Origin of the sequence: Pseudomonas sp. NFACC39-1 (assembly GCF_900110355.1) — a bacterium.
Lineage (GTDB): Bacteria > Pseudomonadota > Gammaproteobacteria > Pseudomonadales > Pseudomonadaceae > Aquipseudomonas > Aquipseudomonas tehranensis.
Genome location: NZ_FODL01000008.1, coordinates 54515 through 110347, shown reverse-complemented (window position 1 = coordinate 110347; position 55833 = coordinate 54515). Strand labels below are relative to the sequence as shown.

59 protein-coding genes and 1 tRNA gene (1 of these 60 running past the window's edge) are annotated in these 55833 nt (G+C 59.6%); 49 read left to right on the top strand and 11 right to left on the bottom strand.

Annotation, left to right across the window (positions count from 1 at the left end):
- Nucleotides 1-1275, bottom strand: partial view of a ribonuclease E gene (gene rne / locus BMY45_RS18440; protein WP_092400049.1) — the 5' end (the start) only. It extends 1920 nt beyond the left edge of the window; only the first 1275 of its 3195 coding nucleotides appear in the window; its start codon is at nt 1273-1275; its stop codon lies off the left edge, out of view.
- A 699-nt stretch (nt 1276-1974) separates the two neighbouring features.
- Between rne and rluC the strand changes: the two genes are divergently transcribed.
- From rluC to BMY45_RS18425, 3 genes are read left to right on the top strand one after another with little or no spacing between them, the layout of a single operon-like run.
- Entirely contained in the window at nt 1975-2931 is a 957-nt protein-coding gene (gene rluC / locus BMY45_RS18435) for a 23S rRNA pseudouridine(955/2504/2580) synthase RluC (RefSeq protein WP_047228192.1), read from the top strand.
- On the top strand, nt 2921-3583 hold the full coding sequence (locus BMY45_RS18430) for an HAD-IA family hydrolase (RefSeq protein ID WP_092400047.1): 663 nt from the start codon (nt 2921-2923) through the stop codon (nt 3581-3583). Before rluC ends, BMY45_RS18430 begins: the two co-directional genes overlap by 11 nt.
- Nucleotides 3584-3604: 21 nt before the next feature.
- Nucleotides 3605-4594, top strand: coding sequence for a S49 family peptidase (locus BMY45_RS18425; protein ID WP_092400045.1), 990 nt, complete (start codon nt 3605-3607; stop codon nt 4592-4594).
- 77 nt (nt 4595-4671) lie between these two features.
- On the opposite strand, the gene BMY45_RS18420 is transcribed toward BMY45_RS18425, so the two are convergent.
- Nucleotides 4672-5250, bottom strand: coding sequence for a Maf family protein (locus BMY45_RS18420; protein WP_092400043.1), 579 nt, complete (start codon nt 5248-5250; stop codon nt 4672-4674).
- A 105-nt stretch (nt 5251-5355) separates the two neighbouring features.
- Between BMY45_RS18420 and BMY45_RS18415 the strand changes: the two genes are divergently transcribed.
- The 23 genes from BMY45_RS18415 (at nt 5356) to araH (ending at nt 25565) form a co-directional block, all read left to right on the top strand.
- Nucleotides 5356-5883 carry a YceD family protein gene (locus BMY45_RS18415; RefSeq protein WP_003204262.1) on the top strand — a complete coding sequence of 176 codons (528 nt, stop codon included), beginning with the start codon at nt 5356-5358 and terminating at the stop codon, nt 5881-5883.
- Nucleotides 5884-5896: 13 nt separating this feature from the next.
- Nucleotides 5897-6079 (top strand): 50S ribosomal protein L32, encoded by a 183-nt coding sequence (rpmF, locus tag BMY45_RS18410; protein WP_003179396.1) that lies wholly within the window; start codon nt 5897-5899, stop codon nt 6077-6079.
- Nucleotides 6080-6082: 3 nt separating this feature from the next.
- A complete protein-coding gene (gene plsX / locus BMY45_RS18405; protein WP_092400041.1) occupies nt 6083-7093 on the top strand; it encodes a phosphate acyltransferase PlsX in 1011 nt (336 codons plus the stop codon).
- A gap of 123 nt (nt 7094-7216) precedes the next feature.
- Entirely contained in the window at nt 7217-8155 is a 939-nt protein-coding gene (gene fabD / locus BMY45_RS18400) for an ACP S-malonyltransferase (RefSeq protein WP_092400039.1), read from the top strand.
- A gap of 15 nt (nt 8156-8170) precedes the next feature.
- Nucleotides 8171-8914, top strand: coding sequence for a 3-oxoacyl-ACP reductase FabG (gene fabG, locus BMY45_RS18395; RefSeq protein ID WP_047228198.1), 744 nt, complete (start codon nt 8171-8173; stop codon nt 8912-8914).
- 191 nt (nt 8915-9105) lie between these two features.
- Nucleotides 9106-9342: an acyl carrier protein gene (gene acpP / locus BMY45_RS18390; protein WP_092400037.1), complete on the top strand. Its 237-nt coding sequence runs from the start codon at nt 9106-9108 to the stop codon at nt 9340-9342.
- Between the two features lie 109 nt (nt 9343-9451).
- Complete coding sequence (gene fabF / locus BMY45_RS18385) at nt 9452-10696, top strand: beta-ketoacyl-ACP synthase II (RefSeq protein WP_047228200.1); 1245 nt, start codon at nt 9452-9454, stop codon at nt 10694-10696.
- Nucleotides 10696-11511: an aminodeoxychorismate lyase gene (gene pabC, locus BMY45_RS18380; RefSeq protein ID WP_092400035.1), complete on the top strand. Its 816-nt coding sequence runs from the start codon at nt 10696-10698 to the stop codon at nt 11509-11511. Before fabF ends, pabC begins: the two co-directional genes overlap by 1 nt.
- Nucleotides 11512-11514: 3 nt before the next feature.
- A complete protein-coding gene (gene mltG, locus BMY45_RS18375) occupies nt 11515-12609 on the top strand; it encodes an endolytic transglycosylase MltG (RefSeq protein ID WP_092400033.1) in 1095 nt (364 codons plus the stop codon).
- A gap of 19 nt (nt 12610-12628) precedes the next feature.
- Nucleotides 12629-13261, top strand: coding sequence for a dTMP kinase (gene tmk / locus BMY45_RS18370; protein ID WP_092400031.1), 633 nt, complete (start codon nt 12629-12631; stop codon nt 13259-13261).
- Entirely contained in the window at nt 13254-14240 is a 987-nt protein-coding gene (locus BMY45_RS18365; protein WP_092400029.1) for a DNA polymerase III subunit delta', read from the top strand. The genes tmk and BMY45_RS18365 overlap by 8 nt, the downstream gene beginning before the upstream one ends.
- 42 nt (nt 14241-14282) lie before the next feature.
- Entirely contained in the window at nt 14283-14639 is a 357-nt protein-coding gene (locus tag BMY45_RS18360) for a PilZ domain-containing protein (protein WP_047228204.1), read from the top strand.
- Between the two features lie 11 nt (nt 14640-14650).
- Nucleotides 14651-15445, top strand: coding sequence for a TatD family hydrolase (locus tag BMY45_RS18355; RefSeq protein ID WP_092400027.1), 795 nt, complete (start codon nt 14651-14653; stop codon nt 15443-15445).
- Nucleotides 15446-15829: 384 nt separating this feature from the next.
- Nucleotides 15830-16468 (top strand): TetR/AcrR family transcriptional regulator, encoded by a 639-nt coding sequence (locus BMY45_RS18350; RefSeq protein ID WP_003204240.1) that lies wholly within the window; start codon nt 15830-15832, stop codon nt 16466-16468.
- Nucleotides 16469-16606: 138 nt separating this feature from the next.
- Entirely contained in the window at nt 16607-17575 is a 969-nt protein-coding gene (locus BMY45_RS18345; protein WP_092400025.1) for a GTP 3',8-cyclase MoaA, read from the top strand.
- Nucleotides 17576-17763: 188 nt separating this feature from the next.
- Entirely contained in the window at nt 17764-18369 is a 606-nt protein-coding gene (locus BMY45_RS18340) for a DUF4823 domain-containing protein (RefSeq protein WP_092400023.1), read from the top strand.
- A 16-nt stretch (nt 18370-18385) separates the two neighbouring features.
- Nucleotides 18386-18946 carry a DUF1285 domain-containing protein gene (locus BMY45_RS18335; RefSeq protein ID WP_047228208.1) on the top strand — a complete coding sequence of 187 codons (561 nt, stop codon included), beginning with the start codon at nt 18386-18388 and terminating at the stop codon, nt 18944-18946.
- Nucleotides 18947-19123: 177 nt separating this feature from the next.
- The gene (locus tag BMY45_RS18330; RefSeq protein ID WP_092400021.1) at nt 19124-19870 is read left to right on the top strand and encodes a FadR/GntR family transcriptional regulator; all 747 of its coding nucleotides are present in this window, start codon (nt 19124-19126) and stop codon (nt 19868-19870) included.
- Nucleotides 19867-20742 carry an SMP-30/gluconolactonase/LRE family protein gene (locus BMY45_RS18325; protein ID WP_092400019.1) on the top strand — a complete coding sequence of 292 codons (876 nt, stop codon included), beginning with the start codon at nt 19867-19869 and terminating at the stop codon, nt 20740-20742. The genes BMY45_RS18330 and BMY45_RS18325 overlap by 4 nt, the downstream gene beginning before the upstream one ends.
- 226 nt (nt 20743-20968) lie before the next feature.
- Nucleotides 20969-21787: an SDR family oxidoreductase gene (locus tag BMY45_RS18320; protein WP_092400017.1), complete on the top strand. Its 819-nt coding sequence runs from the start codon at nt 20969-20971 to the stop codon at nt 21785-21787.
- Nucleotides 21788-21962: 175 nt separating this feature from the next.
- A complete protein-coding gene (locus tag BMY45_RS18315) occupies nt 21963-22967 on the top strand; it encodes a substrate-binding domain-containing protein (protein WP_092400015.1) in 1005 nt (334 codons plus the stop codon).
- Between the two features lie 75 nt (nt 22968-23042).
- Nucleotides 23043-24587, top strand: a complete 1545-nt coding sequence (gene araG / locus BMY45_RS18310; protein ID WP_092400013.1) for an L-arabinose ABC transporter ATP-binding protein AraG — start codon at nt 23043-23045, stop codon at nt 24585-24587.
- Nucleotides 24588-24596: 9 nt separating this feature from the next.
- On the top strand, nt 24597-25565 hold the full coding sequence (gene araH, locus BMY45_RS18305; RefSeq protein ID WP_076383836.1) for an L-arabinose ABC transporter permease AraH: 969 nt from the start codon (nt 24597-24599) through the stop codon (nt 25563-25565).
- Between the two features lie 316 nt (nt 25566-25881).
- Here araH and BMY45_RS18300 read toward each other — a convergent pair whose 3' ends face one another.
- On the bottom strand, nt 25882-26262 hold the full coding sequence (locus BMY45_RS18300) for a Rho termination factor N-terminal domain-containing protein (protein WP_092400011.1): 381 nt from the start codon (nt 26260-26262) through the stop codon (nt 25882-25884).
- 65 nt (nt 26263-26327) lie between these two features.
- Complete coding sequence (locus BMY45_RS18295) at nt 26328-26669, bottom strand: hypothetical protein (protein WP_092400009.1); 342 nt, start codon at nt 26667-26669, stop codon at nt 26328-26330.
- A gap of 176 nt (nt 26670-26845) precedes the next feature.
- Between BMY45_RS18295 and BMY45_RS18290 the strand changes: the two genes are divergently transcribed.
- Complete coding sequence (locus tag BMY45_RS18290) at nt 26846-27328, top strand: GNAT family N-acetyltransferase (protein WP_092400007.1); 483 nt, start codon at nt 26846-26848, stop codon at nt 27326-27328.
- 5 nt (nt 27329-27333) lie between these two features.
- Here BMY45_RS18290 and BMY45_RS18285 read toward each other — a convergent pair whose 3' ends face one another.
- Nucleotides 27334-27966, bottom strand: a complete 633-nt coding sequence (locus tag BMY45_RS18285; protein ID WP_092400005.1) for a glutathione S-transferase family protein — start codon at nt 27964-27966, stop codon at nt 27334-27336.
- A gap of 186 nt (nt 27967-28152) precedes the next feature.
- Between BMY45_RS18285 and BMY45_RS18280 the strand changes: the two genes are divergently transcribed.
- The 5 genes from BMY45_RS18280 (at nt 28153) to BMY45_RS18260 (ending at nt 33342) form a co-directional block, all read left to right on the top strand.
- A complete protein-coding gene (locus tag BMY45_RS18280; RefSeq protein ID WP_092400003.1) occupies nt 28153-29136 on the top strand; it encodes a 2-dehydro-3-deoxygalactonokinase in 984 nt (327 codons plus the stop codon).
- 17 nt (nt 29137-29153) lie between these two features.
- Complete coding sequence (locus BMY45_RS18275; protein ID WP_047228220.1) at nt 29154-29774, top strand: 2-dehydro-3-deoxy-6-phosphogalactonate aldolase; 621 nt, start codon at nt 29154-29156, stop codon at nt 29772-29774.
- A gap of 49 nt (nt 29775-29823) precedes the next feature.
- Nucleotides 29824-30972, top strand: a complete 1149-nt coding sequence (dgoD, locus tag BMY45_RS18270; RefSeq protein ID WP_003179439.1) for a galactonate dehydratase — start codon at nt 29824-29826, stop codon at nt 30970-30972.
- Between the two features lie 189 nt (nt 30973-31161).
- Nucleotides 31162-32472: an MFS transporter gene (locus BMY45_RS18265; protein ID WP_092400001.1), complete on the top strand. Its 1311-nt coding sequence runs from the start codon at nt 31162-31164 to the stop codon at nt 32470-32472.
- 66 nt (nt 32473-32538) lie between these two features.
- Nucleotides 32539-33342 carry an IclR family transcriptional regulator gene (locus tag BMY45_RS18260; protein ID WP_092399999.1) on the top strand — a complete coding sequence of 268 codons (804 nt, stop codon included), beginning with the start codon at nt 32539-32541 and terminating at the stop codon, nt 33340-33342.
- A 6-nt stretch (nt 33343-33348) separates the two neighbouring features.
- On the opposite strand, the gene BMY45_RS18255 is transcribed toward BMY45_RS18260, so the two are convergent.
- Nucleotides 33349-34401 carry an NAD(P)-dependent alcohol dehydrogenase gene (locus tag BMY45_RS18255; RefSeq protein WP_092399997.1) on the bottom strand — a complete coding sequence of 351 codons (1053 nt, stop codon included), beginning with the start codon at nt 34399-34401 and terminating at the stop codon, nt 33349-33351.
- Nucleotides 34402-34580: 179 nt separating this feature from the next.
- Here BMY45_RS18255 and BMY45_RS18250 point away from each other — a divergent pair, with 179 nt between their 5' ends.
- Nucleotides 34581-35471 carry an AraC family transcriptional regulator gene (locus tag BMY45_RS18250; protein WP_092399995.1) on the top strand — a complete coding sequence of 297 codons (891 nt, stop codon included), beginning with the start codon at nt 34581-34583 and terminating at the stop codon, nt 35469-35471.
- Nucleotides 35472-35657: 186 nt separating this feature from the next.
- Here BMY45_RS18250 and BMY45_RS18245 read toward each other — a convergent pair whose 3' ends face one another.
- Nucleotides 35658-37322: an electron transfer flavoprotein-ubiquinone oxidoreductase gene (locus BMY45_RS18245; protein ID WP_092399993.1), complete on the bottom strand. Its 1665-nt coding sequence runs from the start codon at nt 37320-37322 to the stop codon at nt 35658-35660.
- A 546-nt stretch (nt 37323-37868) separates the two neighbouring features.
- Between BMY45_RS18245 and BMY45_RS18240 the strand changes: the two genes are divergently transcribed.
- The 11 genes from BMY45_RS18240 (at nt 37869) to BMY45_RS18190 (ending at nt 45807) form a co-directional block, all read left to right on the top strand.
- Nucleotides 37869-38618: an electron transfer flavoprotein subunit beta/FixA family protein gene (locus tag BMY45_RS18240; protein ID WP_014339477.1), complete on the top strand. Its 750-nt coding sequence runs from the start codon at nt 37869-37871 to the stop codon at nt 38616-38618.
- Between the two features lie 2 nt (nt 38619-38620).
- On the top strand, nt 38621-39550 hold the full coding sequence (locus BMY45_RS18235; protein ID WP_092399991.1) for an electron transfer flavoprotein subunit alpha/FixB family protein: 930 nt from the start codon (nt 38621-38623) through the stop codon (nt 39548-39550).
- A 90-nt stretch (nt 39551-39640) separates the two neighbouring features.
- The gene (locus tag BMY45_RS18230) at nt 39641-40465 is read left to right on the top strand and encodes a substrate-binding periplasmic protein (RefSeq protein WP_092400290.1); all 825 of its coding nucleotides are present in this window, start codon (nt 39641-39643) and stop codon (nt 40463-40465) included.
- Between the two features lie 9 nt (nt 40466-40474).
- A complete protein-coding gene (locus BMY45_RS18225) occupies nt 40475-40834 on the top strand; it encodes a DUF4398 domain-containing protein (protein WP_092399989.1) in 360 nt (119 codons plus the stop codon).
- Complete coding sequence (locus BMY45_RS18220; RefSeq protein WP_092399987.1) at nt 40831-41640, top strand: OmpA family protein; 810 nt, start codon at nt 40831-40833, stop codon at nt 41638-41640. Before BMY45_RS18225 ends, BMY45_RS18220 begins: the two co-directional genes overlap by 4 nt.
- Before the next feature lie 200 nt (nt 41641-41840).
- Nucleotides 41841-43280 carry an aminotransferase-like domain-containing protein gene (locus BMY45_RS18215; RefSeq protein ID WP_092399985.1) on the top strand — a complete coding sequence of 480 codons (1440 nt, stop codon included), beginning with the start codon at nt 41841-41843 and terminating at the stop codon, nt 43278-43280.
- Between the two features lie 90 nt (nt 43281-43370).
- A complete protein-coding gene (locus BMY45_RS18210) occupies nt 43371-43847 on the top strand; it encodes a translation initiation factor 2 (protein ID WP_092399983.1) in 477 nt (158 codons plus the stop codon).
- Between the two features lie 138 nt (nt 43848-43985).
- Nucleotides 43986-44240, top strand: coding sequence for a YkgJ family cysteine cluster protein (locus BMY45_RS18205; protein WP_092399981.1), 255 nt, complete (start codon nt 43986-43988; stop codon nt 44238-44240).
- Nucleotides 44241-44278: 38 nt separating this feature from the next.
- Nucleotides 44279-44887 carry an START domain-containing protein gene (locus tag BMY45_RS18200; RefSeq protein ID WP_092399979.1) on the top strand — a complete coding sequence of 203 codons (609 nt, stop codon included), beginning with the start codon at nt 44279-44281 and terminating at the stop codon, nt 44885-44887.
- A gap of 138 nt (nt 44888-45025) precedes the next feature.
- On the top strand, nt 45026-45262 hold the full coding sequence (locus BMY45_RS18195; protein WP_092399977.1) for a hypothetical protein: 237 nt from the start codon (nt 45026-45028) through the stop codon (nt 45260-45262).
- 203 nt (nt 45263-45465) lie between these two features.
- Entirely contained in the window at nt 45466-45807 is a 342-nt protein-coding gene (locus tag BMY45_RS18190; RefSeq protein WP_092399975.1) for a ribonuclease E inhibitor RraB, read from the top strand.
- A 94-nt stretch (nt 45808-45901) separates the two neighbouring features.
- On the opposite strand, the gene BMY45_RS18185 is transcribed toward BMY45_RS18190, so the two are convergent.
- The gene (locus tag BMY45_RS18185; RefSeq protein WP_092399973.1) at nt 45902-46714 is read right to left on the bottom strand and encodes a c-type cytochrome; all 813 of its coding nucleotides are present in this window, start codon (nt 46712-46714) and stop codon (nt 45902-45904) included.
- 615 nt (nt 46715-47329) lie between these two features.
- Here BMY45_RS18185 and BMY45_RS18180 point away from each other — a divergent pair.
- From BMY45_RS18180 to BMY45_RS18170, 3 genes are all read left to right on the top strand, one after another.
- Entirely contained in the window at nt 47330-48535 is a 1206-nt protein-coding gene (locus BMY45_RS18180) for an acetyl-CoA C-acetyltransferase (RefSeq protein ID WP_092399971.1), read from the top strand.
- Between the two features lie 25 nt (nt 48536-48560).
- Entirely contained in the window at nt 48561-50705 is a 2145-nt protein-coding gene (locus BMY45_RS18175) for a 3-hydroxyacyl-CoA dehydrogenase NAD-binding domain-containing protein (protein WP_092399969.1), read from the top strand.
- Nucleotides 50706-50793: 88 nt separating this feature from the next.
- Nucleotides 50794-51528, top strand: a complete 735-nt coding sequence (locus tag BMY45_RS18170; RefSeq protein ID WP_092399967.1) for an amidotransferase — start codon at nt 50794-50796, stop codon at nt 51526-51528.
- A 99-nt stretch (nt 51529-51627) separates the two neighbouring features.
- Here BMY45_RS18170 and BMY45_RS18165 read toward each other — a convergent pair whose 3' ends face one another.
- From BMY45_RS18165 to BMY45_RS18155, 3 genes are all read right to left on the bottom strand, one after another.
- Nucleotides 51628-52599 (bottom strand): magnesium and cobalt transport protein CorA, encoded by a 972-nt coding sequence (locus BMY45_RS18165; protein WP_092399965.1) that lies wholly within the window; start codon nt 52597-52599, stop codon nt 51628-51630.
- A gap of 176 nt (nt 52600-52775) precedes the next feature.
- Entirely contained in the window at nt 52776-53498 is a 723-nt protein-coding gene (locus BMY45_RS18160; RefSeq protein ID WP_092399963.1) for a lysophospholipid acyltransferase family protein, read from the bottom strand.
- Between the two features lie 214 nt (nt 53499-53712).
- Entirely contained in the window at nt 53713-54402 is a 690-nt protein-coding gene (locus tag BMY45_RS18155; RefSeq protein ID WP_092399961.1) for a crotonase/enoyl-CoA hydratase family protein, read from the bottom strand.
- Nucleotides 54403-54709: 307 nt separating this feature from the next.
- Here BMY45_RS18155 and BMY45_RS18150 point away from each other — a divergent pair.
- Both BMY45_RS18150 and BMY45_RS18145 read left to right on the top strand, forming a co-directional pair.
- Nucleotides 54710-54799: transfer RNA gene (locus BMY45_RS18150), tRNA-Ser, on the top strand.
- Between the two features lie 279 nt (nt 54800-55078).
- The gene (locus BMY45_RS18145; RefSeq protein WP_256573672.1) at nt 55079-55579 is read left to right on the top strand and encodes a nuclear transport factor 2 family protein; all 501 of its coding nucleotides are present in this window, start codon (nt 55079-55081) and stop codon (nt 55577-55579) included.
- Nucleotides 55580-55833 lie beyond the last annotated feature (254 nt).

The following is a 55833-nucleotide window of genomic DNA, read 5'->3' as shown; positions in this document are numbered from 1 at the left end:
TTCGATCAGGCGCAGGATCGCCAGGGACAGCGACTCGACGTCACGGATGATGCCGGTGCCGTTGCAACGCGGGCAGACGATGCCGCTGCTCTCGCCCAGGGAAGGACGCAGGCGCTGACGGGACATTTCCAGCAGGCCGAAGCGCGAGATACGACCGACCTGCACGCGGGCGCGGTCGGCTTCCAGGCACTCACGGACCTTTTCTTCCACGGCGCGCTGGTTCTTGGCCGGGGTCATGTCGATGAAGTCGATGACGATCAGGCCGCCGATGTCGCGCAGGCGCAACTGACGGGCGATTTCTTCGGCGGCTTCAAGGTTGGTCTGCAGGGCGGTTTCTTCGATGTCGCTGCCTTTGGTGGCGCGTGCCGAGTTGATGTCGATGGACACCAGGGCTTCGGTCGGATCGATGACGATGGAGCCGCCGGACGGCAGTTCGACGACGCGCTGGAACGCGGTCTCGATCTGGCTTTCGATCTGGAAACGGTTGAACAGCGGAACGCTGTCTTCGTAAAGCTTGATCTTGCTGGCGTACTGCGGCATGACCTGGCGGATGAAGGTCAGGGCTTCGTCCTGGGCTTCAACGCTGTCGATCAGCACTTCACCGATGTCCTGGCGCAGGTAGTCGCGGATCGCGCGGATGATGACGTTGCTTTCCTGGTAGATCAGGAACGGCGCGGAGCGATCCAGCGAGGCTTCCTTGATGGCGGTCCACAGTTGCAGCAGGTAATCGAGGTCCCACTGCATTTCTTCGCTGCTGCGGCCAAGGCCGGCGGTGCGAACGATCAGACCCATGTCGGCCGGGGCAACCAGGCCGTTGAGGGCTTCGCGCAGTTCATTGCGCTCTTCGCCTTCGATGCGGCGGGAGATGCCACCGGCGCGAGGGTTGTTCGGCATCAGGACCAGGTAACGGCCCGCCAGGCTGATGAAGGTGGTCAGGGCTGCGCCCTTGTTGCCACGCTCTTCTTTTTCGACCTGGACGATGACTTCCTGGCCTTCGCTCAGGACGTCCTTGATGTTGACGCGGCCTTCAGGAGCCTTCTTGAAGTATTCGCGGGAGATTTCTTTGAGGGGCAGGAAGCCGTGGCGCTCGGAGCCGAAATCGACAAAGGCAGCCTCAAGGCTTGGTTCGATGCGAGTAATCCGGCCTTTATAGATGTTGGCCTTCTTCTGCTCGCGTGCACCGGATTCGATATCCAGGTCGTAGAGGCGCTGGCCGTCTACCAGTGCAACACGCAACTCTTCGGGTTGAGTTGCGTTAATCAGCATTCTTTTCATGTAGTACCGTCGGTTTCCGGGCTGCCGGAAACGGCGTTCGGCACACACGACTTCTCACGGTCGGTGTCAGGTGCGTCATGGAAGTGGCCGGGCCATTCCAGTGTCCAGCGAGTTCGACCCAATGATGGCGAAGTCGCGACGGACGCGTCCTGCTTGCTGGCTGTTCAAGCACTCAGTCAGGAGGAGGAATCAACCGGCGCCTGTGGACGAGATGAAGCGTCTAAATATAAGCCTAGTGCTACACAGTCCGACGGTTGTACATCTCCACCCTACACGTATCCCTGATAATCGGGTGCTGCCGCGCGCAGAATCCGCAGCGGGTTGGCATTTACCGTGAGCTCCGAAAGGGGAGGTCACGCATCATGGCTAATTTAGGCGTTGTTTCCGAAGCTCTCGCTCGGGGTCGTCTACCGGTGACTGCACTTTGTGAACTGGCCGTGAATGTGGCGCGCAAGGCGAGTCAAAACTCTGCTTTGCCGCGTATTTCAGGCCTCATGTCACCTGCGCTCGTTACACCTGCAAACTCTGCCGTTATCTAGCAAAAGCCCCGTAGGACGGCCTCTCGTCCTCGTGAATTGCGTTGGTCAGGGCCGGTTTTTGACCGTTAGTCCGCTGTCCAGCCGCTTTTGGCGGCGTTCGCGACTATAGCAGCAATGATTAAGTGCTTCAATTCCATAAAAAATTGTTATCATCGCCGCCATGACGACTACTGCCCCTTCGACCCCTGGCGTTCAACTGCTCGAGGTCTCGCCGGAATATGCCGGCCAACGAATCGATAACTTCCTTCTAGCCCGACTCAAAGGCGTGCCCAAGACCTTGATCTATCGCATTTTGCGCAAGGGCGAAGTGCGGGTGAACAAAGGTCGGATCAAGCCCGAGTACAAGCTTCAGGCGGGCGATATCGTGCGCGTGCCGCCGGTTCGCGTGCCCGAGCGCGATGAGCCCGTGCCCCTGGCCCAGGGTCTGTTGCAGCGCCTGGAAGCCTCGATCGTCTTCGAAGACAAGGCGCTGATTGTGCTCAACAAGCCTGCGGGCATTGCGGTTCACGGCGGCAGCGGCCTGAATTTCGGCGTGATCGAGGCCTTTCGTCAGTTGCGCCCCGACGCCAAGGAGCTGGAGTTGGTCCATCGCTTGGATCGCGACACCTCCGGCCTGCTGATGATCGCCAAGAAACGCAGCATGTTGCGGCATTTGCATGAGCAATTGCGCGGCGATGGCGTCGACAAGCGCTATATGGCGCTGGTGCGGGGGCGTTGGGATACGTCCATCAAGCAAGTCCGTGCGCCGTTGCTCAAGAGCAACCTGCGTTCCGGCGAGCGCATGGTGGAAGTCAACGAAGAAGGCAAGGAGGCCCTGACGGTGTTCAAGGTGCTGCGCCGCTTTGGTGATTTCGCCACCATGGTCGAGGCCAAGCCGGTGACCGGCCGCACCCACCAGATTCGCGTCCACACGCTGCATGCCGGGCATTGCATCGCTGGGGACAGCAAGTACGGCGATGACGACTTCACCCGCGAAATCCGTGATCTGGGTGGCAAGCGCCTGTTTCTCCATGCCTACATGTTGACCGTGCCGTTGCCCGATGGTGGTGAGCTGAAATTGCAGGCTCCAGTGGATGAAATGTGGGCCAAGACCGTGGAGCGGTTGAGTGCATCCTGAATACAAGCTGCTGATCTTCGATTGGGACGGCACTCTGGCGAACTCCATCGGTCGGATTGTGGAGGCAATGCATGCCGCCTCTGACCGTGCGGGTTTTGTCAGGTGTGATGATTTTGCCGTGAAGGGCATCATCGGCCTCGGCTTGCCGGAAGCGATCCGCAGTCTGTACCCGGAGATCAGTGACCCTGAGTTGCTGGTTTTTCGCCAGTATTACGCTGATCACTACATTGCGCTGGAGGCTGAGCCTTCGCCGTTGTTTGACGGAGTGGTAGACACGCTTGAAGCCTTGAGGGGCGAGGGGTATCGCCTGGCTGTCGCCACCGGCAAGGCGCGTCGCGGGCTGGATCGGGTGCTGAAATCCCATGGTTGGGACGATTATTTCGATATCACCCGGGCTGCGGACGAAACGGCCAGTAAGCCGCATCCGCTGATGCTCGAGCAAATCCTGGCTCACTGCGGCATGCAGCCGGAGCAGGCGTTGATGGTGGGGGATTCCTCGTTCGACCTGCAGATGGCGCGTAACGCCGGCATGGGGTCGGTCGCGGTGAGCTACGGCGCGCAGACGATCGCGGCGCTGCAGGCCTTCGAGCCGCGGCTGGCGATCGACCATTTTCCTGAATTGCACGCCTGGCTGAGCCAGCGGGCCAATTAAGTTTTTGCTGGGGATACTTGCATGACCGACGAATGGAAGGCACCGGCCAAGGCGAGCGCCGAGAGCGGTGACGACAAAAGCTGGAAGCTGTTGGAGAAGACCTTGCTGGCCGGTGTGCAGGAGCAACGTCGTTCCCGTCGCTGGGGCATTTTCTTCAAGCTGCTGACGTTTGTTTATCTCTTTGTCGCGCTATTGCTGTTCACGCCCCTGTTTGACATGGAAAAAAGTGCCGTGCGGGGCTCCGGGTACACGGCGTTGATCGACATCGAAGGCATGATTGCCCATAAGGAGCCAGCCAGTGCGGACAATATCGTCGGTAGCCTGCGGGCTGCCTTCGAGGATCCCAAGGTCAAGGGTGTGATATTGCGCATCAACAGTCCGGGTGGCAGCCCGGTGCAGTCGGGTTATGTCTATGACGAGATCGTCCGGTTGCGCGGGCTGCACCCGAACACCAAGGTCTACGCGGTCATTTCCGATCTGGGGGCTTCCGGTGCGTACTACATTGCCAGCGCGGCCGATCAGATCTATGCCGACAAGGCGAGCCTGGTGGGCTCCATTGGTGTGACGGCGGCCGGCTACGGTTTTGTCGGGACGATGGAAAAGCTTGGCGTGGAGCGTCGGGTGTACACCTCTGGGGAGCACAAGTCGTTCCTTGATCCGTTCCAGCCACAAAAGCCTGAAGAAACAGTGTTTTGGCAGGGCGTGCTCGACACGACCCACAAGCAGTTCATTGCCAGCGTCAAGAAGGGGCGGGGTGAGCGGCTCAAAGACAAGGAGCATCCCGAGCTGTTCTCCGGCTTGGTCTGGTCTGGGGAGCAGGCCTTGCCGCTGGGCTTGATCGATGGCTTGGGTAGCGCCAGTTCGGTGGCGCGGGACGTGATTGGTGAGAAGGAGTTGGTGGACTTCACCATCGAAGAATCGCCGTTTGATCGCTTCTCGAAGAAGCTGGGGGCGAGCATTGCCGAGCATTTGGCGATGTGGATGGGGTTCCAGGGGCCGACGTTGCGCTGATTGCCCTGAAAGATCGCACCGATCCCCTGTGGCGAGAGGGCAAGCTCCCTCGCCACAGGTGTGTGCAGGTCCGGGCTTCAGGGGATTTGCACGCCCTCGGCCAGCAACATATCCACAAGGCGAATCAGTGGCAGGCCAACCAGGCTGGTGGCGTCCGGTCCTTCCGTGCTCTGGAACAGGCTCACGCCAAGTCCTTCGGCCTTGAAGCTGCCCGCGCAGTCATAAGGTTGTTCGGCCAGTAGGTAGCGTTCGACGCGCGCCGGGTCCAGCGTGCGCATGTGAACGGTAAACGGAACACAATCGACCTGGCAGGCGCCGGTCTGGCTGTTAAGTACCGCCAGGCCGGTCAGAAAGCTGACCCGGGTGCCGCTGGCAGCCAGCAGTTGTTCGCGAGCGTTCTCGAACGTATGGGGCTTGCCCAGGATTTGCTCGCCGAGCACAGCCACCTGGTCCGAGCCGATGATCAGGTGTCCCGGATGGCTGTCTGCCAGGGCCAAGGCTTTTTCTCGGGCCAGGCGTTTTACCAGGTCGAGTGCCGGCTCGTCAGGCCGACGGCTTTCGTCGATGTCCGGTGAGCTGCAGACGAACGGTAGCCCCAGACGGGCAAGCAATTGCCGGCGATACACTGAGCTTGAGGCGAGTAATAAAGGCAGCATGGGCATCTCCAAAAGGCAGGGGCGAATTCTAGCGAGGCGCGCAAGTGACGGACAGGGCTGAATTTCCTTTGACATGGCCGGGTGCATCCCTATAATGCTGCGCCTATGTTGAATGACCCGATTCCACCTCACGTTGACCCGCGCAAATTGGCTGACCGTGGCACCACCCTTCAAGGTGAGCTGCTGCTGGCCGATTTGAAGAGACTCTGCGACCCGCTTTCCGACGATGTCGGTACGGTCCAGGCCAAATTCGTTTTTGAACGAGATGAACGTAAATCTGTGGTAATCCACAGCTTTATCGACACTGAAGTCAAAATGGTTTGCCAGCGTTGTCTTGAGCTGGTCACCCTGCCGATCCACAGCGAATGCAGTTACGCCGTGGTGAAGGAGGGTGCGAATACCCAGTCGTTACCGAAAGGTTATGACGTGCTGGAACTGGGCGAAGATCCATTGGATCTGCAGTCACTGATCGAGGAGGAGCTTCTGCTCGCCTTGCCCATTGTGCCTGCTCATCATCCGGAAGAATGCCAGCAGCCGGCGGGAGCAGATGAGCCCGAACCGAGCGAGGACGAGGTAACGCGGTCCAACCCGTTCAGTGTATTGGCGCAGTTAAAGCGTGACCCAAACGTTTAGGAGTTAATCAATTATGGCTGTTCAGCAGAACAAAAAATCCCGCTCTGCCCGTGACATGCGCCGTTCGCACGACGCTCTCGAGGCTAGCACCCTGTCTGTAGAAAAAACCACCGGTGAAGTTCACCTGCGTCACCACGTATCGCCAGAAGGCGTATACCGTGGTCGTAAAGTGATCGACAAGGGCGCTGACGAGTAATCCTTGTCCGCTCAAGTCATCGCGATTGACGCAATGGGCGGGGACTTCGGTCCCCGCAGCATTGTTCAGGCCAGCCTTGCTTGTCTGAATGCGACGCCCTCGCTGCACCTGACCCTCGTCGGTCAACCCTCCCTTCTAGAAGAAATGCTCAACGGCCAATCGGCTGTGGATCGTTCGCGCCTGACGATCGCACCTGCGTCCGAAATCATCACCATGGACGAAAAACCCGCCCAGGTCCTGCGTGGCAAGCCTGACGCCTCGATGCGTGTAGCTCTTGAGCTGCTGCGCGATGGCAAGGTCCAGGCGTGTGTCAGTGCAGGCAATACCGGTGCACTGATGGCGCTGTCGCGTTACGTGCTCAAGACCTTGCCGGGCATCGACCGGCCGGCGATGGTCGCGGCCATCCCCACCCAGCGTGGTTTTTGCCAGCTCCTTGATCTGGGCGCCAACGTCGATTGCAGTGCCGAGCATCTACTGCAATTTGCAGTAATGGGCTCGGTAGCGGCTGAAACCCTGGGTGTCGTGCGTCCTCGTGTCGCGCTGCTGAACATCGGTACCGAAGACATCAAGGGTAACCAGCAAGTCAAGCTGGCAGCCACGTTGTTGCAGGCTGCGCGGGGCATCAATTACATCGGATTCGTTGAGGGCGATGGGTTGTACCGGGGTGAGGCGGACGTGGTGGTGTGTGACGGTTTTGTCGGCAATATTTTGCTCAAGTCCAGCGAAGGCCTGGCGACCATGATCGGCACGCGTATCGAGAAGCTGTTCAGGCAGAACCTGGCCTCGCGGATGGTCGGCGCCCTGGCGTTGCCGTTGATGCGTCGGCTGCAGGCGGATCTGGCGCCGGCGCGGCATAACGGTGCAAGTTTTCTCGGGCTGCAGGGCATTGTGATCAAGAGTCATGGTTCGGCGGGCGTGCAGGGGTTTCAAAGTGCGATCAATCGCGCGCTGATCGAAATCCAGGAAAACCTGCCGGAGCGTCTTCATGGGCGCCTCGAAGATTTGTTAACTTAGGCGTTTTCGTCTGACAATGCTTAAATGTGACCGGTCGGTTCAAGCCGCCATCCAACTGTCAGTTTCCTAGCGCCCCCTGGGGCGTCAATTTTTGACGACAAGATCATTAGGGGCTTTGTTTTCATGTCTGCTTCTCTCGCATTCGTCTTTCCTGGGCAGGGTTCGCAGTCCCTCGGCATGCTTTCCGAGCTGGGCGCGCAATACCCGTTGATCCTCGAAACATTCAAAGAAGCTTCCGATGCTCTGGGCTATGACCTGTGGGCACTGACCCAGCAAGGGCCGGAAGAGCAACTCAATCAAACCGACAAAACCCAGCCGGCCATTCTGACCGCCTCGATCGCACTCTGGCGCCTCTGGCTGGCTGAGGGCGGTGCGCGTCCGGCATTCGTTGCCGGACACAGTCTGGGCGAATACAGTGCTCTGGTGGCTGCTGGCAGTCTGAGCCTGGGTGATGCGGTGAAGCTCGTCGAGCGTCGTGGCCAGTTGATGCAGGAGGCCGTTCCGGCCGGGCAGGGCGGCATGGCCGCGATTCTCGGCCTGGAAGATGCCGACGTGCTGGCAGCCTGCGCCGAAGCCGCGCAAGGCGAAGTGGTCAGCGCTGTGAACTTCAATTCACCGGGCCAGGTGGTGATTGCCGGTGCCAAGGCTGCTGTGGAACGCGCCATCGAAGGGTGCAAGAGCCGTGGTGCCAAGCGTGCCATGCCGTTGCCCGTCAGCGTGCCGTCGCACTGCGAACTGATGCGTCCGGCCGCTGAGCGTTTTGCCGAATCCATCGCTGCCATTGACTGGCAAGCGCCACAGATTCCAGTGGTACAGAACGTCAGCGCCGATGTGGCTGCGGATCTTGAGACCCTCAAGCGCGATCTGCTGGAGCAACTCTACAAGCCGGTTCGCTGGGTCGAATCGGTGCAGACCCTGGCCGCCAGGGGCGCGACTGAGCTGGTTGAATGCGGTCCTGGCAAGGTGCTGGCCGGTCTGAACAAACGCTGCGCCGAAGGCGTATCGACTTCCAATCTCAATACCCCAGATGCTTTCGCTGCCGCCCGCGCAGCGCAAGCCTGAACAGGAGAAGCTTGCATGAGTCTGCAAGGTAAAGTTGCACTGGTGACCGGTGCAAGCCGTGGCATCGGCCAGGCCATTGCACTGGAACTGGGTCGTCAAGGCGCCATCGTTGTTGGCACCGCGACTTCCGCTTCGGGCGCCGAGCGCATCGCTGCGACCCTGAAGGAAAACGATATTCAAGGTACCGGTCTTGAACTGAACGTCACCAGCGATGAGTCCGTTGCGGCGGTGCTGGCGAGCATTCAGGAACAGTTCGGTGCGCCGGCGATCCTGGTCAATAATGCCGGTATCACCCGCGATAACCTGATGATGCGCATGAAAGATGACGAGTGGTTCGACGTGATCGATACCAACCTGAACAGTCTGTACCGGCTGTCCAAGGGCGTTCTGCGTGGCATGACCAAGGCTCGTTGGGGTCGAATTATCAGTATCGGTTCGGTTGTGGGTGCCATGGGCAACGCAGGCCAAGTAAACTATGCTGCGGCCAAAGCCGGTCTGGAAGGTTTCAGCCGTGCCCTGGCGCGGGAAGTGGGTTCGCGTTCGATTACGGTAAACTCGGTAGCCCCGGGTTTCATCGATACCGACATGACCCGTGAGCTGCCGCAAGCGCAGCGTGAAGCCTTGTTGACACAAATTCCGCTGGGTCGTCTGGGGCAAGCTCAAGAAATCGCGTCCGTGGTCGCTTTTCTTGCGTCGGATGGTGCGGCATACGTGACTGGGGCTACAATCCCGGTAAACGGCGGGATGTACATGAGTTAAATGTGACGGATTGCTTCAAAAAAATGTCATACGAGCTGTCTAAAATCCGTTATAAAGCTGCAATCTATTTATAGGCGGCGGGCTGCTGGGTTTGAGGAGTGAAGCTTTCGGTTGAAAAACCGAAAAGTCTTTCTATACACTTACCCACCGGCCAGCTGCCTGAATTTGTCCATTAGGAGTGAAAACAAGGTATGAGCACCATCGAAGAGCGCGTCAAGAAAATCGTTGCCGAGCAACTGGGCGTCAAAGAAGACGAAGTGAAGAACGAAGCTGCCTTCGTTGAAGACCTGGGTGCCGACTCCCTTGACACCGTTGAGCTGGTGATGGCTCTGGAAGAGGAATTCGAGACCGAAATCCCTGACGAAGAAGCTGAAAAAATCACTACTGTTCAGCTGGCTATCGACTACATCAATAAGCATCAGGCTTAATTATTTTTAGTCGTCGCTAGCTGTCATGGAAAAACCGCACTGCCATCACGGCGTGCGGTTTTTTCTTTAGGCCTGATGCAAAGTCGTCATTAGAATAAAGGAGAGTGCTGTGTCGCGTAGACGCGTCGTAGTCACCGGTATGGGTATGTTGTCGCCACTGGGCACGGATGTGCCGAGCAGTTGGCAGGGCATTCTGGCTGGCCGTAGTGGCATTGGTCTGATCGAACACACCGACCTTTCTGCCTATTCCACCCGTTTTGGCGGCTCGGTAAAGGGTTTCAATGTCGAGGAGTACCTGTCGGTCAAGGAGGCCCGCAAGCTCGACCTGTTCATTCAATACGGCTTGGCGGCCGGATTCCAGGCTGTACGTAATGCCGGTCTTGAAGTCACCGATGCCAACCGTGAACGTATCGGCGTGGCCATGGGGTCGGGTATTGGCGGCTTGACCAATATCGAAGAAACCAGCCGAACGCTGCACGAGTCGGGGCCGCGACGGATTTCTCCGTTCTTTGTGCCGGGCTCGATCATCAATATGATTTCCGGTTTCCTGTCCATCCACCTGGGTGTGCAGGGGCCTAATTACGCTATTGCTACGGCGTGTACCACGGGCACCCACTGCATTGGCATGGCCGCGCGCAACATCATGTACGACGAGGCCGACGTGATGATTGCCGGCGGCGCCGAGATGGCGGCCTGCGGGCTGGGCATGGGTGGCTTCGGCGCATCCCGTGCGCTGTCGACCCGCAACGACGAACCGAGCCGCGCCAGTCGGCCGTGGGATAAGGGCCGAGACGGCTTCGTATTGTCCGACGGTTCCGGTGCGCTGGTACTCGAAGAGCTGGAACATGCCAAGGCGCGCGGCGCGACCATTTATGCCGAGCTGATTGGCTTTGGCACCAGTGGCGATGCCTACCACATGACTTCGCCACCCGCCGATGGTGCCGGTGCTGCCCGCTGCATCACCAACGCATTGCGTGACGCGAAGGTCAACGCCGAGCAGGTGCAGTACATCAATGCCCATGGCACTTCGACCCCGGCGGGCGATCTTGCCGAGGCCCAGGCCATCAAGACCGTGTTCGGCGAGCACGCCTACAAACTGGCGGTCAGCTCGACCAAGTCCATGACCGGCCACCTGCTGGGTGCCGCGGGCGCGGTGGAAGCGATCTTCAGCGTACTGGCGATCAACAGCCAGGTCGCGCCACCGACCATCAACCTTGACGAGCCGGACGAAGGCTGCGATCTGGACTTCGTGCCCCATACGGCGCGTGGCATGGACATCGATGTGGTGCTGTCCAACTCCTTCGGCTTTGGCGGTACCAACGGCTCTCTGGTGTTCCGCCGGTTCGCTGGTTGATGGAAAGCTGGGTCGACGGTCAGCCTGCCGACGTTCTGTCGCTCAAGGACCGCGGCCTGGCTTACGGCGACGGGCTGTTCGAAACCATCGCTGTGCGCTCAGGCAAACCGGTGTTGCCTCAGCGTCATCTGCAGCGTCTGGCGCTAGGTTGTCAGCGGTTGATGCTCCAGGTTGACATGGGGGTGTTGGAGGCTGAGTTGCGCGCCTACGCGCAATGCCTGGGTGACGGCGTACTTAAGTTGATCGTGACCCGCGGTGATGCTCTTCGTGGTTATGGCGCTGATCCCTCGGCGCCGTCCCGGCGCATCCTGCAGGGCAGTCCGCCGGCCGCCTATCCTCCAATGCATGCCGAGCAGGGCGTGCGCCTGTTTCCTTGTGCCACCCGTTTGTCCGAGCAACCCTTGCTGGCCGGTCTCAAGCACCTCAATCGTCTTGAGCAAGTGATGGCCCGCGCCGAATGGCGCGATGCCGAGCACGCCGAAGGCTTGATGCTGGACACGTCCGGGCGAGTGATCGAAGGCGTCTTCAGCAACCTCTTTCTGGTACGCGAGGGTGAATTGGTCACGGCGGACTTGAGCCGTTGTGGCGTGGCCGGCGTGATGCGGGCCGAATTATTGTATCAAGCCGAGTCTCAAGGCATCGTCACGCACATCACCGACATCCGCCTCGAACAGCTGCACCTGGCCGACGAAGTCTTCGTCTGTAACAGCGTTTATGGCGTATGGCCGGTCCGTGCATGCGGTTCGGCGCGCTGGTCGACCGGGCCGCTCACCCGTAAACTGCAGACCCTTGCCCGCACGCTATTGGATGTTTGATTCGTGAGACGTAAATTCTTGCTTCTGCTGGAAACCGGACTGGTTCTGGCGGTGCTGCTGTTGGGCACTTGCGCCTGGAAAATTCATTCGGCGTTGCAACAACCGCTGAACATCACCCAGGAAGAACTGCTGGACGTCCCCAACGGGACCACCCCCACCGGAACCCTCAAGCGCCTCGAAGCGGACGGCCTGATCAAGGACGCGTTCTGGTTGCGTGTCTATTGGCGCTTCAATCTTGCCGGTCAACCGTTGCATTCCGGTGAATACCGGATGGTGCCGGGCATGACGATGGAAAGCCTGATCGAGGTCTGGAAGCGCGGGGAGGTGGTGCAGTACAGCGTCACACTGGTGGAGGGGTGGAATTTTCGTCAGGTTCGCGCGGCGTTGGCCAAGGATGAAAAACTCCAGCAGACCCTCGCCGGTTTGAGCGACAGCGAGGTGATGGACCGCCTGGGGCATTCCGGGATATTCCCCGAGGGACGGTTCTTCCCGGACACCTATCGCTTCGTGCGTGGCACATCGGACGCTGACCTGCTGAAAATTGCCTACGACCGGCTCGAAGACGTGCTAGCTAAAGAGTGGGCGCAACGCGCCGCCGATTTACCTTACTCCCAGCCCTATCAGGCGCTGATCATGGCGTCCCTGGTGGAAAAGGAAACCGGGGTGCCTGAGGAGCGTGGGCAGATCGCCGGTGTGTTCGTGCGCCGTATGCGCCTGGGCATGTTGTTGCAAACCGACCCGACCGTGATCTACGGGCTGGGCGAGCGCTACAACGGCAAACTCACCCGTGCTCACTTGAGGGAAGAAAACCCCTACAACACCTATCTGATTCCTGGCCTGCCGCCGACACCGATTGCGATGGTGGGGCGCGAGGCGATTCACGCCGCGTTGAACCCAGTTGCCGGTAATAGCCTTTACTTCGTCGCCCGTGGTGATGGTAGCCACGTGTTCTCCGATGACCTGGATGCACACAATAACGCCGTGCGCGAATATCAGCTCAAGCGCCGAGCCGATTATCGCTCCAGTCCGGCCCCTACTGTGCCGGACGAGGAGCCTGTCGACGAACCGAACACCAGCGAGCCGCCGCGCTCGCAATGACTTTGTTTAAGGATCGCCCGTGACTGGCTTGTTTATAACGCTGGAAGGCCCTGAAGGCGCCGGCAAGAGCACCAACCGCGAATACCTGGCCGAACGCCTGCGAGCCGCTGGCATCGAGGTGGTGTTGACCCGCGAGCCCGGAGGTACGCCGCTGGCCGAGCGGATTCGCGAGGTGCTGCTGGCACCGATCGAAGAAGTCATGAACCCTGACACCGAGCTCTTGCTGGTGTTCGCCGCTCGGGCGCAGCACTTGGCCGAAGTGATTCGCCCGGCGCTGGCCCGTGGCGCTGTGGTGCTCTGCGATCGTTTTACCGATTCGACCTATGCCTATCAGGGGGGTGGAAGGGGCTTGTCCCTGGAGCGCATCGCCGTGCTGGAAAGCTTCGTTCAGGGTGACCTGCGGCCGGACCTGACCCTGGTGTTCGATCTACCAGTGGAAATCGGCCTGGCCCGCGCCAGCGCCCGGGGCCGGCTGGATCGTTTCGAACTGGAAGGCCAGGCGTTCTTCAACGCGGTGCGCAATGCCTTTTTGAGTCGAGCCAAGGCCGATCCGGCGCGTTATCTGTTGATTGATGCCGCTCAGCCGTTGGCGCAAGTCCAGCAGGCGCTGGACGGTTTGTTGCCGCGTTTGTTGGAGCGTGCCCGTGGCTGAAGCCTATCCCTGGCAGGACGGACTCTGGCAGCAACTGGCCGGAAGGGCGCAGCATGCCCATGCCTATCTGCTGCACGGCCCCGTCGGTATCGGTAAGCGGGCGTTGGCCGAGCGTCTGATGGCCAGCCTGCTTTGCCAGCGTCCGGGTGTCTCGAACGCGTGCGGTGAGTGCAAGTCCTGTCTGTTGCTCAAGGCTGGCAGTCATCCGGACAACTATGTGTTGGAGCCGGAGGAGGCGGACAAGGCGATAAAGGTCGACCAGGTCCGGGATCTGGTCAGCTTCGTGGTCCAGACCTCGCAGATGGGCGGGCGCAAGGTGGTGCTGATCGAGCCGGTGGAGTCGATGAACATCAATGCCGCCAACGCCTTGCTCAAGAGCCTTGAAGAACCTTCCGGCGATACCGTGCTATTGCTGGTCAGTCACCAGCCGAGCCGCCTGCTGGCAACCATCAAAAGCCGTTGCGTACAGCAGGCCTGTCCGTTGCCCAGTGAAGCGATGAGCTTGAAGTGGTTGGCCGAGGCCTTGCCTGACAGCAGCGACGAAGAACGCGTCGAGTTGTTGACCCTTGCCGCCGGCTCGCCGTTGGCGGCCGTCAGCCTCCAGACCCAGGGTGTGCGTGAACAACGGGCGCTGGTGGTGGATGGCGTGAAAAAGCTGCTCAAGCAGCAACAGTCTCCCACGCAACTGGCTGAAGGCTGGAACGCCATCCCGCTGCTTTTGCTGTTCGACTGGTTCTGTGACTGGTCGAGCCTGATCCTGCGCTATCAGCTCACCGAGGACGAAACCGGCCTGGGACTGGCGGACATGCGCAAGGTGATTCAGTACCTGGCGCAAAAAAGCAGCCAGGATAAAATCTTGAACATTCAGGACTGGATTCTTGCCCAACGTCAGAAGGTGCTGAGCAAGGCGAACCTCAATCGGGTGCTGTTGCTCGAGGCGCTGTTGGTGCAATGGGCGAGTTTGCCTGGTCGAAACTGACAGACACTGCCTAAACTCAGCTCAATCGCAGCGGAGATCAGCATGAACGAACCTGTCAGTCCCGGTCCACGCAATGGCATCCTGTCCTTGACCATCAAGGATAAGTCGGTGCTCTACGCCGCCTACATGCCTTTCATCAAGAACGGCGGCCTGTTCATTCCCACCAACAAGAATTATCGCTTGGGCGATGAGGTGTTCATGCTCTTGAGCCTGATGGACGAAGCGGAGAAGATCCCGGTCGCCGGCAAGGTGATCTGGATGACGCCCAAAGGCGCCCAGGGTAACCGGGCTGCCGGTGTCGGTGTGCAGTTCAACGACGGCGACCACTCAGCCCGTAATCAGATCGAAACCCACCTGGCCGGAACCCTGAAGTCCGACCGTCCCACCCATACGATGTAGCCCGACCCTTTATGCTTGTAGATTCCCATTGTCACCTTGATCGGCTCGACCTCGCGGCCCACGACGGCTCGCTGGATGCTGCACTGGATGCCGCCCGCCAGCGCGGCGTCGGTCACTTCCTGTGCATCGGCGTCAGCGCCGACAATGCCGCCGACGTCAAAGCCCTGGCCGAACGCTATGCAGATGTCGATTGTTCAGTCGGCATCCATCCTCTGGATGTCCAGCCCGATGCTACGCCTGCCCTGGATTGGCTGTTGCGCGAGCTCGACCATCCGCGGGTGGTCGCCATTGGCGAAACCGGCCTGGACTATCACTACGAACCGCAAGCCGCCGAGGTTCAGCAGGCTTCGTTCCGGCTGCATCTGGAGGCTGCGCAACAGACCGGCAAACCGGTGATCATCCACACCCGCGGCGCCCGGGCCGACACCCTGGCCTTGTTGCGTGAGGCCGCGCTGCCCCAGGCGGGTGTGCTGCATTGCTTCACCGAAGACTGGGACATGGCCAAAGCCGCGCTGGACATGGGCTATTACATTTCCTTGTCCGGCATTGTCACGTTTCGCAATGCCGACGCTCTGCGGGACGTGGCCAGCAAAGTGCCGGTCGATCGTCTGTTGGTGGAAACCGACTCCCCGTACCTTGCCCCGATTCCGTATCGGGGTAAGCCGAACCTTCCGCAATATGTGAGGGAAGTGGCGGAATTCCTGGCGATGTTGCGGGGCGAGTCCTACGAGCGGCTTGCCGAACAGACTACGGAGAACTTCAAGCGGCTGTTTCCGCTGGCCCATGTCCGCTCGGCGCAAGCCTGAATTTCAGGCAAAAAAAACCCGGGTTCTGGGGGGTGAATCCGGGTTAAGACCATTAGGAGTAAAACAAAGGCACACGGTCCGTTGGTACCTTTACCGGCGCGTCACTTGGGGGAGATGTCGCGCCGACAGTTCAAGTATTGATCAGTATGCTGACGCGTCCAGTTTGGCCGGGCTGGTTTTTAAACAAATTTGGAATACGCTCGCTTCGGATAAGTTCTCACTGCCGTCAAAGCCAGTCGTTACGGTGCGGCGAAGCGAACGACAGGAAGCTGCAGCTGCACGGTTTTGTGAAGAACTGTGGTTGGGAACGGATGATCCGTGCATTTTTGCGTAAGTTAGGCATAATACTCGGCTTCGAATTTTGACCCTTCAGACCTTTTTCTTATGCACAAAGAACCCCGTAAGGTCCGTGAGTTTCGTCGCCGCGAGCAGGAAATTCTCGACACCGCGCTCAAGTTGTTCCTCGACCAGGGTGAAGACAGCGTCACCGTCGAGATGATTGCGGATGCCGTGGGTATCGGCAAAGGCACGATTTATAAACATTTCAAATCCAAGGCGGAGATCTACCTGCGCCTGATGCTTGATTACGAGCGCGATTTGAATGAGCTGCTGCATTCGGCCGATGTGGACAAGGACAAGGAGGCCCTGTCCCGGGCCTACTTCGAATTCCGCATGCGCGATCCGCAGCGTTATCGCTTGTTCGACCGCCTGGAAGAGAAGGTGGTCAAGGGCAACCAGGTGCCGGAGATGGTCGAGGAACTGCACAAGATCCGCGCCTCGAACTTCGAACGCCTGACCCTGCTGATCAAAGGCCGGATCAGTGAAGGCAAGCTCGAAGACGTGCCGCCCTATTTCCACTACTGCGCCGCCTGGGCGTTAGTGCACGGCGCGGTGGCGCTGTATCACTCGCCGTTCTGGAGCAACGTGCTGGAAGACCAGGAAGGTTTCTTCCAGTTCCTGATGGACATAGGCGTTCGCATGGGCAACAAGCGCAAGCGTGACACCGACGTTCCGAGCAGCTAAGTCATTCAGCTGCCTGATTGCGCCATGTCCGCTTACATGGCGCAGTGTCCCAGGAATATACTCAGGCTTGGGCCTTGCGAAAACTTGAGTTCTGGGTCAAGTTTCGTAAGTCCGATTCTTCTTTCGCCGGAGTGATCCATGATCGTTGACCGTCAAGGCAGGCGTTTTCGCAATTTGCGAATCAGCCTGACTTCAGCCTGCAATTACGCCTGTACCTACTGCGTGCCCAACGGCAAGCGGCTAGTGGCTGCGCAGGATGAACTGTCGGCCGAGGCCATGGCGCGCGGTGTGGCCTACCTGATCGAAGCGGCCGGTATCGAGCGGCTGCGCATCACCGGCGGCGAGCCGCTGGTCAGCCCCAAGCTTGAGAGCTTCATGATGGCGGTGGGGCAGATGGGCCTGGAGGACATCAGCCTGACCACCAATGGTCAGTTACTGGCCAAAAAGCTGCCTTTGCTGGTAGATGCCGGCATCCGCCGCATCAACGTTTCCCTCGATACCCTGGACCCTGTGGCGTTTCGCAGCATCGCCCGCGGTGGCGATCTGGCAAGCGTACTCGACGGGATGGAACAGGCCCGTACGGCGGGAATGAAGATCAAGGTCAACATGGTGCCGTTGCGCGGGCAGAACCTGGATCAGGTGATGCCATTGCTCGAGTACTGCCTGGAGCGCGGCTATGAGCTGCGCTTCATTGAGCTGATGCGCATGGGGCACCTGGCCAGCGACTCCAACGCGTTCCTGCAGCAATTCGTCAGCCTTCAGCAGTTGCTGAGCCTGATCGGCGACCAGTACGAGTACCTGCAAGCCGACGCTCCGGTGGATGCCACCGCCGTGCGCTATGAAATTCCCGGGCAGGGGCACTTCGGCGTGATTGCCAACGAAAGCGTGCCGTTCTGCCGCACCTGTTCGCGTTTGAGGCTGTCCTCCACCGGCTGGTTGCATGGCTGTCTCTCGTCGAGCAACCGGCATTTTGTCGGCGATCTTCTGGACAAGCCCCGTCATCAGGCCTTGCCGGCTCTGCAGCGCTTGCTGGTCAAGGCGTTGGGGGACAAGCAGGAAGTGGCCTTCTCCGGCGGCGCGACCATCATGAAAATCATCGGCGGTTGACGAATGCTAGCTCGGGCAAGCCTTGCTCCCACAAGGTGAACACCGTACCTGTGGGAGCAAGGCTTGCCCGCGATAGCAATTTCCCATTCACTTGGATGTGTCTGACACCCCCATTTCGATGAGCTGGCGCAAAAGCTGCATCCAATGGCCATTCGCCGGTTTTCCGTCACCGGTTTTTGGAGGGTAGGATGCGTAGCCTGGTTTTGCTGCTGGCCGTTTTGGCGCTTGGTGGCTGCATGAATGTCAGCGACATGGGGGAGGGCGTCCGCTATCACATGAGCGACGCCGGTTTGCTGGACCACAGCGACAGCCGTCGTGTGAATAACCTGCGCATCCAGCCGGATTCGTTCATCTACATTGCCCAGGGCGCGTTTGCGCCTCCCGGCAGTGCCTACCCGCGGCCCAATGTTGTCGCCGAAGAGGCCTTCAACGGTTTCATCGAGTATTTCCCCATGGTGCGTCGCGCCCGCGTTCCGGAGGGCCTGGACCAGGCCATGGGCGAAGCCCGTGCCGCCGGTGCTCATTACTTGCTGTATACGCGGTTCGCCAAGGCCGACAACCGCATCGGCAACACCGATGAATGGCTGGATGAAGAGGCTGTGGACCGCTTGGGTGTCGACACCAGCGTCATTCAAATCATGTTGATCGAGACCAGCACCCAGTATTTGATTGATACTGCACGCATCAAGAGTCGTGGCGGTTTACTGACGTTGCACGACAAACAGCCAGAAGACCTGATCGCTGCCCCTTTGCGCCAGTATGCCCGCAGCCTGTTGGGAGTGAGCGACCAGTAACATTCAAGGAGTCACCATGAGCGGACCGCAAAAAGCCAATGACTTGCTGGGGCAGATCCCCAAGACCAAAGGTTTGCCGCCAGTCCACCTGTGGAATCCTGACTTCTGCGGCGATATCGACATGCGCATCGCCCGGGATGGCACCTGGTACTACCTGGGCACGCCAATCGGGCGCAAACCAATGGTCAAGCTGTTCTCCACCATCATCCGTCGCGACGGCGATGATTACTTCCTGATCACTCCTGTGGAAAAAGTTGGCATCAAAGTCGACGATGCACCGTTTGTGGCGGTGACCCTGGAGGTTGAAGGGCAGGGTGAGCAGCAGCGACTGCGCTTCACCACCAACGTCGAGGAAACCACTGAGGCCGGCGGCGAACATCCGATGCGGGTGGTGATCGATCCGCAGACGCAGGAGCCCGCGCCCTACGTGCACGTACGCAGTAACCTCGAAGCGCTGATCCATCGCAATGTGTTCTACCAACTGGTGGAGCTGGCGGTCAGTCGCGAGATCGACGGTCAGCGCTGGCTGGGGGTGTGGAGTGGCGGGGTATTTTTCCCGATCGGCCTGGAACCCTGATCCCTGTGGGAGCGAGCCTGCTCGCGATGACGGCAGCATGACCAACTTGTCTTAACTGATCCACCGCTATCGCGAGCAGGCTCGCTCCCACCCGGGTGAAGCCGTAAAATTCAAATTGACACCCAATCATATGATGATTAGTTTGGGCCTCTATAGAACGTGGTCCATGGGGTGTTCATGTCCAGCAGTTTTCACGCATCGACCGTCGATTGGCTGGGAGGCTGGATAGCTGCCGGTCAGGTCAAGCCTGGGCAGACCATCAAGGTTGAAGCGGACCTCGGCGAGCAACTGGGCGTCAGTCGCACGGTGATCCGCGAAGCGATCAAGACCCTGGTGGCCAAAGGCATGCTGGAAGTCGGACCGAAAGTCGGTACGCGGGTGTTGCCGGTGCGCCGCTGGAACCTGTTTGACCCGCAGGTGGTTGGTTGGCTGTCGCGCAGCGGGCTGCCGGAAAATTTTGTCGACGACCTGCTGGATCTGCGGCGCACCATTGAACCGATGGCGGTGCGCTGGGCCTGTGAGCGAGCAACCGCCGACCAGGTGCAGGCGATCCGTCTGGCCTACCATGCCCTGGAGCGTGCGGTGGACAGCGGCGCCGATTACAACCGCGCCGACCAGTTCTTCCATGAATGCATCCTCGCCGCCAGCCATAACCAATTCATCGAACAAATGGTCCCGGCCTTGGGCGCGCTGCTGGCGGTGTCGTTCGAGGTGTCCGCCGCCGACCCGGATGAACTGCGCCGCACCTTGCCGATTCACAAGGATATTGCCGAAGCCATCGCTGCCCGTGATGCGGCGCGGGGCGTCTGGGCCTGCATGACCTTGATCGATAACGCTGACCTGGCGATCAAGCGCTTTTACCCTAACGTCATGGCCGGGCGGACAGAGATCGCCGGTCAAGCAGCAGACAGGAGTTTTCAATAATGTGGACGGCTGTGACGGAACACCGGGCGACATTGGGCGAGGGCCCCTTCTGGGATGAGCCGACCCAGGCCTTGTATTGGGTCGACATCGCCGGTAAGCAGGCGCTGCGACTGATCGGCGCCAATGTGCAAATCTGGCAGATGCCCGAACATGTATCCGCTTTCATTCCGACACACAGCGGCGACGCCTTGGTGACCCTGAGCAGCGGTGTCTATCGGCTGGACCTGGAGTCGTCGGGTCTGGAACCGCGCCTGAAGTTGCTGTGCATGGCCGATCCCCAGCCTGGCAATCGTGCCAACGAGGCCCGTTGCGATGCCCTGGGTCAACTCTGGCTCGGCACCATGCAGAACAACATCGGCGAAAACGGCGAAGACCTGCCCATTGAACGGCGATCCGGCGGCCTGTTTCGTATTGGTGCCGATGGCCGGGTAAAGCCTCTGCTGCGTGAACGGGGCATTCCCAATACGTTGTTGTGGAGCCCCGATGGCACGACGGTGTACTTCGGAGAAAGTCTCGACGGCACGCTTTACCGTCACTTCATTTATCCCGACGGCAGTCTGGCCCCCGCCGAGGTCTGGTTTGGCCCTCACCCGCGCGGCGGACCCGATGGCTCGGCAATGGATGCCAGCGGTTTCGTCTGGAATGCTCGCTGGGACGGCAGTTGCCTGCTGCGGCTGGACCCGGACGGGCATGTCGATCGGGTAATCGAGCTGCCGGTCAGTCGTCCCACCAGCTGCGTGTTCGGCGGTGAAGACCTTAAGACTTTGTACATCACCAGTGCGGCGAGCCCGCTTAACCATCCACTCGACGGCGCGGTGTTGTCGATGCGGGTCGATGTACCGGGTGTGGCTTGTACGCGGTTTGCAGGATGAATCCCAAAATGTGGGATGTAAATATATATATTGAGATTATTTGGCGAGCGGGTTTATAGTCGGTCCCATCAGCGATACGCACTCACACTAAAAAAACAAGACAGGTGAAGTGATGCCACGATCTTCCTCCGTACCGCCCGACGGCGTACGCGATTCCAAAAGCCTTTCGCCCGGCCCTCTCTGGATGTCCGGTTTTCGTCGTGCTGACTGGCAGGAGTCTTGAATCATGGCCCAGACCCTGTCCTTGTCACCGATGCCTGAACCTGCGAAAGGCGAACGCCTGAAAAACAAAGTGGTGCTGCTGACCGGTGCCGCCCAAGGCATTGGCGAGGCGATCGTCGCCGCGTTCGCCTCGCAGCAGGCTCGTTTGGTCATCAGTGATATCCAGGCCGACAAGGTTGAGAACGTCGCTGCCCTCTGGCGTGAACGCGGGGCGGATGTGCAGGCACTCAAAGCCGATGTGTCGAACCAGCAGGACCTGCATGCCATGGCCCGTCGCGCCGTCGAGCTGCACGGTCGCATCGACGTCCTGGTGAACTGCGCGGGCGTGAACGTATTCCGTGACCCGCTGGAAATGACCGAAGAGGACTGGCGCCGCTGCTTCGCTATCGACCTGGATGGCGCCTGGTACGGCTGCAAGGCTGTGTTGCCGCAGATGCTTGAGCAGGGCGGGGGCAGCATCATCAATATCGCCTCGACCCATTCATCCCACATCATTCCCGGTTGTTTCCCTTACCCGGTGGCCAAGCACGGACTGCTCGGCCTGACCCGCGCATTGGGTATCGAATACGCGCCCAAAGGCGTGCGCGTGAATGCCATTGCGCCGGGTTACATCGAAACCCAACTGAATATCGACTACTGGAACGGCTTCGCCGATCCACATGCCGAACGCCAGCGTGCGCTGGATCTGCACCCGCCACGCCGCATCGGCCAACCGATCGAAGTGGCAATGACGGCGGTGTTCCTGGCCAGCGATGAAGCACCTTTCATCAACGCCTCGTGCATCACCATCGATGGTGGACGTTCGGTCATGTACCACGACTGAATATGCCGGGATTTCAGTCGGAAACTTCGCCTGTAATCCAATCATCATACGATATGACTATTTGGACCTATGCTGTGCAGCAACATGTTTGACCGCCCAGCCTGCGCATTTCCACTGATGTTGGAGCAGGGCCCTGGACGTTTTGGCTTTCAATAAAAAAAACAAGGAGACAGCTATGAATCATCGTCGTGGGATCCGTTCCCTGTGCCGTGCCGCCCTGGCGGTTACTGCCGTCAGCCTCAGCAGCACCTTGCTGGCAGCGGAAGAAGTGAAGATCGGTTTTCTGGTCAAGCAGGCCGAGGAACCCTGGTTCCAGACCGAATGGGCGTTTGCCGAAAAAGCCGGTAAGGACAGGGGCTTCACGGTGATCAAGATCGCCGTGCCGGACGGCGAGAAGACCCTCTCGGCCATCGATAGCCTCGCCGCCAACGGCGCCAAGGGCTTTGTGATTTGCCCACCGGACGTGGCCCTTGGCCCGGCCATTATGGCCAAGGCCAAACTCAACGACATGAAAGTGATTGCTGTCGATGACCGCTTCGTCGGTTCCGATGGCAAGTTCATGGAAGACGTGCCGTACCTGGGCATGGCCGCATTCGAAGTGGGCCAGAAGCAGGGAGCCGCGATGGCCGCTGAGGCGAAAAAGCGCGGTTGGGACTGGAAAGACACCTATGCCGTGATCAACACCTACAACGAACTGGATACGGGCAAGAAGCGCACCGACGGTTCGGTCGACGCCCTGAAGAAGGCCGGCTTTCCAGACGATCACATCCTTTATACCGCGCTGAAAACCCTCGACGTGCCGGGCAGCATGGACGCCACTAACTCGGCCCTGGTGAAACTGCCCAGCGGGGCGAAAAACCTGATCATTGGCGGCATGAACGACAACACGGTGCTGGGCGGCGTGCGCGCCACCGAAAGCGCCGGGTTCAAGGCGGCCAATGTGATCGGGATCGGTATCAACGGCACCGACGCCATTGGCGAGTTGAAGAAAGCCGACAGTGGTTTCTTCGGTTCGATGCTGCCAAGCCCACACATCGAAGGCTACAAGACTGCCGAGATGATGTACGAGTGGATCACCACCGGCAAAGAGCCACCGAAGTACACCGCCATGGACGAGGTGACGCTGATCACTCGGGAGAACTTCAAGCAAGAGCTGGAGAAGATCGGCCTGTGGAACTGATGGTCGGTTGATTCAAAAGTGGCCCTGGCTTGACGAGTGTCGGGGTCGCTTGATCTCTGTGAGTTCGAGGTGGTTATGCAAGCGCAAACAGCGACACAGCAACACAACATGGGCGGTAGCTTGCGGTTCAACGGGATTGGTAAATCCTTTCCCGGTGTGCAGGCGCTGGCCAATATCAGTTTCGTTGCTCATCCGGGACAGGTCCATGCCTTGATGGGCGAGAACGGCGCGGGCAAGTCCACGTTGCTGAAGATCCTCGGCGGTGCCTACATCCCCAGCAGCGGCGACCTGCAGATCGGCGAGCAGACGATGGCCTTCAAAGGCACCGCCGACAGCATTGCCAGCGGCGTGGCGGTGATTCATCAGGAGCTGCACCTGGTGCCGGAAATGACCGTTGCCGAAAACCTGTTCTTGGGGCATTTGCCGGCCCGTTTCGGCCTGGTCAATCGCGGGCAACTGCGCCAGCAGGCGTTGGCGTTGCTCAAAGGCCTGGCCGACGAAATCGACCCTCAGGAAAAGGTCGGTCGCCTGTCCCTCGGCCAGCGTCAACTGGTGGAAATCGCCAAGGCCTTGTCCCGTGGCGCCCATGTCATTGCCTTCGATGAACCCACCAGCAGCCTCTCGGCACGGGAAATTGACCGCCTGATGGCGATCATCACCCGCCTGCGGGACGAAGGCAAAGTGGTGCTGTATGTCAGCCACCGCATGGAAGAGGTGTTCCGCATCTGTAACGCGGTCACGGTGTTCAAGGACGGCCGTTACGTGCGTACCTTCGAGAACATGAGCGAGTTGACCCACGATCAGTTGGTCACCTGCATGGTCGGTCGCGACATCCAGGACATCTACGATTACCGCCCTCGCGAGCGCGGCGATGTGGCGTTGAAGGTTGAGGGGCTGCTCGGCCCGGGCCTGCGCGAACCGGTGAGTTTCCAGGTGCATAAAGGCGAAATCCTCGGCCTGTTCGGGCTGGTTGGCGCCGGTCGTACCGAGTTGCTGCGGTTGCTCAGTGGGCTGGAACGCCAGACTGATGGGCGCCTGGTTCTGCATGACCAGTCGTTGAAACTGCGTTCGCCTCGGGATGCCATTGCCGCGGGCGTATTGCTCTGCCCGGAGGACCGCAAGAAGGAAGGCATCATGCCGCTGGCCAGCGTCGGCGAGAACATCAACATCAGTGCCCGTGCGAGCCATTCCACCCTGAGGTGCTTGTTGCGCGGTGAATGGGAGCGGGGTAACGCCGACAAGCAGATCAAGGCGCTGAAAGTGAAGACCCCGTCTGCGGGTCAGAAAATCATGTACCTGTCCGGCGGCAATCAGCAGAAAGCGATTCTCGGCCGCTGGCTGTCGATGCCGATGAAAGTCCTGTTGCTGGACGAGCCCACGCGCGGTATCGACATCGGCGCCAAGGCCGAGATTTATCAGATCATCCACAACCTGGCGGCCGATGGCATTGCGGTGATTGTGGTGTCCAGCGATCTGATGGAAGTGATGGGCATTTCCGACCGAATCCTGGTGCTCTGCGAAGGGGCCATGCGCGGCGAGCTGCCGCGTGACCAGGCCAATGAATCCAACCTGCTGCAACTGGCGCTGCCACGCCAACGCGTTGCCGACGCGGCGAACTGAGAGGTAAACATGACCATACAAAACAATGCACTGCCAACGGCACGCAAACCCCTGGATCTGCGGCGCTTCCTGGACGACTGGGTCATGCTGCTGGCGGCTGTCGCAATCTTCGTGCTCTGCACCCTGATGATCGACAACTTCCTGTCACCCCTGAACATGCGAGGCCTGGGTCTGGCGATTTCCACCACGGGTATCGCGGCCTGCACCATGTTGTATTGCCTGGCTTCCGGGCACTTCGACTTGTCGGTGGGTTCGGTGATTGCCTGTGCCGGTGTGGTCGCGGCGGTGGTGATGCGTGACACCAATAGCGTGTTCCTCGGCGTCAGCGCAGCGCTGGTGATGGGGCTGATCGTCGGGCTGATCAATGGCATCGTCATTGCCAAGCTGCGGGTCAATGCGTTGATCACCACGCTGGCGACCATGCAGATCGTCCGGGGCCTGGCCTACATCTTTGCCAATGGCAAGGCGGTGGGCGTGTCCCAGGAATCGTTCTTCGTGTTTGGTAACGGCCAAATGTTCGGCGTGCCGGTACCGATCCTGATCACCATTGTCTGCTTTCTGTTTTTCGGCTGGTTGTTGAACTACACCACCTACGGGCGCAACACCATGGCCATTGGTGGCAACCAAGAGGCGGCGTTGTTGGCGGGGGTGAACGTTGATCGGACCAAGATCATCATCTTCGCCGTGCATGGTGTGATCGGTGCCTTGGCGGGTGTGATCCTGGCCTCACGCATGACCTCGGGCCAACCGATGATCGGCCAGGGCTTTGAACTGACCGTGATCTCGGCTTGCGTGTTGGGTGGGGTGTCGTTGAGCGGCGGTATCGGCATGATTCGCCATGTCATCGCCGGGGTGCTGATTCTGGCGATTATCGAAAACGCGATGAACCTGAAGAACATCGACACCTTCTACCAATACGTCATCCGGGGCTCGATCCTGTTGCTGGCGGTGGTGATCGACCGAATGAAACAACGCTGAAATCTGCCCCGACCGGGCCAGCCACAATCGCGAGCAGGCTCGCTCCCACAGGATTTGTGCCAGTCAGAACTACTTGGCTCATTACAGATCCAGTGTGGGAGCGGGCTTGCTCGCGAAGACGGCGGCCCATTCAGTATTGATGCAAGCTGACCCACTGCCTTCGCGAGCAAGCCCGCTCCCACAGGATTGGCGCCACGCACAACACTTGGGCCACCGCAGATCCACGGCAGGTGTGCCAGTCAGAACTACCTGGCTCATCGCAGATCCAGTGTGGGAGCGAGCCTGCTCGCGATGGCGTCCGGGTGAACGCCGGCGATCAACCCGCCTTGCGCAACGCCTGGATTAGTTCCTGCTTACGCATCTTCGAACGTCCGGGAATGTTCTTCGCCCGGGCCTCTTTCATCAGGTTATCCACAGTCTGGGTCGCGCGGGAGGCCTGGCTGGTGCGCGGCTGACCTTCGCGGGTCTTGGCGGCGCGACGGGCCGACTCCTTGCGGTCGGTTTGCTTTTGCGCGGCCGGTTTGGCCTTCCCCGACCCGCCAGCACGTTCACCGCCGCCAGACTGCTTGTTCACCGTGGCCCAGGCTCGCGCCTCGGCCTTGTCCTCGGACAAACCCTTTTTCTCATAACTGGCTTCAATGTGTTCGGCTTTGCGCTTTTGCTCGGCTGTGTATTTGTCTTTGCTTCCACGAGGCATGGGAATCTCTCCTCAAGTGCGTGAGCAGAGCCACCCGCCAGGAGCGGATCGCTCGCTCCCCGGGGTTACTGGCTGGCGCCACCCTCGGAACCCGAACCGCCGGTGGTGGTTTTCGAGCCCGTGCCGGTCTCGGCATTATCAGGGGCATTGGAGTCCGGCGTATTCATGCCGCCCTGACGACCCGCATCATTGCCCTGCACCCGCGGATCGGTGCCGTTGGCGGGAGGCTGACCATTGTTCAGACCGCCGCCGGTACCGTCGGTATTCAACGTGGGCAGGCCTTGCGTAGCGGGGGAATTGGGCGCTTGCACCGGATCGGTCGGCCCGGTGCCTGAAGTGCTCGCCGCGAAAGCGGCCGAAGACAGCAGCGTGGCAAGTGTGAATGCAGTCAGCCTTGATGAAATCATGGTGTCGCCTCCATTTTTCAGAATGCTTGCCTGATTTTGGGCTGCCCTGAATCGGAGTTGGTGCCTCGCGGACGACGAACGGTCCTCTGGAAGCATCACGTAAATTTTTCTTGAGATGTGACGAGTGCAGCGCGACGGCTTAGTATGGCGTTTTCCATTGGCTACAAGGCTCGTTCATGTCGATCCAGATTCGCCCTGCGCAACCCAGTGATGCGCCTCAAATCCTTGCCTTCATCACTGAACTTGCCGATTACGAAAAGGCCCGCCACGAAGTCATTGCCAGCGTGACGGACATTCAGCGCAGCCTGTTCAGCGAGGGCTCCACTGCCCATGGACTGATCTGTCTGCGTGATGGCGTGCCCATCGGTTATGCGGTGTTTTTTTTCAGTTATTCCACGTGGCTGGGCAGCAACTGCCTGTACCTCGAAGACCTGTACATCACGCCTGACCAGCGCGGCGGCGGGGCAGGGAAGACGCTGCTGCGTCACCTGGCGAAAATTGCCTGCGACAACGATTGCGGTCGCTTCGAGTGGAGCGTGCTGGACTGGAACACGCCGGCGATCGAGTTTTACAAGTCCCTCGGCGCGCAACCTCAGGAAGAGTGGGTGCGCTACCGGATGGACGGCAAGGTGCTACGGGATTTCGCCCAAGGCAACTGAGCGGTTCATGAGTACGCGGCGCCCGCGTACTCGGCAAACCCCGGCCGTTGTTCGAGTCGTTTGCAATAAGCGGCCACGGCCGGGTAGTCGGGACGTTCCATGGGCGTCTGGCGCCAGCGATGCACCGACAGCCCGATGAGCACATCCGCGAGGGAAAAATCCGCACCGGCCACGTAGGCGCCAGTACGGTTCAACTGATCCTCCAGTAACCCCATCTTTTCGTTCCAGCCTTTAATCCCTGCGGCTATACGTTGGGGATCCTGACAATCCGGATCCTTGCGCACCAACGCGTAAAACGGATAACCCCAAGACGGGTTGAGTTCGGTCGCCTGCCAATCCATCCACTGCTCAACGCGCGCCCGGGCGGCCGGTTCGACGGGCAGCAGATCGCTACGTCCATGCTTGCCAACCAGGTAGCGGCAAACGGTGTTGGACTCCCACAGCACACCGTTCTCGTCAATGATCACCGGTACCTGGGCGTTGGGGTTGAGAGCCAGGAATTCGGGATCATGGGTCGAAGCAAAACCGATGCCCCAGTCCTCGCGTTCATAGGCTATTTCCAGTTCCTGGCAGGTCCACAGCACTTTTCTGACATTGATGGAGGAGGTGCGACCGAGGATTTTCAGTAGTTGTCCCATAAACATTTCCCTGAGTTCTAAGGCGTCCGGCAGAAAACGTAGCAGGGTTCGTGGGTGAATGACGATAACTTTGCGTGAAATACGATCATCCCAATATATGGGAGTGATATTTATATATTGAGATTTTGTTGCGCCGAGGTTTATAGTCCGTGCACTCACTGCCAAAAAACAAAACAGGTGAAGCGGATGCAGGCGCAATTGATCGCGCTCGATTGGGGGACCACCTCATTACGGGCTTACAAACTCGCCGCCGATGGCGAGGTGCTCGAACAGCGCTCGCTGTCGACGGGGATCATGCAGTTGCCCTCCGGGCCGCGAACCCTGGCCGGCCGGGTGTGCATCGATGGCTTCGAATTGGCGTTCGATGAGGCTTGCGGCGATTGGCTCGACGCTCAGCCAGGTTTGCCGGTCATCGCCTGCGGCATGGTCGGTAGCGCCCAGGGCTGGCGTGAAGTGCCTTATTGCGACACACCTGCCAATGTCGCCAATCTCGGACATTCCCTACAAACCATTCGCAGTCTTCGCGGCGTCGATGTGCACATCGTGCCGGGGGTGATCCAGCGTTCGCGGTTGCCCAATGTCATGCGCGGCGAAGAAACCCAGGTGCTCGGCGCGTTGCACCGTTTGCCGAACGAAGCGGTGCTGATCGGCCTGCCTGGCAGTCATTCGAAATGGGTGGAAGTCGCCGATGGCTGCATCGTGCATTTCGACACTTTCATGACCGGCGAGATCTTCGCTGTGCTCAGCGACCACAGCATTCTCGGCCGCACCCAGCAACGTGGCACGGCGTTCGATAGCCTGGCTTTTGATCGCGGCGTGCAGGTGGCGTTGTCCGTGGACGGCCAGATCGGCCCGTTGTCCACCGTGTTCAGTGCCCGCAGTCTGGGCTTGACTGGCGAGCTCAGTGCCAGCGCCCAGGCGGATTACCTTTCCGGCCTCCTGATCGGTCATGAACTGATGGCCCTGGCCACCGTGCAACGCCGACGGCGCGACACCATCCATCTGCCGACGGTGGTGCTGATCGGCAACTCGCAACTCTGTGCCCGTTATCAACGGGCCCTCGACGCCTGCGGTTTTGCCCGGGTGACCCTGGCCGAACAGGCCACCGAGCGGGGTTTGTGGCAACTGGCCGTGGCGGCCGGGCTGCTCGATTCCACCGCATCGCGTTAAACGACTGGAGGTCTGACATGCTCACACAAGCACTGGCGCACAACGGGCTGATCGCAATTTTGCGCGGTCTGCGTCCGGAAGAGGCCGCCGCTATCGGCGAAGTCCTTTATGGCGCCGGATTTCGCGTCATCGAAGTACCGCTCAATTCCCCCGAACCGTACGAAAGTATCCGCATCCTGCGCAGTACCTTGCCCGCCGATTGCCTGATCGGTGCCGGCACGGTGCTGACGCCGGAGCAGGTCGAGCAGGTCAAAGCCGCCGGTGGTCAGGTGATCGTCATGCCCCATAGCGATCCAAAGGTGTTGCGGGCGGCGAAAGCGGCAGGGCTCTACTTGTCGCCCGGTGTTGCCACGCCCACCGAAGCCTTTGCCGCGCTGGCCGAAGGCGCCCATGTGTTGAAGATGTTTCCGGCCGAGCAAATGGGCCCGGCGGTGGTCAAGGCCTGGCTCGCGGTGCTGCCGGCCGGAACCGTGCTGGTGCCGGTGGGCGGGATTACCCCGGACAACATGGCGGTATTCGTCGAGGCCGGCGTCAAGGGCTTTGGCCTCGGCTCCGGGTTGTTCAAGCCGGGCCTGACGGCTGACGAAGTGGCGGTGCGCGCCAAGGCCTACGTGGCCGCGTGGAATGCCTTGAACTGAAGACTTTTCCAGCGCCCCGCGCGCTGCATCTGATAAGAGAGACAACACGATGAAAATCACCAAACTGACCACGTTTATCGTTCCGCCGCGCTGGTGCTTCCTCAAAGTCGAAACCGATGAAGGTGTCACCGGCTGGGGCGAGCCCGTGGTCGAAGGCCGCGCCCACACGGTGGCTGCGGCTGTTGAAGAATTGTCCGACTACCTGATTGGCAAAGACCCACGCAACATCGAAGATATCTGGACGGTGTTGTATCGCGGCGGCTTCTACCGTGGCGGCGCGATCCACATGAGCGCCCTGGCCGGTATCGACCAGGCGCTGTGGGACATCAAGGGCAAGGCCCTGGGCGTGTCAGTCAGCGATTTGCTCGGCGGTCAGGTGCGCGACAAGATCCGCGTGTATTCGTGGATCGGCGGCGACCGTCCGGCGGACACCGCCCGAGCGGCGAAAGAAGCCGTGGCGCGGGGCTTCACGGCGGTGAAGATGAACGGCACCGAAGAGCTGCAGTTTCTCGACACCTTTGAAAAAGTCGATCTGGCCCTGGCCAACGTCGCGGCGGTGCGGGACGCAGTCGGGCCGAACGTCGGCATCGGCGTGGACTTCCACGGCCGGGTGCACAAGCCGATGGCCAAAGTGCTGATGAAGGAACTTGATCCGTACAAATTGATGTTCATCGAAGAGCCGGTGCTCAGTGAAAACTACGAAGCCCTCAAGGAGCTGGCACCTTTGACCAGCACGCCAATTGCCTTGGGTGAGCGGCTGTTCTCGCGTTGGGATTTCAAAAGGGTGCTCAGCGAAGGCTACGTGGACATCATCCAGCCGGATGCGTCCCACGCCGGTGGCATCACCGAAACCCGCAAGATCGCCAACATGGCCGAGGCCTACGACGTGGCGCTGGCACTGCACTGCCCACTGGGGCCCATTGCCCTGGCGGCGTGCCTGCAACTGGATGCGGTTTGCTACAACGCGTTCATCCAAGAGCAGAGCCTGGGCATCCATTACAACGAGAGCAACGACCTGCTGGATTACATCAAGGATCCGCAGGTGTTCGACTACGACAAGGGCTTCGTGAAAATCCCTAACGGCCCGGGCCTGGGCATCGAGATCAACGAGGAGTACGTCATCGAACGCGCGGCCATCGGCCACCGCTGGCGCAACCCGATCTGGCGTCATGCCGATGGCAGTTTTGCTGAGTGGTGATTTGAGTCCTGACTCTCTCGGTTTAAATGTGGGAGCGGGCTTGCTCGCGAAGGCGGTGTGTCAGTCATACATCAGCCAACGGATACGCCGTCTTCGCGAGCAAGCCCGCTCCCACACTGGATCTTCTTCTGCAGGGAGATCTCCAGCAATGCCCCCGTTTCCTCAATAAACATAAAAAGAGGCACTCACATGCAAGCGCACACCCTGAGCGCGCAAGCGTCGTTGGTGACGCCCAGCCGCAAGCGTTTTTTCATCATGGTCCTGCTGTTCATCACCGTGGTGATCAACTACCTGGACCGCAGCAACCTCTCAATCGCCGCCCCCGCGCTGACCAGTGAGCTGGGCATCGACCCGATCCACGTCGGGCTGATTTTCTCGGCGTTCGGCTGGACCTACGCCGCCATGCAGATCCCGGGTGGCTGGCTGGTGGACCGGGTGCCCCCGCGTATTTTGTATAGCGTTGCACTATTGTTGTGGTCGGTGGCCACGGTGATGCTCGGTTTTGCCGCCAGCTTCATCGCGTTGTTCGTCCTGCGCATGGCGGTGGGGGCCTTGGAAGCACCGGCGTACCCGATCAACAGCCGCGTGGTCACCACCTGGTTTCCTGAGCGTGAGCGGGCTACGGCCATTGGTTTCTACACGTCCGGGCAGTTCGTCGGGCTGGCCTTCCTGACGCCGGTATTGGCGTGGCTGCAACATGCTTTCGGTTGGCACATGGTGTTTGTCGCCACGGGTGCGGTGGGCATTCTCTGGGCGGTGATCTGGTACGCGGTGTATCGCGAACCGCGGGATTTCAAAGGGGTCAACGCCGCCGAGATCGAACTGATCCGCGAAGGCGGCGGGTTGGTGGATATACAAGCCGATACAGCCAAGGCCAAGGCCAAGTTCAGTTGGGCGGACCTGGGGATCGTCCTGACCCAGCGCAAGTTGTGGGGCATCTACCTGGGCCAGTTCTGCTTGAATTCCACATTGTGGTTTTTTCTGACGTGGTTCCCGACCTACCTGGTGAAATATCGCGGCATGGACTTCATCAAGTCAGGCCTGCTGGCGTCGTTGCCGTTCCTCGCCGCGTTTGTCGGTGTGTTGTGTTCCGGGTTCTTCTCCGACTGGTTGATCCGTCGCGGTTCCACGGTGGGGTTTGCCCGCAAGCTGCCGATCATCGGCGGGTTGCTGATCTCTACGGCGATCATCGGCGCCAACTTTGTTGAGTCGACACCGCTGGTGATCGCTTTCCTGGCCCTGGCATTTTTCGGCAATGGCCTGGCGTCGATCACCTGGTCGCTGGTGTCGACCTTGGCGCCCGCGCGGTTGCTCGGGTTGACGGGCGGGGTGTTCAATTTCATCGGTAACCTGGCGGCCATCGCCACGCCCATCGTCATCGGTTTTCTCGCCAGCGGCGATTCGTTTGCCCCGGCCATCACCTATATCGCCGTGCTGGCGTTGATTGGTGCGCTGTCCTACATCCTGCTGGTGGGGAAGGTCGAGCGCATCGAGTTGTAGTCCGACGGGGCGGGCGACCATAATGCCGCCCGTTCCCCGTTCCCCGCTCACTGTTGAAGGCCGGATATGCAGCAAGACGATCCAAAAATCACCAAGGACGCGGCGCCCACAGGCACCCAGACACTGCTGCGTGGTCTGGGTGTGGTCCAGGCGGTCGCCAGCGGTGCCCGTGACTTGAAGGAAATCGCCCGGTTGATCGGCACCACCCGCAGCACCACCCATCGCCTGGCCAGTTGCCTGGTGGATGAGCGCTACCTGCGCGTGGTGCCGCAAGTGGGTTATCTGTTGGGGCCGAAGCTGATCGAGCTGGGTTTTCAGGCCCGGGAAGAGTTGCCGCTGGTGAGCCTGGCGGGGCCTTACCTGGACGAGTTGTCCGCGCTCACCGGTGACACGGTTCACCTGGCGATACGCGAGGGTGACGAGGTGTTGTACCTGCTGAAAAATCCGGGGCGCAATGGCCCGGAAATGCGTTCGCGCGTGGGCCATCGCATGCCGCTGGCGCGTACCGGGATCGGTAAGGCGTTGATGCTCGATGATTCTCAGGAACAATGGAAAAGGCTGTATGAAATCAGCTTGCCGGCGGGTGGGAAGAATCAGTTCTGGCCTCAGCATCAGGAGCAATCCTGGGAGCAGTTCCAGCAGCGGATGGTGGAGTATGTAGCGGGTGGTTATGCCTTCGATCTGGAAGACAATGAGCCGTCGATTCGTTGTGTGGCAGCGCCGATCCGAGATGCCGGCAAGCATATCGTCGCCGGTATCAGCATCGCCAGCACCGTACCGTATATGCCGCTGGAAAAAATGGCCGAGCTGATTCCCCTGGTCAAAGGGGTCACAGCCCGGCTGTCGGCCGAACTTGGCGCGAAGGTCTGACGAGCGTCAGGCTTTGAGCGTTGCCATGTCGATGACGAAGCGATACTTCACGTCGCCTGCGATCATGCGGCTGTAGGCCTCGTTGATCTGGCGGATGTCGAGCATTTCAATGTCGCAGCTGATGTTGTGTTCGGCGCAGAAATCCAGCACTTCCTGGGTTTCGGCAACACCACCGATCAACGAACCGGCCAGGACCCGACGGCCCATGATCAAGTTGGCCGCATGGACTGGCGGATCGATCGGCTCGACCAGGCCCACCAAGATGTGTACACCGTCGAACCGCAGGGTACTGAGGTAGGGGTTGAGGTCGTGCTGCACCGGAATGGTGTCCAGCAGGAAGTTGAAATGACCGGCGGCAGCGGCCATCTGCTCGGCGTCGGTGGACACGATCACATGGTCGGCGCCCTGGCGACGGGCCTCGTCAGCCTTGCTCGCCGAGCGGGTGAACAGCGTCACTTCTGCGCCCATGGCCTTGGCGAACTTGATGCCCATGTGGCCGAGGCCGCCCATGCCCAGCACGCCGACCTTGTCGCCGGCCTTCACGCCATAGTGCTTGAGGGGCGAGTAGGTGGTGATGCCAGCGCAGAGAATCGGCGCGGCGCCGGCCGGATCGAGGGTTTCCGGGATGCGCAGCACGAAGTGCTCGCTGACCACGATGCTGTTGGAATAACCGCCCATGGTGTGGCCGCCGCTGATGCGATCCGGGCTGGCGTAGGTCTGCGTCATGCCCTGGTAGCAGTATTGCTCCAGGTCGGCGCGACAGGCTTCGCATTCGCGGCAGGAGTCGACCATGCAGCCAACGCCTACCAGGTCGCCGATCTTATAGCGTGTGACATTCGCACCGACGGCGGTGACTTTTCCGACGATCTCATGGCCGGGCATCAACGGATAAACGGCAATACCCCATTCATTGCGGGCCTGATGGATGTCGGAATGGCAGACACCGCAGTAGAGAATGTCGATCGCCACATCGTCGGCTCGCGGGCTGCGGCGTTCGAACTTCATCGGGGCGAGGGGAGTGGTGGCCGATTGGGCGGCATATCCGATGGCAGTGTACATAATGGACCTCGCTTGGCTGTGAACGGTGAGAGGGTTCATTCTGCGAGTCCTGTCGGTTCGGGGCGATGGCAATTTCTACGGATGTCATGCCTATTCCTCCGACGTTGGCTATGGTTTGATACTGCCAGGCGTCAGACCTGCGATGATGTTTTCATCCCTTTTTTCGCGAAGTTTTTCTCATGAAGTTGACCCGCCATCTCGATGCCAACGCGGCGCTGGTTTCGCTGATCGAACCCCTGGCGACCCGTGACGGTTTTGTTCCTACGCCGCTGCCTGGCGTACAAGTCCTGCGGTGCAGCCAGGACATCGCCCGAGGTCCGCAGCTCTACGAGCCAAGCCTGGTGATCATTGCCCAAGGCAGCAAACTGGCTTACCTGGGACCTCGCACACTGGAGTACGGCGCTGGGCATTACCTGATCCAGGCGTTGCCGGTGCCGTTCGAATGCGAAACCTATGCCCTGCCCGATGCTCCGTTGCTCGGGATTTCCGTGGCGATTGATCGGGCGATGTTGGGGGAGCTGGTGCTGGCGATGGGGTTGACGCCGGGGCGAAGCCTGGCGGCGCAGACGCCGGAATCCATGACCATCGCCACGCTCGATGGTGCTATGCGAGGGTGTGTCGAACGGCTGTTGCACTGCTTGCACGATCCGTTGGAGTGTCAGGTCATGGGCCAGGCGCGACTGCGGGAATTGCTGTTCGTCGTCTTGCGCGGGCCCCAGGCCGACGTACTGCGCGCGCTGGTGGAGCAGCAAGGCCAGTTTGCCCGGATTGCCGCTGCACTGAGCCATCTGCACGCGCATTTCACCGAGCCGTTGAACGTCGAGACGCTGGCCAGTTGCGCGAACATGAGTGCTTCGACCTTCCATGAACATTTCAAACGCAGCACGCTGTTGTCACCGGTGCAGTACCTCAAGCGCCTGCGTCTGCTCAAGGCTCAGCGGTTGCTGCTGATCGAGGGTATGGGCGTGGCCCAGGTTGCGCACCAGGTGGGGTATCAGAGTTCGTCGCAGTTCAGCCGGGAGTACAAGCGTTACTTTGAGCGCAGTCCCGGGGAAGAGCGCGCCGCTTGATCCAGCGCAAATCCCCCTGTGGGAGCGGGCTTGCTCGCGAAAGCGGTTTATCTATCAGTATTTTTGGTGACTGACACGACGCCTTCGCGAGCAAGCCTGCTCCCACATTTGGACCGTGGTGGTTCTTGGAATCGCAGGCAACAAAAAGGCCCCCATGTCGGGAGCCTTGATGTTCAGCGAATCGGCTTACATGTTCGGGTAAGTCGGCCCGCCGGCGCCTTCCGGCGAAACCCAGGTGATGTTCTGTGCAGGGTCCTTGATGTCGCAGGTCTTGCAGTGAACGCAGTTCTGGGCGTTGATCTGGAAGCGTTTCTCGCCGTCTTCCTTGGTCACCACTTCGTACACCCCGGCCGGGCAATAGCGTTGGGCCGGTTCGTCATACAGCGGCAGGTTCTTGCTGATCGGGATGCTCGGATCGGTCAGTTTCAGGTGGCAGGGCTGTTCTTCTTCATGGTTGGTACCGGAGATGAATACCGAGCTGAGTTTGTCGAAGCTGAGCTTGCCGTCCGGTTTCGGGTAGTCGATCTTCTTGCAGTCAGCCGCCAGTTTCAGGCAGGCGTAGTCCGGTTTGGTGTCATGCAAGGTGAACGGCAGCTTGCCGGCGAAGATGTTCTGGTCGAGCCAGTTGAAGCCGCCGCCGATGATGGCGCCGTACTTGTGGATCGCTGGGCCGAAGTTACGACTGGCGAACAGCTCTTCATACAGCCAGCTGTTCTTGAAGCTGTCGACGTAAGCAGTCAGTTCATCACCGCCTTCGGATTCGGCGAACAGGCGATCGGCCACCGCCTCGGCGGCGAGCATGCCGGATTTCATGGCGGTGTGGCTGCCTTTGATCTTGGCGAAGTTCAGGGTGCCGAGGTCGCAACCGATCAGCGCGCCGCCCTTGAAGACCATTTTCGGCAGCGAGTTCAGGCCGCCCTTGCAGATAGCACGAGCACCGTAGCTGACGCGTTTGCCGCCTTCCAGGTACTGCTTGAGCACCGGGTGATGCTTGAGGCGCTGGAACTCGTCGAACGGCGACAGGAAAGTGTTGCTGTAGGACAGGTCGACGATCAGGCCGACCACCACCTGGTTGTTTTCCAGGTGATAAAGGAAAGAGCCCCCGGTATTTTCGGTGCCCATGATGTCCAGCGGCCAACCGGCGGTGTGCACCACCAGGCCCGGTTGATGCTTGGCCGGGTCGATTTCCCAGATTTCCTTCAGGCCGATGCCGTAGTGCTGGGCGTCGGCGTCGCTGTCCAGGTTGAAGCGCTTGATCAGTTGCTTGCCGATATGACCACGGCAGCCTTCGGCGAACAGCGTGTATTTGCCACGCAGCTCCATGCCAGGGGTGTAGAGGCCTTCCTTCGGCTTGCCTTCACGGTCCACACCGAGGTCGCCGGTAATGATCCCGCGTACGACGCCATTTTCGTCGAACAGCGCTTCCTGGGCGGCGAAGCCCGGGTAGATTTCCACGCCCAGGTTCTCGGCCTGCTGGGCCAGCCAGCGGCACAGGTTGCCCAGGGAAATAATATAGTTGCCTTCGTTGTGCATGGTCTTGGGCACAAAGAAATCAGGGATTTTGCTCGCGGTCTCGGCGTTTCTCAGGACATAAATGTCATCGCGCACGACGGGCGTGTTCAACGGTGCCCCGAGTTCTTTCCAGTCCGGGAACAGTTCGTTCAGGGCGCGGGGTTCGAATACCGCACCGGAGAGAATGTGCGCACCGACTTCGGAGCCTTTTTCGACCACGCAGACGCTGATTTCCTTACCGGCTTCGGCGGCCTTCTGTTTCAGTCGGCAAGCGGCAGACAGGCCAGCGGGGCCGGCACCGACGATGACCACGTCGAATTCCATGTATTCGCGTTCCACAGGCTATCTCCTACTCAAGGCTCAACAGTTTTTTCTAATTGGAGGTTTGGCGTTGCATCCACGATCTGCTTCGCGAAATCGACGAAAGCGGCAATGAATGACCCGCGCTTCTCTCTTAAGCGGCGCATTATATCTACACCACTCTCAGGGTCCAATACAAACGTTTGTTTGAAATAGCCGCAGGCCAGATAAATCACTGACGTACGGCTTATGACTGACCATTTTGCCGTATTGACCGGAATGGGCGTTCCGGTCAAGATACGGGCGGTTTTGCGCTCGCCGTAGGCTGACTGTTGGTTCCAAGAGCACCTCTAAAGACAGGGCGAAGGCAGCACAAAGTGACGTATTGCGTGGTTCGGACGCGCAGTTTACACGCCGCGATAATGAATGACTTGTCGGTCATCACTGACGAACGGTCTTCACTCCCGTGAGCAAGGTCATGTGTGGTTCATGCCGGCGTTTTTAGAGGTGCCCTTGCGCCCATGAGCATCAACCGCCAGGTTCGCCTAGGCGACTTTCTTTTCACCGGAGAGTAACGAGGAATCCATGAAGGTTCTTGTAGCTGTCAAACGAGTGGTCGACTATAACGTCAAGGTTCGCGTCAAGGCGGACAACTCCGGCGTCGACCTCGCCAACGTCAAGATGTCGATGAACCCTTTCTGCGAAATCGCCGTAGAAGAAGCCGTACGCCTGAAAGAAAAAGGCGTGGCGACTGAGATCGTCGTCGTCTCCATCGGCCCGACCACTGCCCAGGAGCAACTGCGTACCGCGCTGGCGCTGGGTGCTGATCGTGCCATCCTCGTCGAATCCGCCGAAGACCTGACTTCCCTGGCCGTGGCCAAGCTGCTCAAGGCTGTGGTCGACAAGGAACAGCCATCGCTTGTGATCCTCGGCAAGCAGGCCATCGACAGCGACAACAACCAGACCGGCCAGATGCTCGCGGCATTGAGCGGCTACGGTCAGGGTACGTTCGCGTCCAAGGTTGAAGTGTCCGGCGACAGCGTTGCCGTGACGCGCGAAATCGACGGCGGCGCGCAGACAGTTTCCCTGAAACTGCCGGCCATCGTCACCACCGACCTGCGTTTGAACGAGCCGCGTTATGCGTCCCTGCCAAACATCATGAAAGCCAAGAAGAAGCCGCTTGAAGTGCTGACTCCGGACGCTTTGGGCGTTTCCACCGCCTCCACCAACAAGACCCTCAAAGTCGAAGCGCCGGCTGCACGCAGCGCGGGCATCAAGGTCAAGTCGGTGGCTGAACTGGTCGAGAAACTGAAAAACGAAGCGAAGGTAATCTAATTATGACTATCTTGGTAATCGCTGAACACGACAACAAAGTGCTGGCTCCGGCCACGCTGAACACTGTTGCTGCCGCTGTCAAAATCGGTGGCGATGTCCACGTCCTGGTAGCTGGGCAGGGCGCTGGCGCCGTGGCTGAAGCGGCTGCGAAAATCGCGGGCGTGAGCAAAGTCCTGAACGCTGACAATGCCGCTTACGCGCACCAGTTGCCGGAAAACGTTGCTCCTCTCGTCGCTGAGCTGGGCAAGGGTTACAGCCACATCCTGGCTGCCGCCACGTCCAACGGCAAAAACATCCTGCCGCGCGTTGCCGCTGCGCTGGACGTCGACCAGATCTCCGAGATCATCTCGGTGGAAAGTGCCGACACCTTCAAGCGTCCGATCTATGCCGGTAACGCCATTGCTACCGTGCAGTCCAATGCTGCGGTCAAGGTCATCACCGTACGTGCTACCGGTTTCGACCCGGTTGCCGCAGAAGGTGGTTCGGCTGCCGTTGAAGCCGTAGGCGCTGCCCACGACGCCGGTATCTCCAGCTTCGTCAACGAAGAACTGGCCAAGTCCGATCGTCCGGAACTGACCGCTGCCAAGATCGTCGTTTCGGGCGGGCGTGGCATGCAGAACGGTGACAACTTCAAGCACCTGTACGCCCTGGCCGACAAGCTGGGCGCAGCCGTCGGTGCTTCCCGCGCCGCGGTCGACGCAGGTTTTGTACCCAACGACATGCAGGTCGGCCAGACCGGCAAGATCGTTGCGCCACAGCTGTACATCGCCGTCGGTATCTCCGGCGCGATCCAGCACCTGGCCGGCATGAAAGACTCCAAGGTGATCGTCGCGATCAACAAGGACGAAGAAGCGCCGATCTTCCAGGTGGCCGACTATGGCCTGGTAGCGGACTTGTTCGAAGCCATCCCTGAGCTGGAGAAGCTGGTCTAATCCGGCGTCTTCACTTATAAAGAGCCCGGCCCTTTGGCCGGGTTTTTTATTATCTGCACGTTGTTGTCACTGCAAGGGGAGCATATCGCCATGGATCTTCGCCGTTTGGCTGGCGTGTCGTTGCTGTGGGCGCTGGCCGTCGTGCCAGGTCTGTCTGTAGCCGCCGGCAAATGTGAACGCCTGATCGCCACCGGTAGCCCGGATGCGCCGCCCTACCTATGGCAAGACCCCCAGGACCCCAAGCACCTGATCGGCGCCAGCGCCGACCTGCTGGCGCAAGTGGCGACGGAGCTGGGGATCAAGATCGAATTGCTCTATGCCGGCAAGCGTGCCCAGGCACTGGACGAAGTGCGCAGCGGACGCATGGACCTGCTCGTCGACGCCGCGCTGACAACCAGCGGGCTTGAAACCCTGGACTACGTTCATCCGCCTCTGCTGGAGAACGATTACCTGGTGTGGACTCGCAAGGATTCGACACTGGTCATCACTCAGCCCGAGGACCTTCAGGGGCATCCCGGGGCATTGTCGCAAAAGGCGCGAATGACCCAGGCCTTTGGCGTGTTTGCCGAGCAGCAATTGTCCCTGACCCGTACCCCCAACCTGACTGAAGCCTTTCAGAAACTGCTGCTGGGGGAGGTGGAGTATGTCCTGGCAGGGCGTTACTCGGGCCTGGCGATGGCCCAGACATTGGGCATGGCCAATGACCTGCAGGCCGCGCCGCAACCGGTGGATGCCCCGGGGCTGTTCCTCGCGGTTTCCCATAACTCCGCCTGCAATGACCCATGGTTGCGCGGACAGCTGGCGCAAAAGATGACAGAATTGGCCGCGTCCGGCCTGACGGAGGCTGTGTTGCAGCGCAATATCGAGCGTTGGAAAACACAGTTGCAGCCACCTGTTGGTGCCCCAAAACAGTAGGGAACATTAGTGACTATTCGACCTCTTTTCGCTGCCCTGGCCGTACTGGCTCTGGCGGGTTGCGCAGCCGATCCGGCGCCGAATGAACAGATTCGCCTGACCGAACAGGCGCTGGAGCAAGCCCGCGCCGTGGGCGCCACATCCGAAGAAGTGCCCGAGTTGAAACTCGCCGAAGAAAAGTTCGCCCGTGCCAAGTCCAACATGGCCGATGAGTCGTTCAAGAAGGCCCGCATGCGCGCTGAGCAAGCCGAACTGGATGCACGCCTGGCCGAAGCGAAGGTGCTGACCCTCAAAGGCGAGGAGCACCTGAGCGTGCTTAACACCCGCATCGAGCGCTTGCGCAAACAGTTGAGAGATGACGCCCAATGAAGCAGTCCCAAGTATTTGGCGGCCTGATTCTCGCGGGTCTGGCCAGCTTGTATGGTTGTGCGGGTCAGCGCAGCGAAGTGGCGCTGGAAAAGGCGGGTGCCGACTTCCAGAAGGTCAAGGAAGACTCCAACGTATTGCGAGCCGCGCCCAAGGACGTCATCCGCGCCGGCGAATCCCTGGCCCGGGCCGATCGTTTGTCCAGCTACTGGGGCAGCAGCGAGGATGTGCTGCATTACGCCTATCTGAGCCAGCGTTACAGTGAGATTGCCCGTGAGCACAGCAATCAGGTGCTCAATGAGGAGCGCGCGGCGAAGCTCGAACTGGAACGCCAGCGCCTGCAACTGGCCCTGCGCGAGTCCAAGTTGCTGAGTGTCCAGCAACAGGGCAAGTGGCTGGAAGAGCAGATCATGGCGATGGCGACCACCGAGACCGATCGCGGCCTGGTGATGACGCTCGGTGACGTGCTGTTCGACACCGGCCAGGCGCAGTTGAAGAACTCGGCCAACCGGGTTGTGCTCAAGATCGTGCAATTCTTGCAGCTCAACCCCAAGCGTGTGGTGCGCATCGAAGGTTACACCGACAGCACCGGCGGCAAGCAGGAAAACCTCAAGCTGTCCCGTAACCGGGCCCAGGCGGTGGCGGACGTGCTGGTGGACTTGGGGATCGACGAAAAGCGCATTCAGGTCGAAGGCTACGGAGATGAGTTCCCGGTCGACGTCAACGCTTCCGAGCGTGGTCGGGCACAGAACCGTCGGGTTGAAATTGTGTTCTCCGACGAGAAAGGCCAGCTCGGCGCCGCCCGCTAAGGGTTGCGTTGCTGGAAAACCCGGCCCCTTCAGAGGCGCCGGGTTTTTTTTGCCTGCGAATCAGTGATTCATGAGTAACAGTTGGGGCTGTCACTGCCCTGTAGGGTCGAGTAATCTGGCAACTGTCCCAGTACACTTCTAAACTGTTCCGGTATTATCTGTCACAAAAATAAAATGCCCGTGTAATCGAGTGCTGCGTCATGACCAACCTCTTGCTCTATCAACGTATTGCCCAACAACTGGCTGAAGACATCCGGCGCGGTGTGTATCAGCCCGGTGAACGTGTGCCTTCGGTGCGCAAGATGAGCTCGCAGCTCAACGTCAGCCATGCGACGGTGCTGCAGGCCTACGCCAACCTTGAAGATCAGGGGCTGATCCGCGCGCGGCCGCAGTCCGGTTATTACGTGCATCAAACCCCGGCTCTGACGGCGCCGACGCCGGACATCGCGCGGGTAGAGCGTCCGGGGCTGGTCACGCGCAGCAGCATCATCCAGCAGGTGTTGGTTGAGTCGCGCCGCGAAGGGGTATTTCCCCTGGGCGCGGCGGTGCCGAGCGTCGACTACCTGCCTGTACGGGCGCTGCACCAGCAATTGGCCAAGGTCACGCGCTTCCACAGCCCGCGGGCGTTCAGTTACATGTTCAGCCCGGGCTTTGAACCCTTACGGCGTCAGGTGGCGATTCGCATGCGCGATGCCGGGGTCGTGGTGGATCCCTCCGAGGTGGTGATCACTCACGGTTGCGTGGATGCCCTGCAAATGTCCTTGCGAGTGCTGACCCGGCCAGGAGACCTGATCGCCGCCGAATCGCCGACTTACTACGGCTTGCTGCAACTGGCGGATCTGCTGGGCCTCAAGGTCATCGAGATCCCCAGCGACCCGGTCACTGGCATGAGCCTGGAAGCCCTGCAACTGGCGGCCAACCAGTGGTCGATCAAGGCGCTGGTGCTGACCACGCGCTTGAGCAACCCCCTCGGCGGGACGATGCCCGAGGAGCGGCAAAAGCAACTGTTGCGCCTGGCCTCGGATTTCGACATCCAGGTCGTTGAAGACGATATTTATGGCGAGTTGATGTTCGAGCAAGGACGCACCAAGGCGCTCAAGGCCTATGACCGGTTGGACCGGGTCATTTACTGTTCGAGTTTTTCCAAGACGTTGTCACCGGGCGTGCGCATTGGCTGGATGATTGCCGGTAAATTCCAGCAGGAAATCCAACGGCTCCAGACCTTCAGCACGCACTCGGCATGCAGCGTCACGCAGATGGGCATTGCGGCGTACCTGGAAAATGGCGGCTATGATCGGCACTTGCGTTATATCCGCCAGGAGTACCGCAAGAACCTCAGCGCCTTTCAGTTGGCCGTGCAGCAATACTTTCCCGAGGGCACCCAGATGAGCCGTCCCACCGGGGGCTTCATTCTATGGGTCAGCCTGCCGGGGCGGGTCAACACCCAGGAGTTGCATGTACGGGCGCTGCAGCAAGGTATCAGCATTGCGCCAGGGCTGATTTTCAGTAACACCGAACAGTTCAACCATTGCATCCGCCTCAATTGCGGTACGCCTTGGAACCGCGAAGCCGAACGGGCCTTGATGACGCTCGGCTTGCTGGCCACCCAACTGTGCCAGGAGACCGTCAGCGGTTACTGATCGAAACTGGGCGAACCCGACCTGATGTGCTTGTCAGCGACTGATTAACAGGCGAGCATGGGGATCTCTGCCGTAAGCGCCGTAGTGTCTATGAAAGCCATTGCTCCTGCCGCCTGGGTTTTGATCGGCCTGTTGACTGCCTTCCACTCGGAAGGTGTCGTGGCTGCGTCGGTGCAGGAGAAGCCGGCCGCCAGCGCCACTAAAAACGCGTCGAAGAAAAAACCGGCAGTGGTTAAAAAAGCCCCCGCTAAAAAAGCCGCAGCAGCGAAGAAAAAACGTGCCCCGGTCGCCTCCAAGAGCAAGTCTGCCCGCGAGGTCGCCAAGACCCGGTTACCGCCGGCCAAGCTGGATTTGAGCCTGCCTCAAGACATGGTTGAAGATCTGCAGCCTCCGGGTGCGGTGCCGTTACCCAAGCGTGAGCCTTTGTTGCCCTCCATGTTTGGGGAAAAACCGGGACCGTTTCAACTCAATGGCCGCTTGCTGAGCAATGAAATGCAATTGCCTTTGCGCAATCAAGAGCGCAATGAAGTCGAAGGTGCGGCGTTGGATTTCGAATTCAAGCAGTAATCCTCCCATCTCGTCGCTGACTGTATGGTCATCCTGGCGTAAAAGAAAAAACACACGGACGGTAATTTAAAACGAGTGTTTTAGCCGTTACTCTGTGTTCTGTTACCAATCATTACTTGTCGTGAGGATGTTGTCGTCATGAAATGCCGCGAGGGCTGTGGCGCCTGCTGCATCGCCCCTTCCATCAGTTCGCCGATTCCTGGCATGCCCCACGGCAAACCGGCGGGCGAACGTTGCGTGCAGCTGTCAGTCGATAACCTGTGCCGGATCTTTGGCCAGCCGGAGCGGCCGATAGTGTGCTCGGCGTTTGGGGCCGACATAGAGGTTTGCGGCAACAGCACTGAAGACGCCATCCGGCTGATCGGTTGGTGGGAGCAAATCACGGCAGCGTAATGGGCCAGTTCGGAACTTCGATAACAAGGAAAAAAACTATGGGTTCGCTGCATCGTATGGCTGTGTTGTGTGGTTTGACCGTGCTGCTGGCAACGGCTACCGCCCAGGCAGAAGACTGGAAAGTCGCCAAGGAAGAGGACGGCATCAAGGTTTCCCTCAGTGAGGTGGCCGGTTCCAAGTACAAGGCCTACCAAGGCGTGACCGTCATGAAAACCACCATGGCCAAGCTGCAAGCTCTTCAGGAAGATGTTTCGGCTGCCTGTGCCTGGATTCACGAATGCGAGAGCCAGGAGCTGCTCAAGCATGAAGGCGACCAGAGCTGGACCTACACCCAGTTCAACACGCCCTGGCCGGTTACCCCGCGGGACTCGGTGTTGCAAGTGACCACCGTCAAAGGTGCCGATGGCAGCCTGACCCGCAACCTCAAAGGCGTGCCAACCTACCTGCCGGAAAAAAAGGGTTTTGTACGGGTCACTCAGGTCGAAGGCTTCTGGAAATTCACGCCCAAGGACGCCGGCCAGATCGAAGTGATCTATCAGGTCCACACCGAACCAGGTGGCGATGTTCCTTCCTGGCTGGCCAACAAGTTCGTGGTGGATGCGCCGTTCAATACGTTGAAAGCCTTGAAAGAACGTGCCGAGAAATAATCGCTGGCGCTGCATGAAAAAACCGCCCATGAGGCGGTTTTTTCATGGCGGCCGTCCACCGACTGAGCGGAACGATTGCTCAACCCTCAATGTCGAGATAGAGGTAAGCCAGGCCCTGAATTGATCGAGGAGACACCGATGCAAAAGTGGGAAATCACTTTCGTTGATGATCACGGCGAAGCCATCGCCGAGCAGTTCGACTATGACCAGGAGCCCACCATGGAGCAGGCTGCGCAATTGATTCGCCAAAAGCTGCTTCCAGTACCCGCCAAGCTTGATCTCAATGACCTGGAGGGTCGCACCGAAGACCCTACGGTCAAGAGTCTCAAATCCCAGCACAGTATCGAAATCATCAGCATTACACCGATTTCATGAAGTTCACTGCCTGGCCCCGCTTGGCAGCGACCACGACTTACAGCTACTCTGCAATTGAGATCAGCGAAAGGATCGCTTAGGTCCGGTCTTGTCAGCTACATGCTTGTGTCCCGACGGTCATTTGATGCCGTATCGCTGCAGCCCAGGGGGTTGCCCGCACGGGAAGACGGAAAGTCTATCCATCGGTTTGAGGAGGACGTTTCATGAGCACAGCCTATCAAGAAGACATCAGCACCAGTGTGCTTCGCCGCATGAAAGAAGGCGGTTTCGATTTCTCACAATTCCATCCCATCGAGTTCTACGCCATTTTCCCGGATGAGGAGCGGGCGCGCAGGGCGGCAGGTCAATTTCGGGGTGAGTCATTGAATGCACAGATCAGCCCTCGGGACGACGGGGCCTGGTCATTGGAGTTGAGCCGGGTGATGTACGCCACCTACGATGACATTGGAGACTTCGAACAAAACTTCGAGGCCGTGGTGGAGCCTTTGGGTGGCATCATCGAAGGTTGGGGTGTCAAACAGGAAATACGGCGCCTGCACGCCTGATCGTTCATTCACGCAACCCGAGCAACGGCTGACCTATGTGTCGGCCGTTTTCATAGGTGTGCTCCCATAAGATCACCTCACCCACAAAGCTGACTCATGGGGTCAACGGCTGTTTACGCCCCGCCATATGCTTGAGATATCCCACCAGCAGATCGAGCTCCGCATCCGGCAGTACCGTGGCCGAGAACCCCGGCATCTTCCCTTGGGGCCAGCGCCGCAGACTTTGTGGGTCGCGGATATAGCGCTTGAGGAAATCTCCGGAAAAGTACTCGGTAGGATTGAAAGGGATGTTCAGGTCCGGGCCAAACTGCGCGTCGCCTGCGCCGTTGAGTCGATGGCAAGCCAGGCAGTTTTTCTGGAACAGTTCAAAGCCCTTATAGACCGGGTCATCCTGAGTCACCGTGGGCGCTGGCAGCAGGGCAGGGAAGCGCTCGGCTACCGCTGACAGGCGCTTGATGGTTGCCACCGCGTACGGCCATTGTTCGGGGCTGATGTGACCTGCCTGAGGGTGGGTCCAGACCAGATAGAAGGGCCCGGCGCTGCCCTTGCCTTCACCCAGCGCGGGCCAGGGTTGGGCCGGGTCTTCAATCGCCAGCCAGGCCTGAGCACCGGTGCTGTTGAGTAACGGTGCCGCGGGCAATTCGGCGGCAAATCCGTCCAGCGCCACGGCCTGGAGATGGTCGTCGGGGCGTACCCCGGTCAACAACGCGGTCAGCGGCACGGCGCGATAACTCATCGGCTTTTTGTAGGAAACGTCTTCAGCGATCTGAATCGTTCGGGCCTCAGGGTGCTGGAGCAGTTCTTCGGTCTGCCAGGTGCGGGCAGTCGTGCCCAGCTCCAGCACCAGCTGCGCGGCAAACAAGGGCGTGCTGAGCAGCAGCGCCCCGAACACAATGAGAGCTTTCACGAGGATCGTCTTCCATGTCGAAGGAGTGCCGCAAAGGTTGGCACAGCTACTGCGACTCGAACAACGAGCCAGTCACATTTTTTGGCGATACAAGCGATAGCGCTTGCCGATGATACAGGCGCCCGCGCGCAGGATTCAGCCGATCATCTTGGTGATATTCGGCACAATCAACAGCAACGTCGTGGCGAAGAGAATGAGTCCGGCTTGGCGAACTTTCGAATGTTTGAACATGGCTGACCCGCCTTTTTGTTATTTCCTGAGGCCAGCCTGCATATCTCCTGGCGGCTGGCGTTGCACTTCCTGTCCGACAAGCGCCTCGGCAAAACCCGACGACTATCTTGTACAAGGATTACATTAGGGGCCGCAGCCGCCATGGTTTAGATCCAATTCGTATTAGTTTGCTGCTATCCGCTCTTAAAATGATATGAGGCCTAGTGCCACCTTCGTGAAGGCCCTTTTGCTAGACACTTTGCTCACCTGAATCGGTTAACCCGATAGCAGGCTACCGTTCGTCTGAGCGTGGCCGTCAACGCCGTTGAGCACTGCGGTCATTGAATCTCGGGCCGCTGGGCTTATGGTTGGAACCATTGCATTGCCCAGTGGTTTGAGGATGTCATGACCGAAGCTTTGATTTTTGATGCATTACGCACCCCCCGTGGCAAGGGCAAGGCCGATGGCGCTTTGCACAGCGTCAAACCGGTGAACCTGGTGGGCGGCCTGCTCACTGCCCTGCAGCAGCGCATGGGCCTGGACACCAGTCAGGTTGACGATATCGTGCTCGGTTGCGTGACGCCGATCGGTGATCAGGGCGCCGACATCGCCAAGACCGCCGCGCTGATCGCCGACTGGGATGTCAGCGTGGCAGGCGTGCAGCTCAACCGGTTCTGTGCCTCGGGCCTGGAAGCGGTAAACCTGGCGGCCATGAAAGTGCGCTCCGGGTTCGAGGACTTGGTGGTGGCCGGCGGTGTCGAATCCATGTCGCGCGTGCCCATGGGCAGCGACGGCGGCGCTTGGGCGCTCGACCCCCAATCCAACCTGCAGGGCCACTTCACGCCTCAGGGCATCGGTGCCGACCTGATCGCCACCCTGGAGGGCTTCAGCCGCGAGGACGTCGATGCTTTCGCGCTGCACTCCCAGCAAAAGGCCGCCCGGGCCCGGGCCGACGGTTCGTTCAACAAATCCCTGGTGGCGGTGCGGGACCAGAATGGCATCGTGCTGCTGGATCACGACGAATTCATCCGTGCTGACTCGACCCTGGAGGGCCTGGGCAAGCTCAAGCCGAGTTTCGAAGCCATGGGCCAGATGGGTTTCGACGCCACGGCGCTACGGGTCTACAGCCATGTGGAACGGATCAACCATGTCCACACGCCGGGCAACAGTTCCGGCATCGTCGATGGGGCGGCGCTGATGCTGATCGGCTCCGAAGCCAAGGGGCAAGCCCTGGGGCTGCAACCGCGGGCGCGGATTGTCGCCACGGCGGTCACCAGCACCGATCCGACCATCATGCTCACCGGCCCGGCGCCAGCTACCCGCAAGGCTCTGGTCAAGGCGGGGCTGCGGGTGGAGGACATCGACCTGTTCGAAGTCAACGAAGCGTTCGCCTCAGTGGTGCTCAAGTTCATCAAGGACATGGCCATCGACCCCGCCAAGGTCAACGTCAATGGCGGCTCCATCGCCATGGGGCATCCTTTGGGGGCTACAGGCTGCGCAATCCTCGGCACTTTGCTCGATGAGCTGGAGGCGCGTCGCCTGCGCTATGGCCTGGCGACGCTGTGTGTCGGCGGCGGCATGGGCATTGCCACCGTTATTGAACGTCTCTGAGCCCCGACTTCAAGGAATACTTTTGATGAGCGATGCCATCCGCTACGAAACCGGCCCGGACCGGATTGTCGTCCTGACCCTGGACATGCCAGGCCAGAGCGCCAACACCATGAATGCGACGTACCGCGAGGCCATGGCCGCCTGCGTCGTCCGGCTGATTGCCGAAAAAGACTCGATTGCCGGAGTGATCATTACCTCGGCCAAAAAAACCTTCTTCGCTGGCGGCGACCTCAACGAATTGGTCAAGGTTGAGAAACCCCAAGCCAAGGCATTCTATGAAATGGTTCTCGGGCTCAAGGCGCAACTGCGTGCCCTGGAAACCCTGGGAAAACCGGTGGTGGCTGCGATCAATGGCGCGGCCCTGGGCGGCGGCTGGGAAATCTGCCTGGCCTGCCATCACCGTGTGGCGCTGGATCATCCGTCAGTGCAGATTGGCCTGCCGGAAGTCACCCTGGGCCTGTTGCCGGGTGGCGGCGGGGTGGTGCGGATGGTGCGCTTGCTTGGCTTGGAGAAAGCCTTGCCGTATTTGCTCGAGGGCAAGAAGGTACGCCCGCAACAGGCGCTGCAGGCCGGTCTGATCGATGAGCTGGCGGTGGATAGCGAGGACCTGCTGAACAAGTCCCGGGCCTGGATTCTGGCTAACCCGAGCGTGGTTCAGCCTTGGGACGCGAAGGGCTATCAGATTCCGGGGGGCACACCGTCGCATCCGAAAGTCGCGCAGATGCTGGCGATAGCCCCTTCGATCCTGCGCAACAAGACCCAGGGTTGCCTGCCCGCGCCGGAGAAAATTCTCTGCGCGGCGGTGGAAGGCGCCCAGGTGGATTTCGACACCGCCCACGTGATTGAAACCCGCTACTTCACCGAGCTGACCACCGGCCAGGTGGCCAAGAACCTGATTGGCACGTTCTGGTTCCAGCTCAACGAAATCAAGGCCGGCGGTTCGCGCCCCCAGGGCTTTGCACCTTATCTGACGCAAAAAGTCGCGGTGCTCGGCGCCGGCATGATGGGGGGGGGTATCGCCTACGTCAGCGCTATGGCCGGCATTGCGGTGGTGCTCAAGGACGTCAGCCTTGTTGCCGCCGAGAAAGGCAAGGCCCGTACGGCGGCGCTGCTGGATAAGAAGGTCGCCCGCAGGCAGCTCACCGCCGAGCAGCGCGAAGCCACGCTGGCGCGGATTCAAACCACTGACAGCGATGCGGACCTGGCCGGTTGCGATCTGGTCATTGAGGCGGTGTTTGAAGATCGCGCCCTGAAAGCCAGTGTCACAGCCGCTGCCCAGGCGGTAGTTGGGGTGGACGCGGTGATCGCCTCCAACACCTCGACCCTGCCCATCACCGGCCTGGCGACGGCTGTACCGGATCAGACGAAGTTCATCGGCCTGCATTTCTTCAGCCCGGTGGAAAAAATGCCCTTGGTGGAAATCATCAAGGGCGCCCGCACCAGCGACGAAACCCTGGCACGCGCTTTCGATTTCGTTCTGCAAATCAACAAGACGCCGATTGTGGTCAACGACAGTCGAGGCTTCTTCACTTCCCGGGTATTCGGCACCTTTACCAACGAAGGCATCGCCATGCTGGGGGAGGGCGTGAGCGCGCCGATGATCGAGACCGAGGCGCGCAAGGCCGGCATGCCAGTGGGGCCTCTGGCAATCTCTGACGAAGTGTCCCTCAGCCTGATGAGCCATATCCGCGCGCAAACCGCCGAGGACCTGCAAGCGGAAGGGAAAACGCCGACCGAGCACCCGGCGTTCGCCGTGATTGACTTGCTGCTCAACGAATACAAGCGGCCAGGCAAAGCAGCCGGGGCCGGTTTCTATGAATATCCGGCTGACGGGCAGAAACACCTGTGGCCGGAGCTCAAGAATCGTTTCGAGAAAGCTGACGGGCAGATTTCGCCACAGGACATCCGCGATCGCCTGCTGTTCATCCAGGCCCTGGAAACCGCGCGCTGCGTGGAGGAGGGCGTGCTCACCTCCACGGCGGACGCCAACGTCGGTTCGATTTTCGGTATCGGTTTCGCCGCCTGGACTGGCGGAGCCTTGCAGTTCATCAACCAGTACGGCCTGCTGGATTTTGTCGCCCGCGCTCAGTACCTGGCCGAGCAGTATGGCGAGCGTTTTTCACCGCCGGCCTTGTTACTGGAGAAAGCCGCCCGGCAAGAACGGTTCTGACTGGCAGGGGAAGGGGCTTGCCTTGGGACGGTGTTTCAAGGCACGCTCAGGGTGTGCAATATTCCCATCATCGTGTCAGGTATTTTTTATGTCGTTGCGCATCTGCATTTTGGAAACCGATATCCTGCGTCCGGAACTGATCGACCAATATCAGGGTTACGGGCAGATGTTCCAGCGCCTGTTTTCACAACAGCCCGTCGCGGCTCAGTTCATTGTGTATAACGTGATGCAGGGGCAATACCCCAACGACGATGAGGTGTTCGACGCTTACTTGGTGACCGGCAGCAAAGCCGATTCCTTCGGCACCGATCCCTGGATTGAAACCCTCAAGACCTTCCTGCTGGAGCGCTACCAGCGCGGCGACAAGTTGCTGGGCGTGTGCTTCGGTCATCAACTGCTGGCGCTGTTGCTAGGCGGCAAGGCCGAGCGCGCCTCTCAGGGCTGGGGGGTGGGCACCCACCGTTACAAGCTCGCGGCCAAGGCGCCATGGATGAGCCCGGTGATGGAAGAGCTGACCCTGCTGATCAGTCATCAGGATCAGGTCACCGAACTGCCGGAAAACGCCACGGTCATCGCGTCCAGCGATTTTTGCCCGTTCGCGGCCTACCACATCAACGATCAGGTGCTGTGCTTCCAGGGCCACCCGGAATTCATCCACGATTATTCCCGGGCGCTGCTGGAGATTCGCCAGCAACACCTGGGCGAGCAGATCTACAGCCAAGGCATGGCCAGTCTTGAACAGGCGCATCACGGCACGACAGTGGCTGAATGGATGATGCGTTTCGTCGCGCACAAGCCTGAGACCGCAGCGGCCCAAGACTAAAACACCATCGCCTCCCATACTTGATAGGCAGACGATCAGGTGTGGGAGCGAGCCTGCTCGCGATGAATGTCACCCCAGCCTCAACGGCATACAAGCCGTCTACAACCACCCCGATCGCTTGAAGCTCCCCCACAACGCGGTACAGCCCACCGCAATAAACCCCAGCACCAGAAAATACCCGTAGTGCCAGGTCAATTCCGGCATGTTCTCGAAGTTCATCCCATAGATGCCGGCGACCGCCGTGGGGAACGCCAGGATCGCCGCCCATGCGGCGAACTTGCGCTGCACCACGCTCTGGCGCGACGCTTCGAGCAGCACGCCGATTTCAATGGTCTGGCTGGCGATGTCCGCCAACGTCGCCAGGTCTTCCATTTGCCGCGTGACATGAATCTGCACATCGCGGAAATACGGACTCATGTTTTTGTCGATGAAGGGAAAGTCCAGTCTTTGCAGTTCTTCGCTGATTTCCACCATCGGCGCTGCATAACGACGCAGGCGTAATACGTCACGACGCAAGCTGTGCAAGTTCTGAATATCCCGCTCGTTCAGGGCACTGCACAGTACGTTGCGCTCCAGCTCATCGATCTCGGCATGGATGGCTTCACCCACCGGCTGGTAGTTTTCAATGACGAAATCCAGGATGGCATAAAGAACGAAATCTTCCCCGTGCTCCAGCAGAATGGGCCGCGCCTCGCAGCGCTGTCGGACGTGGGCGTAGGACGCCGAGTGCCCATTGCGGGCAGTGATGATGTAGCCGTTGCCGGCGAAGATATGCGTCTCGATGAACTGCAGCTTGCCGTCCCTGCGCACCGGCGAATACGTGACGATAAACAGCGCATCGCCAAAGGTCTCCAGCTTGGGTCGGCTGTGCTTTTCCATCGCGTCTTCAATCGCCAACTCATGCAGGTTGAATTGGCGCTGCAGATTGGTCAGCTCCTGGGTGCTGGGCTCTTCAAGGCCGATCCACACAAAATGACCTGGTTTGGCTGCCCAGGCGCTGCCTTCGTCGAGGGTGATGTTGGTGACTTTCTTACCGGCGCTGTAAACCGCAGCAGCAACGACTCTACCCATGATGGTGGTTCACTTCTTCTTGGAAAATGGCAGTGGCAGGCAATCTGTAGCTTAGTGTGCCTTGCTGCTTGAGAGTCAGCAAAATCCGCCGAGTTCGCCGGTAGAGTCAAATGCCATACAGGTGACAGAATCGATCGGGCTTCTGTGCCCGGCTGGCTATTGTTTTAACTGAGTCGTCAAACAGCCTGCACCTGCCGGTCCATCGCCGCGATGCACTCGCGCATTTGCTCTCGGCATTGGGCGATGAGCCGGGGCATGTCATCCAGACTCAATCCTGCAGTAGGAATCGCTGGCAGCGAGCGTATGAGAATGTCACCACTGCGCCAGCGATTGAGGCGCATGTGCTTGATGTAGCTGCTGACGCACACTGGAATAATCGGCACCCCGGCGGCGATCGCCATCTGGAACGCGCCTTTCTTGAAGGGCAGCAGATCCTCGCCGAGATTGCGCGTGCCCTCCGGGAACACCCAGATCGATGTGTCCTCATGCTGCAACGTATGAGTAGTGGTCAACATCGACTGGCGCGCCTTGATCGCGTTCCCTCGGTCGATCAGCACATTGCCCGCCAGCCAGAACAATTGCCCGAACAACGGCACCCACTTCAGGCTCTTCTTACCGATGCACACGGTGCGGTAGGGCACCACGTTGCCGAACACGAACAGGTCATAGTTGGATTGGTGGTTGGCAATGATCACGCAGCTCTGGGACTTGTTTACCAGCGTATCGACCTCGGCCTTCACCCGCAGACGCAAAATGCACATGGCGGGCCACGCATACAGCCTGGCGCATAAACGGCTGTTGTCTGGATTGAACGGCCGACACAGCCCCAGGATCACCCCGAGCACACCCGCCAGCACAAAATGCACACCCATCAACAACATACGCAATAAAAACAGCATCTACAGGGCCCATCGGGACAAAAGGTGGCGCAGTGTACGGATGTGCACTATTTTCGGCAATTGCCGCTATAGAGGTAGGAGATGGGCGATGTTTGAGCGCATGTTTCCGATTGGCGTGTCAGAAGCAGGCTAGAGCGGTTGTCGTTTTTTAAACGACGCGCGTAAGAAAAAGCCCGACGCTGAAGTCGGGCTTTTCGTTTTGTTCTGCGGAGGGTTAACCCATGTGCTCCTGATCCAGCAGGATTGCACTGTCCAGCGTCTCCAGCAGGGCCTTGCGCACTTTCAGCTTGGTGTTCTTGTGGGCGGTCATGTTGATTTTTTTCAACTGACGCGCCGCCTCCAGCGCCGCACCTTGCAGTTCATCGGTCGACACCACCTTGTCGATGAAGCCGGCATCCACAGCGCTCTGCGGGTTGAACATCTCGCCATTGATCACCGAGCGATGAAACGCGGATTTGCGCAGGCGATCACGGGCCAGCTCGATACCGGCGTGGTGCATGGTCATGCCGATCTGTACCTCGTTCAGGCCAATGCTGAACGGTCCATCGACACCGATGCGGTAATCCGCCGACAGCAGCAGGAACGCACCCTTGGCCACTGCATGCCCAGGGCACGCGACAACAACAGGGAAGGGATGCGACAACAGGCGACGGGCCAGGGTCGAGCCGGCCGTGACCAAACTCACCGCTTCCTTGGGACCGGCGGTCATCACCTTCAAATCGTAACCACCGGACAAAATCCCCGGTTGCCCGGTAATGATCACCACCGCCCGATCCGTCACAGCCTGATCCAGCGCAGTGTTGAACGCGGCGATCACATCCGGCGAGATGGCATTGACCTTGCCGTTGTTCAAGGTCAGGGTCGCGATACCGTCTTCAAGATGGTAGGCAATCAGGTCGCTCATGGCGCTATTCCTTGTAAGAGAAGTGACGCAGACGTTACCCACCGCCGCAGGCCAGGTAAAGCGCCGTGACTGACTCACCGGTCAGCCCCCAGCCCCCATAAACCCTCTGGCCGCCCCATCGCCCGCGCCTTGCTCCATAGAACACTGCGCGCACAAACCCGAAGATTGGCCGGTTTGCCATGCTCCGCCGCGTTTGAAATGCCCGATCACCTTAACCGCATGAAAATTCTGAAAAAAACCTTTGCCATCGGAAAAGCTTTCGACTACATTAGCGCGCCTCGACAGACTGAACAGTTTGCCGAGACACGGTGAAGTGTCCGAGTGGCTTAAGGAGCACGCCTGGAAAGTGTGTATACAGGAAACTGTATCGAGAGTTCGAATCTCTCCTTCACCGCCACATTCAGTAAACGCAAACCCCTGATTTTCCTAGAGAAAGTCGGGGGTTTGTGTTTTTTGGTGTCTGAAAAAGGGCGATATGGGAACGATATGGGACCGGAGGGCGAATACCCGCGTGCTGGCGGCAACCACGCATGAACCAGACGCAGGTCTCCGCGCCGTTCCACCAAGCAGCATCAGGCAACCTCTCAGCAGCATCGAGCAAAAGCTTCCGCGCCCATGCCGTTAAGGTTCCTCTTGAAGAGGTTCCTATCAACGATATTGTTGTGAGAGAAAGATCATGACCCCATGGATGAGTTTGGCTGTGCGCCTTCAGGCTGTCGCGCTGTGTTTGGTGCTTTCAACGAACACGGTTTCAGCGTCGCAAGCCGCTGATCAAAACATCAATACCGACCTGGTGCGCCAAGCGTTTACTAACTGGCAGCAAGGCCAAGGCACGGTTTTCGATCTGCTGGCACCCGACGCAACGTGGACCGTATCTGGATCAAGCCCGGTTTCCGGTGTGTACAACAGCAAGACGGATTTAATCGAGCGAGCCGTACGACCGATCACCGCTCGGCTGGCGACGCCCATTTCCCCGACCGTCCAGAGCATTGTGGCCGAGGACGATGTCGTGGTGGTTCTCTGGAAGGGTGAAGCCATGGCGCTTGACCGCAAGCCCTACAACAACTCTTACATGTGGCACATGACATTCAAGGATGGCCAGATCACAGAGGTGAAAGCCTTTCTGGACACCTATGTGTTGAACGATCTGATGGAGCGGGTGAAGCCTGTGCAGTAATCGGATCCGTCGGCAACCCGTTGCTCATAGCTCTTTGAGTGCTGGCTCATCCTCGCGCATCGACTAAGATTGGCGCAGGACAAAAAACGAAAGTGGAGCAGTCTTTTAGGTAAAAAATTCAACTCGCTCCGAGGTTGAGTAATGAGCCTGATTGAATTCGGGGTGGTGTTGGTGAAAGCGGTGGCCGCCGTGTTAATTGCGCGTTGATGCGCAGAAAAACCGGCATTGGGTTGTCATAAAAAAAACGGCTCGTC

Bases quoted from the DNA above. Each gene is read 5' to 3' on its own strand.
- BMY45_RS18195 (WP_092399977.1), top strand. From the start codon at position 45,026: ATGCAAAAGTGGGAAATCACTTTCGTTGATGATCACGGCGAAGCCATC.
- BMY45_RS18255 (WP_092399997.1), bottom strand. From the start codon at position 34,401: ATGTACACTGCCATCGGATATGCCGCCCAATCGGCCACCACTCCCCTC.
- araG (WP_092400013.1), top strand. From the start codon at position 23,043: ATGCAAGCGCAAACAGCGACACAGCAACACAACATGGGCGGTAGCTTG.
- BMY45_RS18145 (WP_256573672.1), top strand. From the start codon at position 55,079: ATGACCCCATGGATGAGTTTGGCTGTGCGCCTTCAGGCTGTCGCGCTG.
- BMY45_RS18420 (WP_092400043.1), bottom strand. From the start codon at position 5,250: ATGCTGCCTTTATTACTCGCCTCAAGCTCAGTGTATCGCCGGCAATTG.
- BMY45_RS18190 (WP_092399975.1), top strand. From the start codon at position 45,466: ATGAGCACAGCCTATCAAGAAGACATCAGCACCAGTGTGCTTCGCCGC.
- BMY45_RS18345 (WP_092400025.1), top strand. From the start codon at position 16,607: ATGATCGTTGACCGTCAAGGCAGGCGTTTTCGCAATTTGCGAATCAGC.
- BMY45_RS18200 (WP_092399979.1), top strand. From the start codon at position 44,279: ATGGGTTCGCTGCATCGTATGGCTGTGTTGTGTGGTTTGACCGTGCTG.
- BMY45_RS18220 (WP_092399987.1), top strand. From the start codon at position 40,831: ATGAAGCAGTCCCAAGTATTTGGCGGCCTGATTCTCGCGGGTCTGGCC.
- pabC (WP_092400035.1), top strand. From the start codon at position 10,696: ATGGAAAGCTGGGTCGACGGTCAGCCTGCCGACGTTCTGTCGCTCAAG.
- rpmF (WP_003179396.1), top strand. From the start codon at position 5,897: ATGGCTGTTCAGCAGAACAAAAAATCCCGCTCTGCCCGTGACATGCGC.
- BMY45_RS18315 (WP_092400015.1), top strand. From the start codon at position 21,963: ATGAATCATCGTCGTGGGATCCGTTCCCTGTGCCGTGCCGCCCTGGCG.
- BMY45_RS18165 (WP_092399965.1), bottom strand. From the start codon at position 52,599: ATGGGTAGAGTCGTTGCTGCTGCGGTTTACAGCGCCGGTAAGAAAGTC.
- BMY45_RS18280 (WP_092400003.1), top strand. From the start codon at position 28,153: ATGCAGGCGCAATTGATCGCGCTCGATTGGGGGACCACCTCATTACGG.
- BMY45_RS18290 (WP_092400007.1), top strand. From the start codon at position 26,846: ATGTCGATCCAGATTCGCCCTGCGCAACCCAGTGATGCGCCTCAAATC.
- BMY45_RS18330 (WP_092400021.1), top strand. From the start codon at position 19,124: ATGTCCAGCAGTTTTCACGCATCGACCGTCGATTGGCTGGGAGGCTGG.
- BMY45_RS18340 (WP_092400023.1), top strand. From the start codon at position 17,764: ATGCGTAGCCTGGTTTTGCTGCTGGCCGTTTTGGCGCTTGGTGGCTGC.
- BMY45_RS18285 (WP_092400005.1), bottom strand. From the start codon at position 27,966: ATGGGACAACTACTGAAAATCCTCGGTCGCACCTCCTCCATCAATGTC.
- BMY45_RS18265 (WP_092400001.1), top strand. From the start codon at position 31,162: ATGCAAGCGCACACCCTGAGCGCGCAAGCGTCGTTGGTGACGCCCAGC.
- BMY45_RS18275 (WP_047228220.1), top strand. From the start codon at position 29,154: ATGCTCACACAAGCACTGGCGCACAACGGGCTGATCGCAATTTTGCGC.
- rluC (WP_047228192.1), top strand. From the start codon at position 1,975: ATGACGACTACTGCCCCTTCGACCCCTGGCGTTCAACTGCTCGAGGTC.
- BMY45_RS18155 (WP_092399961.1), bottom strand. From the start codon at position 54,402: ATGAGCGACCTGATTGCCTACCATCTTGAAGACGGTATCGCGACCCTG.
- BMY45_RS18320 (WP_092400017.1), top strand. From the start codon at position 20,969: ATGGCCCAGACCCTGTCCTTGTCACCGATGCCTGAACCTGCGAAAGGC.
- BMY45_RS18425 (WP_092400045.1), top strand. From the start codon at position 3,605: ATGACCGACGAATGGAAGGCACCGGCCAAGGCGAGCGCCGAGAGCGGT.
- BMY45_RS18170 (WP_092399967.1), top strand. From the start codon at position 50,794: ATGTCGTTGCGCATCTGCATTTTGGAAACCGATATCCTGCGTCCGGAA.
- BMY45_RS18355 (WP_092400027.1), top strand. From the start codon at position 14,651: ATGCTTGTAGATTCCCATTGTCACCTTGATCGGCTCGACCTCGCGGCC.
- fabD (WP_092400039.1), top strand. From the start codon at position 7,217: ATGTCTGCTTCTCTCGCATTCGTCTTTCCTGGGCAGGGTTCGCAGTCC.
- BMY45_RS18335 (WP_047228208.1), top strand. From the start codon at position 18,386: ATGAGCGGACCGCAAAAAGCCAATGACTTGCTGGGGCAGATCCCCAAG.
- BMY45_RS18415 (WP_003204262.1), top strand. From the start codon at position 5,356: ATGTTGAATGACCCGATTCCACCTCACGTTGACCCGCGCAAATTGGCT.
- BMY45_RS18260 (WP_092399999.1), top strand. From the start codon at position 32,539: ATGCAGCAAGACGATCCAAAAATCACCAAGGACGCGGCGCCCACAGGC.
- BMY45_RS18235 (WP_092399991.1), top strand. From the start codon at position 38,621: ATGACTATCTTGGTAATCGCTGAACACGACAACAAAGTGCTGGCTCCG.
- dgoD (WP_003179439.1), top strand. From the start codon at position 29,824: ATGAAAATCACCAAACTGACCACGTTTATCGTTCCGCCGCGCTGGTGC.
- BMY45_RS18175 (WP_092399969.1), top strand. From the start codon at position 48,561: ATGAGCGATGCCATCCGCTACGAAACCGGCCCGGACCGGATTGTCGTC.
- araH (WP_076383836.1), top strand. From the start codon at position 24,597: ATGACCATACAAAACAATGCACTGCCAACGGCACGCAAACCCCTGGAT.
- BMY45_RS18180 (WP_092399971.1), top strand. From the start codon at position 47,330: ATGACCGAAGCTTTGATTTTTGATGCATTACGCACCCCCCGTGGCAAG.
- BMY45_RS18250 (WP_092399995.1), top strand. From the start codon at position 34,581: ATGAAGTTGACCCGCCATCTCGATGCCAACGCGGCGCTGGTTTCGCTG.
- BMY45_RS18160 (WP_092399963.1), bottom strand. From the start codon at position 53,498: ATGCTGTTTTTATTGCGTATGTTGTTGATGGGTGTGCATTTTGTGCTG.
- BMY45_RS18240 (WP_014339477.1), top strand. From the start codon at position 37,869: ATGAAGGTTCTTGTAGCTGTCAAACGAGTGGTCGACTATAACGTCAAG.
- BMY45_RS18215 (WP_092399985.1), top strand. From the start codon at position 41,841: ATGACCAACCTCTTGCTCTATCAACGTATTGCCCAACAACTGGCTGAA.
- BMY45_RS18230 (WP_092400290.1), top strand. From the start codon at position 39,641: ATGGATCTTCGCCGTTTGGCTGGCGTGTCGTTGCTGTGGGCGCTGGCC.
- fabG (WP_047228198.1), top strand. From the start codon at position 8,171: ATGAGTCTGCAAGGTAAAGTTGCACTGGTGACCGGTGCAAGCCGTGGC.
- acpP (WP_092400037.1), top strand. From the start codon at position 9,106: ATGAGCACCATCGAAGAGCGCGTCAAGAAAATCGTTGCCGAGCAACTG.
- BMY45_RS18360 (WP_047228204.1), top strand. From the start codon at position 14,283: ATGAACGAACCTGTCAGTCCCGGTCCACGCAATGGCATCCTGTCCTTG.
- BMY45_RS18350 (WP_003204240.1), top strand. From the start codon at position 15,830: ATGCACAAAGAACCCCGTAAGGTCCGTGAGTTTCGTCGCCGCGAGCAG.
- BMY45_RS18205 (WP_092399981.1), top strand. From the start codon at position 43,986: ATGAAATGCCGCGAGGGCTGTGGCGCCTGCTGCATCGCCCCTTCCATC.
- BMY45_RS18300 (WP_092400011.1), bottom strand. From the start codon at position 26,262: ATGCCTCGTGGAAGCAAAGACAAATACACAGCCGAGCAAAAGCGCAAA.
- BMY45_RS18295 (WP_092400009.1), bottom strand. From the start codon at position 26,669: ATGATTTCATCAAGGCTGACTGCATTCACACTTGCCACGCTGCTGTCT.
- BMY45_RS18210 (WP_092399983.1), top strand. From the start codon at position 43,371: ATGAAAGCCATTGCTCCTGCCGCCTGGGTTTTGATCGGCCTGTTGACT.